At 59.7% G+C, this 56,328-nt stretch carries 53 protein-coding genes (1 of these 53 only partly in view); 29 read left to right on the plus strand and 24 right to left on the minus strand.

The window, feature by feature from the left end; genetic code table 11:
- On the minus strand, positions 1-717 hold a 717-nt coding region (locus HCU66_RS18290), incomplete at its 3' end, for an outer membrane beta-barrel protein (RefSeq protein WP_205889800.1).
- A 375-nt stretch (positions 718-1,092) separates the two neighbouring features.
- Between HCU66_RS18290 and HCU66_RS18295 the strand changes: the two genes are divergently transcribed.
- From HCU66_RS18295 to HCU66_RS18305, 3 genes are all read left to right on the plus strand, one after another.
- A complete protein-coding gene (locus HCU66_RS18295) occupies positions 1,093-1,284 on the plus strand; it encodes a YegP family protein (protein ID WP_205889801.1) in 192 nt (63 codons plus the stop codon).
- 169 nt (positions 1,285-1,453) lie between these two features.
- The gene (locus tag HCU66_RS18300; protein ID WP_205889802.1) at positions 1,454-2,380 is read left to right on the plus strand and encodes a LysR family transcriptional regulator; all 927 of its coding nucleotides are present in this window, start codon (positions 1,454-1,456) and stop codon (positions 2,378-2,380) included.
- Positions 2,381-2,437: 57 nt separating this feature from the next.
- Positions 2,438-2,800, plus strand: a complete 363-nt coding sequence (locus HCU66_RS18305) for a 5-carboxymethyl-2-hydroxymuconate Delta-isomerase (RefSeq protein WP_205889803.1) — start codon at positions 2,438-2,440, stop codon at positions 2,798-2,800.
- A gap of 3 nt (positions 2,801-2,803) precedes the next feature.
- On the opposite strand, the gene HCU66_RS18310 is transcribed toward HCU66_RS18305, so the two are convergent.
- The 3 genes from HCU66_RS18310 to HCU66_RS18320 all read right to left on the minus strand — a co-directional run bounded on the left by HCU66_RS18310 (position 2,804) and on the right by HCU66_RS18320 (position 6,036).
- The gene (locus HCU66_RS18310) at positions 2,804-3,739 is read right to left on the minus strand and encodes a LysR family transcriptional regulator (RefSeq protein WP_205889804.1); all 936 of its coding nucleotides are present in this window, start codon (positions 3,737-3,739) and stop codon (positions 2,804-2,806) included.
- Between the two features lie 147 nt (positions 3,740-3,886).
- Entirely contained in the window at positions 3,887-4,837 is a 951-nt protein-coding gene (locus HCU66_RS18315; RefSeq protein ID WP_205889805.1) for a DMT family transporter, read from the minus strand.
- 14 nt (positions 4,838-4,851) lie between these two features.
- Positions 4,852-6,036, minus strand: a complete 1,185-nt coding sequence (locus HCU66_RS18320) for a cyanate transporter (protein ID WP_205889806.1) — start codon at positions 6,034-6,036, stop codon at positions 4,852-4,854.
- A gap of 437 nt (positions 6,037-6,473) precedes the next feature.
- Between HCU66_RS18320 and HCU66_RS18325 the strand changes: the two genes are divergently transcribed.
- The 6 genes from HCU66_RS18325 (at position 6,474) to HCU66_RS18350 (ending at position 13,010) form a co-directional block, all read left to right on the plus strand.
- Positions 6,474-7,856, plus strand: a complete 1,383-nt coding sequence (locus HCU66_RS18325) for a glutamine synthetase family protein (RefSeq protein ID WP_205889807.1) — start codon at positions 6,474-6,476, stop codon at positions 7,854-7,856.
- 166 nt (positions 7,857-8,022) lie between these two features.
- Positions 8,023-9,672, plus strand: coding sequence for a phosphoethanolamine transferase (locus HCU66_RS18330; RefSeq protein WP_205889808.1), 1,650 nt, complete (start codon positions 8,023-8,025; stop codon positions 9,670-9,672).
- Positions 9,673-9,746: 74 nt separating this feature from the next.
- Complete coding sequence (locus tag HCU66_RS18335) at positions 9,747-10,409, plus strand: class I SAM-dependent methyltransferase (RefSeq protein ID WP_205889809.1); 663 nt, start codon at positions 9,747-9,749, stop codon at positions 10,407-10,409.
- A gap of 123 nt (positions 10,410-10,532) precedes the next feature.
- On the plus strand, positions 10,533-11,666 hold the full coding sequence (rnd, locus tag HCU66_RS18340; RefSeq protein WP_205889810.1) for a ribonuclease D: 1,134 nt from the start codon (positions 10,533-10,535) through the stop codon (positions 11,664-11,666).
- Positions 11,663-11,956, plus strand: a complete 294-nt coding sequence (locus tag HCU66_RS18345) for a YcgL domain-containing protein (protein WP_205889811.1) — start codon at positions 11,663-11,665, stop codon at positions 11,954-11,956. The genes rnd and HCU66_RS18345 overlap by 4 nt, the downstream gene beginning before the upstream one ends.
- Before the next feature lie 121 nt (positions 11,957-12,077).
- Complete coding sequence (locus HCU66_RS18350) at positions 12,078-13,010, plus strand: D-2-hydroxyacid dehydrogenase (protein WP_205889812.1); 933 nt, start codon at positions 12,078-12,080, stop codon at positions 13,008-13,010.
- A gap of 133 nt (positions 13,011-13,143) precedes the next feature.
- Here the strand turns inward: HCU66_RS18350 and HCU66_RS18355 are convergent, their stop codons facing one another.
- Entirely contained in the window at positions 13,144-13,737 is a 594-nt protein-coding gene (locus HCU66_RS18355; RefSeq protein WP_205889813.1) for a nitroreductase family protein, read from the minus strand.
- 166 nt (positions 13,738-13,903) lie between these two features.
- Between HCU66_RS18355 and HCU66_RS18360 the strand changes: the two genes are divergently transcribed.
- Positions 13,904-14,353, plus strand: a complete 450-nt coding sequence (locus HCU66_RS18360; RefSeq protein WP_007942199.1) for a YcgN family cysteine cluster protein — start codon at positions 13,904-13,906, stop codon at positions 14,351-14,353.
- Between the two features lie 36 nt (positions 14,354-14,389).
- Complete coding sequence (locus HCU66_RS18365; protein WP_205889814.1) at positions 14,390-15,619, plus strand: hypothetical protein; 1,230 nt, start codon at positions 14,390-14,392, stop codon at positions 15,617-15,619.
- A gap of 111 nt (positions 15,620-15,730) precedes the next feature.
- Here HCU66_RS18365 and HCU66_RS18370 read toward each other — a convergent pair whose 3' ends face one another.
- The 4 genes from HCU66_RS18370 to HCU66_RS18385 form a co-directional block, all read right to left on the minus strand.
- On the minus strand, positions 15,731-16,108 hold the full coding sequence (locus tag HCU66_RS18370) for a YgaP family membrane protein (protein ID WP_205889815.1): 378 nt from the start codon (positions 16,106-16,108) through the stop codon (positions 15,731-15,733).
- An 80-nt stretch (positions 16,109-16,188) separates the two neighbouring features.
- Positions 16,189-16,659: an RNA methyltransferase gene (locus HCU66_RS18375; RefSeq protein ID WP_052966455.1), complete on the minus strand. Its 471-nt coding sequence runs from the start codon at positions 16,657-16,659 to the stop codon at positions 16,189-16,191.
- A 182-nt stretch (positions 16,660-16,841) separates the two neighbouring features.
- Entirely contained in the window at positions 16,842-17,213 is a 372-nt protein-coding gene (locus tag HCU66_RS18380) for a YajD family HNH nuclease (protein WP_084323260.1), read from the minus strand.
- Between the two features lie 51 nt (positions 17,214-17,264).
- Entirely contained in the window at positions 17,265-17,951 is a 687-nt protein-coding gene (locus HCU66_RS18385) for a spermidine synthase (protein ID WP_007898703.1), read from the minus strand.
- Between the two features lie 95 nt (positions 17,952-18,046).
- Between HCU66_RS18385 and HCU66_RS18390 the strand changes: the two genes are divergently transcribed.
- A complete protein-coding gene (locus HCU66_RS18390) occupies positions 18,047-18,331 on the plus strand; it encodes a hypothetical protein (protein ID WP_205889816.1) in 285 nt (94 codons plus the stop codon).
- On the opposite strand, the gene HCU66_RS18395 is transcribed toward HCU66_RS18390, so the two are convergent.
- Together HCU66_RS18395 and HCU66_RS18400 are read right to left on the minus strand one after the other, a co-directional pair.
- Positions 18,328-18,801, minus strand: coding sequence for a cyclic nucleotide-binding domain-containing protein (locus tag HCU66_RS18395; protein WP_205889817.1), 474 nt, complete (start codon positions 18,799-18,801; stop codon positions 18,328-18,330). The two genes, HCU66_RS18390 and HCU66_RS18395, sit on opposite strands and share 4 nt — an antisense overlap.
- A 101-nt stretch (positions 18,802-18,902) precedes the next feature.
- Positions 18,903-20,957 (minus strand): S9 family peptidase, encoded by a 2,055-nt coding sequence (locus tag HCU66_RS18400; protein ID WP_205889818.1) that lies wholly within the window; start codon positions 20,955-20,957, stop codon positions 18,903-18,905.
- A 102-nt stretch (positions 20,958-21,059) separates the two neighbouring features.
- Here HCU66_RS18400 and HCU66_RS18405 point away from each other — a divergent pair, with 102 nt between their 5' ends.
- Genes HCU66_RS18405 through HCU66_RS18415 form a run of 3 tightly spaced genes read left to right on the plus strand, consistent with a single transcriptional unit; the run spans position 21,060 to position 22,923 of the window.
- Positions 21,060-21,557 (plus strand): MFS transporter, encoded by a 498-nt coding sequence (locus tag HCU66_RS18405; RefSeq protein ID WP_205889819.1) that lies wholly within the window; start codon positions 21,060-21,062, stop codon positions 21,555-21,557.
- A gap of 32 nt (positions 21,558-21,589) precedes the next feature.
- The gene (locus HCU66_RS18410; RefSeq protein ID WP_205889820.1) at positions 21,590-22,366 is read left to right on the plus strand and encodes a class II glutamine amidotransferase; all 777 of its coding nucleotides are present in this window, start codon (positions 21,590-21,592) and stop codon (positions 22,364-22,366) included.
- 14 nt (positions 22,367-22,380) lie between these two features.
- On the plus strand, positions 22,381-22,923 hold the full coding sequence (locus HCU66_RS18415; RefSeq protein ID WP_205889821.1) for a DUF2937 family protein: 543 nt from the start codon (positions 22,381-22,383) through the stop codon (positions 22,921-22,923).
- Between the two features lie 71 nt (positions 22,924-22,994).
- On the opposite strand, the gene HCU66_RS18420 is transcribed toward HCU66_RS18415, so the two are convergent.
- The 4 genes from HCU66_RS18420 to HCU66_RS18435 all read right to left on the minus strand — a co-directional run bounded on the left by HCU66_RS18420 (position 22,995) and on the right by HCU66_RS18435 (position 29,284).
- Positions 22,995-25,106, minus strand: a complete 2,112-nt coding sequence (locus HCU66_RS18420; protein ID WP_205889822.1) for a TonB-dependent receptor — start codon at positions 25,104-25,106, stop codon at positions 22,995-22,997.
- 13 nt (positions 25,107-25,119) lie between these two features.
- Positions 25,120-26,331, minus strand: a complete 1,212-nt coding sequence (locus HCU66_RS18425) for an MFS transporter (protein WP_205889823.1) — start codon at positions 26,329-26,331, stop codon at positions 25,120-25,122.
- Entirely contained in the window at positions 26,321-28,243 is a 1,923-nt protein-coding gene (locus HCU66_RS18430; protein WP_205889824.1) for an IucA/IucC family protein, read from the minus strand. Before HCU66_RS18430 ends, HCU66_RS18425 begins: the two co-directional genes overlap by 11 nt.
- Positions 28,244-28,354: 111 nt before the next feature.
- Positions 28,355-29,284, minus strand: a complete 930-nt coding sequence (locus tag HCU66_RS18435; protein WP_205889825.1) for a LysR family transcriptional regulator — start codon at positions 29,282-29,284, stop codon at positions 28,355-28,357.
- 160 nt (positions 29,285-29,444) lie between these two features.
- Between HCU66_RS18435 and HCU66_RS18440 the strand changes: the two genes are divergently transcribed.
- The 4 genes from HCU66_RS18440 to HCU66_RS18455 all read left to right on the plus strand — a co-directional run bounded on the left by HCU66_RS18440 (position 29,445) and on the right by HCU66_RS18455 (position 33,176).
- Positions 29,445-30,731, plus strand: a complete 1,287-nt coding sequence (locus tag HCU66_RS18440; RefSeq protein WP_007934112.1) for an MFS transporter — start codon at positions 29,445-29,447, stop codon at positions 30,729-30,731.
- Between the two features lie 77 nt (positions 30,732-30,808).
- A complete protein-coding gene (locus tag HCU66_RS18445; protein ID WP_123501100.1) occupies positions 30,809-31,561 on the plus strand; it encodes a 5-oxoprolinase subunit PxpA in 753 nt (250 codons plus the stop codon).
- Positions 31,558-32,262, plus strand: coding sequence for a 5-oxoprolinase subunit B family protein (locus HCU66_RS18450; RefSeq protein WP_205889826.1), 705 nt, complete (start codon positions 31,558-31,560; stop codon positions 32,260-32,262). Before HCU66_RS18445 ends, HCU66_RS18450 begins: the two co-directional genes overlap by 4 nt.
- Positions 32,259-33,176: a 5-oxoprolinase subunit C family protein gene (locus tag HCU66_RS18455; protein WP_205889827.1), complete on the plus strand. Its 918-nt coding sequence runs from the start codon at positions 32,259-32,261 to the stop codon at positions 33,174-33,176. The genes HCU66_RS18450 and HCU66_RS18455 overlap by 4 nt, the downstream gene beginning before the upstream one ends.
- A 145-nt stretch (positions 33,177-33,321) precedes the next feature.
- On the opposite strand, the gene HCU66_RS18460 is transcribed toward HCU66_RS18455, so the two are convergent.
- The 3 genes from HCU66_RS18460 to HCU66_RS18470 form a co-directional block, all read right to left on the minus strand.
- Positions 33,322-34,500: a vWA domain-containing protein gene (locus HCU66_RS18460; RefSeq protein ID WP_205889828.1), complete on the minus strand. Its 1,179-nt coding sequence runs from the start codon at positions 34,498-34,500 to the stop codon at positions 33,322-33,324.
- A gap of 15 nt (positions 34,501-34,515) precedes the next feature.
- Positions 34,516-35,361 carry an AAA family ATPase gene (locus tag HCU66_RS18465; protein ID WP_019580803.1) on the minus strand — a complete coding sequence of 282 codons (846 nt, stop codon included), beginning with the start codon at positions 35,359-35,361 and terminating at the stop codon, positions 34,516-34,518.
- A gap of 144 nt (positions 35,362-35,505) precedes the next feature.
- Positions 35,506-36,582, minus strand: a complete 1,077-nt coding sequence (locus tag HCU66_RS18470) for a DUF748 domain-containing protein (protein WP_205889829.1) — start codon at positions 36,580-36,582, stop codon at positions 35,506-35,508.
- A gap of 126 nt (positions 36,583-36,708) precedes the next feature.
- Here HCU66_RS18470 and cysK point away from each other — a divergent pair, with 126 nt between their 5' ends.
- The gene (cysK, locus tag HCU66_RS18475) at positions 36,709-37,683 is read left to right on the plus strand and encodes a cysteine synthase A (protein WP_205889830.1); all 975 of its coding nucleotides are present in this window, start codon (positions 36,709-36,711) and stop codon (positions 37,681-37,683) included.
- 231 nt (positions 37,684-37,914) lie between these two features.
- Positions 37,915-38,853 (plus strand): aspartyl/asparaginyl beta-hydroxylase domain-containing protein, encoded by a 939-nt coding sequence (locus HCU66_RS18480; RefSeq protein WP_205889831.1) that lies wholly within the window; start codon positions 37,915-37,917, stop codon positions 38,851-38,853.
- Between the two features lie 251 nt (positions 38,854-39,104).
- On the opposite strand, the gene HCU66_RS18485 is transcribed toward HCU66_RS18480, so the two are convergent.
- The gene (locus tag HCU66_RS18485; protein ID WP_338136441.1) at positions 39,105-39,413 is read right to left on the minus strand and encodes a hypothetical protein; all 309 of its coding nucleotides are present in this window, start codon (positions 39,411-39,413) and stop codon (positions 39,105-39,107) included.
- 416 nt (positions 39,414-39,829) lie between these two features.
- Between HCU66_RS18485 and HCU66_RS18490 the strand changes: the two genes are divergently transcribed.
- Positions 39,830-40,693, plus strand: a complete 864-nt coding sequence (locus HCU66_RS18490) for a DMT family transporter (protein WP_205889832.1) — start codon at positions 39,830-39,832, stop codon at positions 40,691-40,693.
- Between the two features lie 67 nt (positions 40,694-40,760).
- Here HCU66_RS18490 and HCU66_RS18495 read toward each other — a convergent pair whose 3' ends face one another.
- Positions 40,761-41,669, minus strand: coding sequence for an EamA family transporter (locus HCU66_RS18495; RefSeq protein WP_205889833.1), 909 nt, complete (start codon positions 41,667-41,669; stop codon positions 40,761-40,763).
- 128 nt (positions 41,670-41,797) lie between these two features.
- On the opposite strand from HCU66_RS18495, the gene aceK reads away from it, so the two are divergent.
- From aceK to HCU66_RS18530, 7 genes are all read left to right on the plus strand, one after another.
- Positions 41,798-43,516, plus strand: coding sequence for a bifunctional isocitrate dehydrogenase kinase/phosphatase (aceK, locus tag HCU66_RS18500; protein ID WP_205889834.1), 1,719 nt, complete (start codon positions 41,798-41,800; stop codon positions 43,514-43,516).
- A gap of 182 nt (positions 43,517-43,698) precedes the next feature.
- Positions 43,699-47,610 (plus strand): ATP-dependent RNA helicase HrpA, encoded by a 3,912-nt coding sequence (gene hrpA / locus HCU66_RS18505; RefSeq protein ID WP_205889835.1) that lies wholly within the window; start codon positions 43,699-43,701, stop codon positions 47,608-47,610.
- A gap of 197 nt (positions 47,611-47,807) precedes the next feature.
- Positions 47,808-48,929 carry a beta-ketoacyl-ACP synthase III gene (locus tag HCU66_RS18510; RefSeq protein ID WP_205889836.1) on the plus strand — a complete coding sequence of 374 codons (1,122 nt, stop codon included), beginning with the start codon at positions 47,808-47,810 and terminating at the stop codon, positions 48,927-48,929.
- Positions 48,930-49,082: 153 nt separating this feature from the next.
- Complete coding sequence (locus HCU66_RS18515) at positions 49,083-49,694, plus strand: RNA polymerase sigma factor (RefSeq protein WP_205889837.1); 612 nt, start codon at positions 49,083-49,085, stop codon at positions 49,692-49,694.
- Positions 49,688-49,924: an anti-sigma factor family protein gene (locus HCU66_RS18520; RefSeq protein WP_205889838.1), complete on the plus strand. Its 237-nt coding sequence runs from the start codon at positions 49,688-49,690 to the stop codon at positions 49,922-49,924. The genes HCU66_RS18515 and HCU66_RS18520 overlap by 7 nt, the downstream gene beginning before the upstream one ends.
- A gap of 230 nt (positions 49,925-50,154) precedes the next feature.
- Positions 50,155-51,498 carry an OprO/OprP family phosphate-selective porin gene (locus tag HCU66_RS18525; RefSeq protein WP_205889839.1) on the plus strand — a complete coding sequence of 448 codons (1,344 nt, stop codon included), beginning with the start codon at positions 50,155-50,157 and terminating at the stop codon, positions 51,496-51,498.
- Between the two features lie 150 nt (positions 51,499-51,648).
- A complete protein-coding gene (locus tag HCU66_RS18530) occupies positions 51,649-52,773 on the plus strand; it encodes a GNAT family N-acetyltransferase (protein ID WP_205889840.1) in 1,125 nt (374 codons plus the stop codon).
- 34 nt (positions 52,774-52,807) lie between these two features.
- Here HCU66_RS18530 and aqpZ read toward each other — a convergent pair whose 3' ends face one another.
- The 4 genes from aqpZ to HCU66_RS18550 form a co-directional block, all read right to left on the minus strand.
- On the minus strand, positions 52,808-53,506 hold the full coding sequence (aqpZ, locus tag HCU66_RS18535; protein WP_205889841.1) for an aquaporin Z: 699 nt from the start codon (positions 53,504-53,506) through the stop codon (positions 52,808-52,810).
- Positions 53,507-53,705: 199 nt separating this feature from the next.
- Positions 53,706-55,538, minus strand: coding sequence for an ABC transporter ATP-binding protein (locus HCU66_RS18540; protein WP_205889842.1), 1,833 nt, complete (start codon positions 55,536-55,538; stop codon positions 53,706-53,708).
- A gap of 90 nt (positions 55,539-55,628) precedes the next feature.
- Positions 55,629-56,192, minus strand: a complete 564-nt coding sequence (locus HCU66_RS18545; RefSeq protein ID WP_007934039.1) for a peptidylprolyl isomerase A — start codon at positions 56,190-56,192, stop codon at positions 55,629-55,631.
- Positions 56,193-56,195: 3 nt separating this feature from the next.
- Positions 56,196-56,328 carry the 3' end of an alpha/beta fold hydrolase gene (locus HCU66_RS18550; protein WP_205889843.1) on the minus strand. 671 nt of this gene lie beyond the right edge of the window, so 133 of the gene's 804 nt are visible here — the last part of the coding sequence; the start codon falls outside the window, past its right edge — the gene reads right to left on this strand; its stop codon occupies positions 56,196-56,198.

Consider the following 56,328-nt stretch of genomic DNA (forward strand, 5'->3'; position numbering starts at 1 on the left):
TTCGTCCCTGGTTTGTTTGTCGAAATCGGTCACCAAAAATTGACCATCCAGGTCATATTTGAAGCGGTTGTAGTAGAGGGACGCTATAACCGGAATCGCTCCTTGCTGATTAAACAGGACACTCAACTCGACAAAAGGATTGATGGTGTCTTTTAAATCCAGGGTCTCGCTGCTGATTCCATGGAGCTTTAGTTTCGAATCACCATTGATTGACTTCCGAACTCCCGCTTCCAGACGCAAGGTTGTCGTGCTGAACTGATGATTGTAACCAGCAGCAACTTTAGCGAAGGGCGTGCGGCTGGTGAGATCAATGTCGTACTTGTTGAAGTCCGGCTGAAAGCGATTCCATTTGTATCCTCCGCCCAGCAAAATATCTACAAAGTTGCGCGCATCCAAAGCAATCCTCCAGCCAAGATCCAGGTCGACCTGGCCATCCTTTATTTTCTCATCCTGTTTTTCAGAATACTGCCCACTCATTTCTGCATGATAAACAAGGCCGGTCTGAGCGGTCATTTTGTTGCCGAAATTGAGAAACAATCCTCCTTCCGGCATGTGCTCAGTGGCCGTGCTTCTGCGCCCGGTGAATTTTAGTACGCTATAGCTGCCCTGCAAGCCAAATGCAAAAACCGGATCTGTAGCAGATGCAGCGCTGCAGACTGTTGATGAGGTTCCCGCGAGAAGGGTGGTGACAATAGCAGCAAGATTGGTTCTTTTCATAAGAACTCCATCGATGCACTACTGGTCCGGAGCAGACCGATTACTAACAACCATAGTCGTTTTTTTTAGGTGTTGGAGTGACCATCGCGAGGAGCTGGCTATGAAAGTGATAGATCAGCCCATCTTGTTTTTCCAGGTTTTAGTGTCGGATCAATCAGCATAGCAGTGTAAGAAAAATATGCCTGTTTACGGGAAAACTGATTCCTTCGAGTCTCTTTAATTACCGCCCCCCGTATTTATTGATCGCTTCGTGAATCAACGGGTTTTCCTCGAAATATCTCCTGACATTGAAAGACGCTAACTCAAAAAATCCTCATCTACTCTGGTTTCGCAGGTCACTGACCTGTCGTAATCAGCCATCGCAAGGAGCGATCAATGTATTTTGAGATTTACAGGCAAACCCGTGGCACCGCACAGACCGGCAAGGGCCAATGGCGCTGGCGTTTGCGGGCGGGGAATCATGAAACGATTGCCAGTGGAGAGGCTTACGTCAACAAGTCTGATTGCGTGCACGCCATCAGTTTGATCAAAGGGACTCAAGAGCAGACACCGGTCAAGGAGATATAGGTTCCAGGCGGTGAAGCTGCTCAGTCAGGGCAGCTTCGTTTTAACCGAGCGGTCTTGAGTTGTGAGTGCCGCGGGTTTTTATGGATCGGGTCGTTTGCCAACCTGCATAGACGCCGATCGCGACACCTCCCTAAACTGTCACCCTGTCTTGGGGACCGGGGTGCAACGGATGAATCGCAACGAACTGCGCAAGGCCGACATCAACCTGATGGTGGTGTTCGAGACATTGATGCTCGAGCGCAACGTCACGCGGGTGGCGGAGAAGCTGTTCCTCGGTCAGCCGACCATCAGTGCCGCGCTGAACCGCTTGCGAACGATGTTCAACGATCCACTGTTCATTCGGGTTGGCCATCGCATGGAGCCGACGGCGCGGGCCGAAGAGATCATTCAGCATCTGTCGCCGGCGCTGGATTCGCTGTCGGTGGCCTTGAGCCTGACTCATGATTTCGATCCGCTGAGCAGCACAATGACGTTTCGCATCGGGCTGTCGGACGATGTCGAGTTCGGTCTGTTGCCACCGTTGCTGCGCGCCTTGCGCCAGGAAGCGCCGAAGGTGGTGTTCGTGGTCCAGCATGTCGACTACTGGCGCATTCCTGATCTGCTGGCATCCGGCGATATCACCGTTGGTATTAGCCAGACCCGAGGCTTGCCGGCCAACGCCAAGCGCAAGTTGTTACGACATATCCAGCCCAGTATTTTGCGCGCAGACGCATCGGACACGCCGTTGACCCTCGATGAATATTGCGCGCGGCCGCATGTGCTGGTGTCCCACACCGCCAATGTCAGTGGCTACGCCGATGAATGGCTGGCGGAGATCGGTCGTACGCGCCAGGTAGTGCTGTCCGTCCCGCAATACAGCTCGTTGCCGGCCTTGCTTGCCGGAACCGATTTGATCGCCAGCCTGCCGGACTACACGGCGGAGGCGATGGCTGCGTCCGGTCAACTGTTCAAGGAACCATTTCCGTTCAAGACACCGACCCTGGACCTGTCCATGGTCTGGCTCAGTCACGTTGACAGCGATCCGGCCGAACGCTGGCTGCGCTCGCGTCTGGAGGCGTTCATGAGTGAACGTCCGATTCCTCCGCTGACAGAGTGAGTCGGGCGGCTCTGTGTTATATCTACGACCTTTCTGCCAATCCTCAGGAACCCCGTCATGCCCCACCTGCACATGGAATACACCGCCAACCTTTCCGAACTGAATGCCGACGTCGCGTTGATGCGACTCAACAACGCGCTGGTCGCTTCCGGGCAGTTTGAAGAGTTCGACATCAAGGCCCGTGCGGTGAAGGTCGAGACTTTCAGGGTGGGCACTGCACCGGGCGAGCGGGCGTTCATGCATGTAAAACTGGCGCTGTTGAGCGGTCGTTCACCGCAGATCAAGAAGCAGTTGTCTGACAACCTGCTGGCGGTGGTGCAGGATGTGTGTGAATGGCCGGTCGGAGTTGAGGTTCAATTGTGTGTGGAAATTATCGACATCGATCGAGAGTCCTACACCAAGACCGCCATCGGCCTCTGAGTTTCAGGCTATTTCCTGCTCGGCGCAGGCTTTGATCACTTGCTCGCGCAGCCAGGTATTGGCGCTGTCCTGATCGACGCTTTGATTCCATTGCATGTCCAGGGTGAAGCCCGGCAAGCCATTGGGCGCTTCGCAGTGATTGAAGATCGCCTCGTTGGCCAGCAATTGCTGGATGCGCCGGGGCAAGGTCAGGATGAAGTCGGTGCCGGTGATCATCTTCAGCGCCGCGCTGTAGCTGTTGGAGCGCGCGACAATCTGGCGTTTGTGGGCTTGCCGCGCCAGCCAGCCGTCAACCATGTTGGTGGTGGACGTCCAGGGCGTCGGGAACACATGCCGACGCTCAATGAACGCTTGCATGCTCAAGCGCGGTTCCAGCGGCGTGGCGCGTTTATCGAAGACGCAGACCAGATCGTCTTCCAGCAGCCTCCTTGAGTTGAAGTCGGTGTGGCTGCGATGAAAGTTCGGGCCGAAACAGATCACCAGGTCGAGGCTGCCGTCGCGCAGTTCTTCGGCCGGGATGTCGGTCTCGAACTTGTGCATGTTGACCATCACCGGCAGGTCGGCGAAATCGAAACTCTTTAACAAGCGTGGGAGGATCAACTGCTCGAAGTATTCCGGCGCGCAGATATTGAAGGTGACCGGTTGCAAGGTCGGATCGAACGTCGGTGTCCCGGCGTGGCACAGGTTGATGCTTTCGAGAATCTTCAGCACATGGGTATACATGGTGCTGGCTTTGTAAGTGGGGCGCATACCCGTGCGGGTATTGATGAATAACTCGTCTTCGAAACTGGTGCGCAGTTTCTTCAGGCAGTAACTCACGGTGGACTGGCTGACGCAGAGCGCCTCAGACACGCCGGTGACGCTGCTTTGCTCATACACGGCGACAAACACCATGAGGTCTTGCATGTCGAGCTTTCTAAGCAAGTTACTGTTCAGCATCCGTTCCGTCTCGCTGTGCTCCTTGCGCTGATTGTGCGCAAACGTGTGCGAACGATCCTAACGGAACGATGGTGCCAAGAGAATGCCCTGTAGGACTTTTCGTGGTCAGGTGTGGGACAGAAAATGTTATGAACACGACCTATAAATTCAATCTCCTGAAACTGCCTGGCCAGAGGCTTTTAATACTGATGGCTGCGCAGGCATCGCATTGCGGTCGGATATTAACAGCGCCAACATGCCGATGCCCACCAGCAACGCGCCGATTATTTCCGGGGCAAGTGGTGACTGGCGTAACCAGAACCAGTGGAACAGCGTGATGAACAGGGTACTCAGGTAGATGTAGGAAATGACCGAGGAAGGGGCGATGACGCCAATGGCTCGATGCAGCAGCCAAAAAGTCGCCAGGGTGGCGAACAGTGCCAGATAGATCAACCACCAAAAATCGCTGGCGGTCAGCAACGACGCCGAGCGCCAGCCGCCGCTGAACCCACAGAACGCCAATAGAAACAGCGCGCCGAACAGCATGTTCCAGAAGGTCATGCCCACCGGACCGCGACCCATGAGGCTGTTGGTCTTGAACCGTTGACTCAGGGGTGAGTAGAGCGCCATTGCCAGGCAACCGACCCCGTACACCGACACCGCATACAGCGACGGCAGTTCGCCGGGATCTGCACCTTTCAATACCAGCAACACGGCGCCGGCTGCGGCCACCAGCATGGGCAATACGCGCTGTTTCAGGCTGCTGTCAGGTATCAAGATGGCTTCGAACAGCAACGTCAGCAAAGGCACGAGGGTGAAGATTGTCCCGGTGTTCACCGCCGAGGTATGGCGCAGCGCTTCGAACAACGAGCCGAAATACAGCGCCAGCAACAGGCCGAGCACGGCATGACCGAGCAAGCCGCGGGTGGTCATGGCAGCATCGCCCTTGAACAGCAGCAGGGGCAAAAACACCAGGGCACAACACAGCAGGCGCAACCCGGTCAGCAGAATCGGGTCGATGGCCTGGCTGACCTGGGCTGCCGCGGAGAACGAGACGGCAATCAACAGAGCCCAGAGCAGCATGCCGATGTGCGCGGCAGCAAAACCTGTGCGTTTCATGATGAGATTCCGGGTCAGTGAATGTGCTTGGTGTAGTGTCGCGGATCGAAACGCAAAACCATCAGGATCATCAGCGCCATGACCCCGGTCAGTGACCACCAGGCCCATTCGAAACTGCCCAGCTGATCGCGAATCATCCCGGCGATCAATGGCGAAAGGCCGGCGATCAGGTAACCGATGCCTTGCACGAAGGCGGTCAGTCCGCCCGCGCGCCGCGGGTTGTCCAGATGATCCAGCGACACGATCAGGCTCATCGGGAACAGCCCGCCGATACCCAGTCCCAGCAGGCACGGCCACAGCAGGCTCAGGTGTTGCGGGCTCAGAATCAGCCCGCAGAAACCGGCCATGATCAGTGCCAGCAACACCACCAGTACCAGGCGCCGGTCGCGGCTGCGATTGGCGATGGCGGGGGTTGCCAGTCCTGACAACACTTCCATGGCGGTCAAAAAGCCCAGCAACAAACCGGCCTGTTGCTCGCTCCAGCCCTTTTCCACGTAGTACGGTGCCAGCCAGGCCAGCACACAGGTGTAGGACGCCGTGCCCAGGCCGAAGAAGATCGCGAGCAACCAGGCGCGGGAATTGGTGAAAAAGGATTCTTTGCTTGATGATTTGGCATTCAGCATCGACATGCCCGAGCGTTGAGCGCACCAGAACAGCAGTGCCACCAGCGCCAGCGCCGCCCAGATCGCCAGCCCCACTCGCCAACTGTCGGTGCGGGTCATCACCAGTGGCGCAAACGACGCTGCGATTGCCGCACCGCCCATGATCGACGTCACATAGAGGCCCATGCACAAGGAAACGTTTTCGCTGAAACGGGACTTGATCAGGGCAGGCATCAACGCCTGAATCAACGCAATGCCAATGCCGGCCAACACGGCGCTCAGGATCAGTTCCGCCACCGAATCGAGGAACAGCCGCGACACCGTGGCCAGGCCGATGATCAGCAGCGACAGCACCACGGTGCGCTGCTCGCCCAGGCGTTGACTGATACCGATACCGAAGAACATCGCCAGTCCCATGGCCATGACAGGCAGCATGGTCAACAGCGAGGCCAGACTGAAACTCAGCGGGATATCACCGCGAATGGCTGACAGCAAAGGCCCGACAGCGGCCATGGACGGACGCAGGTTCAGGGCGACAAGAATGATGCTGAACATCAGCCAAAGGGCGGGACGGGAGGTTGCGCGAACGTTTTCCATGATCGGACCTTCAGGAACAAGGAACCGATTAGGCGTGCGAGCGCTGGAAGCGGCAAATCAGAAAGTCTGGAGCAGTATTTAGAAATTAAATAAGAGTCCGTTCACCTGTAGCAGCTGCCGAAGACTGCTACAGGGGAGCGTCGCGAATAATCAATTGTTTAGCCAATCCACACCCAAGGTTCTTCAAATCCCGATTTAACGACTTAACCGCCCGTGTGATGCTGCGGCTCATCTGTTTGCTGCGGTCTTCTTTATGGACGATTGTCCAGCTGCACTCCCTTGCGAACTGGCTTTCTGGGCGCTATGGCACTGCCGCCATGCGCGCCCACCGGATTCCTGCATGTCCCGTTGATTGTTCTGACAGGTCCCGCGCTGTGCGTCGGGATCAAACCGGCGGCGCCTGTGCGTTTGCCTGACGCGGATAGACGAGAATTCCCATGAGCTGTGCCAAGACATCCTTCGCTACGAAAGAAGAAGCCCTGACCTTCCTCGAACATAATCCGGACATCGAGATGTTCGAGCTGTTCATCCTCGACAGCAACGGCGTGCCACGGGGCAAGTTGCTGCACCGCGATGAGCTGCTGGCGGTGTATGAAAACGGACGGCCACTGCCGAGTACCATTCTGGGCCTGACCCTCCATGGCGATGACGTGGAAAATTCCGGGTTGGTCTGGGACGTCGGTGATATCGATTGCCGCGCTTACCCTGTCAGCGGCAGTTTGCAGCGCATGCCGTGGCGATTGATCCCCACGGCGGCGGTGCAGGTCAGCATGCATCCGCAAGAGGGCATGCCCGCGACCATCGCCGACCCACGGCACCTGCTGGCCAAGGTTATCGAAGGCTTGCAGGCCGACGGTTATTACCCGGTGATGGCGGCGGAGCTGGAGTTCTATCTGCTGGATCAACAACGCGACAGCAACGGTCGGCCGCAGCCGGCGCGGGATGTCGATGGCGGGCGGCCCCGTGGGACTCAGGTTTACGGCTTGCGCGAACTGGAGCAGATCGAGCCGTTTCTGGCCGACCTCTACAGCGCCTGCAAGCTCCAGGGCATTCCGGCGCGCACGGCGATTTCCGAATACGCGCCGGGGCAGGTGGAAATCACCCTCGAACATCGCGCCGACGCTTTGCAGGCGATGGACGACGCGGTGCGCTACAAGCGGCTGGTCAAGGGCGTGGCTCACAAACACGGGATGACGGCCTGCTTCATGGCCAAGCCTTTCGACGACCTGGCCGGCACCGGCATGCACATGCACGTCAGCCTGGCGGACAAGGACGGCAATAACCTGTTTGCCAGTGAAGCCCCGGACGGTACACCGCTGCTCAAACAAGCGGTCGGCGGGATGCTCGGCACGTTGCTCGATGCGTTGCTGCTGTTCTGTCCAAACGCCAACTCGTACCGTCGTTTCCAGACCAACAGCTACGCACCACTGGCGGCCACCTGGGGCGTGGACAACCGCACCGTGAGTTTGCGGGTGCCCGGTGGGCCGGCATTCTCCCGGCATATCGAACACCGCATCTGTGGTGCCGACGCCAACCCGTACCTGGCGGCTGCGGCGATCCTGGCCGGTATTCATCGCGGCATCCGCGAGCAGCTTGACCCCGGGGCCCCGGTGGAAGGCAACGGTTACGCCCAGGCCACGCAATTGTTGCCGACCGACTGGCTGACCACGCTGCGAGCACTGGAAGGTTCGAGTTGGGCGCGGGAGGCATTGGGCAGCGAATTTCTAGGCGTGTACCTAGCGGTGAAGCGTGCCGAATACCGGCAGTTCATGGGCGAGGTCGGTGAGCAGGACTGGCGCTGGTATCTGCATCAGGCCTGAAACTGATATCCAGTGTTGAAAGTTTTGGCCAAATGCCATGAGCCAACTATTCGTTGGCTTCTTTTTCACAAAAAATTGATGGTTGGCTGCTTAAGATTTGTGTTGTCGCGGTAAATGAAATTTTCACATTTAGCGCAGGCACTTCTCTCCAGGAACAGCCGATCACATGTTGAAGTTTAAAACCGTGCGCCCCGAGTGGGTGACGTTGGTTGCCAGTGCCTTTCTATTGGCAGGGTTCAATTCAGTTCTCTGGCAACACCTCTTCGATATCACCGCGGCAGACGGTCAAGGCATCGTCTTGCGTGTCGCGTTCGGGGTGATGATCCTGGCGGCCTTCAACATTGTCCTGACCTTGCTGGCATTCCGGCCGGTGATGAAACCCGTATTGACGCTGATCTTTTTGATCAGTGCCGGCGTGGCGTATTTCATGAGCCAATACGGTGTACTGATCGACGCCGGCATGTTTCGTAACTTCGCCGAAACCAATGCCACGGAAGTACGCGACTTACTCTCGCTGAAGTTGTTTGTTTATATCGCGCTGCTCGGAGTCTTGCCGTCGTGGTTGTTGTGGAAAATCCCGGTTGACTACCGTCGCTGGCACCGTGAGTTATTAAGTAAAGGGCTGGTGAGTGTCGCGTCGGTCGCGGTGATTGGCGGTGTCGCATTGGTCAACTATCAAGGCCTGTCGTCGTTGTTTCGCAATCACCACGAGTTGCGCTTGATGGTGGTGCCGAGCAACTACATCGGCGCTTCGGTCGGTTATTTGCGTGAACAAGTGGTGTCAGCACGGCAGCCCTTCGTCAAACTCGGTGAAGATGCCCGGAAAAACCCGGTCTGGCAGGTCCACGGCCGTAAATCCCTGACGGTACTGGTGGTGGGCGAAAGCGCCCGGGCCGAGAACTTCGGCATCCTGGGTTATGACCGCGACACCACGCCGACACTGGATAAGGAAGCCGGCCTGATTGCCTTCACCGATGTGCATTCCTGCGGAACGGAAACGGCGGTGTCGGTGCCCTGCATGTTCTCCAACATGGGCCGCAAGGATTACAACGCCAGCAAGGCGAAAAATGAGGAAGGTTTGCTGGACGTGCTCAAACACGCGGGTTTCGAAGTGATCTGGCGGGATAACCAGTCAGGCTGCAAAGGCACCTGCGATCGGGTCACTGTCGACGACGTGAGTAATCTGAAAGACCCAGTGCTGTGCGCCAACAGCGAGTGTCGCGATGAAATTCTCCTGCAAGGTTTGCAGCATTTCATCGACACGCTGGATAAAGACACGGTGCTGGTGTTGCACCAAATGGGTAGCCACGGTCCGGAATACTTCAAGCGCTACCCGAAAGAATACGAACACTTCACGCCGGTGTGTGAAAGCAATGCGCTGAACAATTGCAGCCGCGAAAGCATCGTCAATGGCTACGACAACACGTTGGTCTACACCGACCATGTACTGTCGACCCTGATCGACCTGTTGCGCGGCAACCAGGACAAAGTCGATACCGCGATGCTTTATCTGTCGGACCACGGCGAATCCCTGGGCGAATACAACCTGTTCCTGCATGGCACGCCTTACCTGCTGGCGCCGGAACAACAGAAGCATGTCGCGATGCTGGCGTGGTTCTCCGACAGCTATCAAAAGTCGTTTTCGGTGGACACCCATTGCCTGCAACTGAGTCGTGAAAAGCCCTTGAGCCAGGACAACCTGTTCCATTCGATGCTTGGTCTGCTGGAGGTCAACAGCCAAGTCTATAACCCCGAACTGGACATGTTCGCCGGATGCCGCGGTGCCGTGATCGACGGTGTGCTGGCCAAAAAATGAGTGATTCGACCTTTTTTTCACGTAGCGGCCGCTAACCTGCGGCGCCTGAAACGTCCAGCACGAGCCCATTGCACATGTCCGCGCAGTCCCCATCCGCCATCGAACTCGAGTTCGCCCGGCGCTACGATCAGGAACACGCTCGCGTCTGCCATCAGCCGCGACCGCGTGGCCTGGCGGGGCGTTTGGCGTTCTGGCGCGAAGAGCAACTGGTGCGTAACGCGCTTCAGGTCGCTGGCGAACCGGGATTGATGCTTGATGTGGCCTGCGGTGCCGGGCGTTTCTGGCCTGTTCTGGCCGAGCATGCGAACCGGGTGATCCTCGCGGCCGATCCGTCTCAGGACATGCTCGATCACGCCCGCACCCACCACCCGCAGAACCTGCTCAAACGGGTCAAGACCTTTCAGAGTTCAGCCTTCACCATCGGCTTGTCGGCGAATGCGGTTGACTGCATTTTTTGCCTGCAGCTGTTTCAACGCATCGTCAGTCCCGAGCATCGGCTGGCCATGCTGGGCGAGTTCCACCGGGTCGGTCGCGATACGGTGATTGTGGCGGTGCGGGTTGATGGGCATTTCAAGCTCCGGCGATCGGACGTGGAGGGCGCACAGGTCCAGCCACAGGCCAGCAAGGCCGAGCTCGAGGCCGAGTTCCGGCAGGCGGGTTTCTGTGTGCTCAGCCATCAGGACTTCCTGCCGGGCTGCACGCGGATGCGGGTCTACGTGTTGCGTAAGGGCAGCTAGTCTTCACTTGTCAGACCATTCTTGCGGTCCGGTAGGCATTTTCGCTAAAGCTCTTGTTCAGTGGATGCGCGGAAATCGCCGGGGGCGATATATACTGCGCGCCATTCTTCAAGGGAGAGCCGTGTGGCCATCGATATTCACTGGATTCGCGACAACGATAGCCTCGGTCAGTTTTGCGCCGAGTGGCAGCAGCTGCCATTCGTTGCCCTCGACACCGAATTCATGCGGGTCGACACTTTTTACCCGATCGCCGGCCTGCTGCAGATCGGCGATGGCGTACGCGCTTACCTGATTGACCCACTGACCATCGACAACTGGCAGCCCCTGGCCGCGTTGCTGGAAAACCCGGCCGTGGTCAAGGTCCTGCATGCGTGCAGCGAAGACCTCGAAGTTCTGCTGCGCCTGACTGGCAGCCTGCCGGCGCCGTTGTTCGACACCCAACTGGCCGCCGCTTATCTGAACCTGGGTTTTTCCATGGGGTATTCGCGGCTGGTGCAGGAGGTGCTCGGTATCGATCTGCCCAAGGGCGAGACCCGTTCCGACTGGCTGCAACGTCCACTGTCCGACACTCAGATCAGCTACGCCGCCGAAGATGCCTTGCACTTGGCGGAAGTTTTCGTACAGCTGCGCCCGAAACTTTCCGACGAAAAATACGCCTGGGTCCTGGAAGACGGTGCCGAGCTGGTCGCCAATCTGCGTCGCGAAGTAGATCCGTACGAGGTCTATCGCGATGCCAAACTGGCCTGGAAGCTGTCCCGCGCCCAACTCGCCGTGTTGCGTGAACTTTGCGCCTGGCGTGAGACGCAGGCCCGTGCCCGTGATCTGCCGCGCAACCGCATTATTCGTGAACATTCCCTGTGGCCGTTGGCGCGCACGCAGCCGGACAACCTCGGCGCGTTGGCGAAAATCGAAGACATGCACCCGCGCACCGTGCGTCAGGACGGCGAATTTCTGCTTGATCTGATCAAGCGCTCTGGCAGTGTACCGCCAGATCAATGGCCGCCGGCGGTGCCGGAGCCGTTGCCGGTGGAAGCCGCTGCGCTGGTCAAACAGCTGCGCGCCATCGGTCAGGCCGAAGCCGAGCGCCTGAACATTGCGCCGGAACTGATGCTGCGCAAGAAAACCCTGGAAACGCTGCTCAAGAGCGGCTTCCCCAATGGTCCTTACCAATTGCCTGATTCGCTGCGTGGCTGGCGCCGCGAATTGATGGGCCAGACGCTGCTCGACAGCCTGGCCACCGCCGGAGAACAGCCTTGAAACGTATTTGCTCCATTTATCGAAGCTCGAAGAAAAACGAGATGTACCTCTATGTGCTCAAAAGCGATGCCTTGGAGCGCGTGCCTGAACCCCTGATGGCGGCTTTCGGCAAAGCCATCCACGCGTTCGATCTGGTGCTGACGCCAGAGCGCAAGCTGTCGCGCGAAGACATCACCGTGGTGCTGGAAAACCTCGACAAGCAGGGCTACCACTTGCAAATGCCGCCGGCCGAGGACGAGTACATCGAGCACTTGCCCGAAGAATTGCTGCGCCGCAACGACCCGATGTAATCGGCAAAAAAGGCTCTGTTCAGAGCCTTTAGGAAACACTGGAATGATTTTGGCGATGGCCAGGGCGATGGAGTGATGCTCCGTCGGCGGCCGTCTGCACTGTTTTTGAAAGGTTTGAACCATGCGCGTTCTGATTGCTGAACACGACCACGCTGTATATGCCCAACTGTTGCGTCAGGTAGCGCCTGATCTGGAGGTACTGACCAGCGGTGACTCCGCCGAACTGGCCCGCCAGGCCGCCGATTGCCAGGTATGGCTCGGCCAGCCGGATCTGCTGGCGACGCTGTTGCGTCAGGGCCACCTGCCTGCATGGCTGCAGTCGACCTGGGCCGGCATCACGCCGCTGCTGGCCGACGGCTTGCCACGGCACTATCGCCTGACGCGCGCGGTAGGGATTTTCGGTCAGCTCATGGCTGAATACGTGCTGACTTACATGCTCGGTCACGAGCGCGAAGTCCTGGCGCGACTGGTCAGCCAGGTCGAGCGCAAGTGGGACAACCGCCAGTGTCAAAGCCTGGCAGGGCGCAAGGTGTTGATCGTCGGCACCGGTGACATCGGTCAGACGGTGGCGCAGTTCCTGCTGCCGTTTGGCGTCGAGTTATATGGCATCGCCAGCACCGCCCGGGAGCAGGCGCCGTTTGTTGAAGTCGGCGCGCTGAGCGACTTGCCGCGTCTGGTCGGTGAGGCGGATTACGTGATTAATCTGCTACCGAACACCCCGAATACGCACGATTTGTATGACGCAGCCCTGTTCAAGCAGTTCAAGCCGACCGGGTTGTTCATCAACGCCGGGCGTGGCGTGGCGGTGGTCGATGCGGACCTGGTGCAAGCCTTGAAGGAAGGGCATCTGGCCGGGGCCGTGATCGACGTCTGCCGTCAGGAGCCGCTGCCGCAACGTCATCCGTTCTGGACCGCGTGGGGCCTGCTGCTGACCGGCCACAGCTCGGCACCGACCTCGCCACCGATGATGGCGAAGCTGTTTGTCGAGAACCTGCGGGCGTATCAGGCGGGCGAAGCGTTGCGTGGGGAAGTGGATTTCGCGCGCGGGTATTGAATTCACGCCAATGATCGTTCCCACGCTCCGCGTGGGAATGCATCCCGTGACGCTCTGCGTCACATCGAAGCGGAACGCGGAGCGTCCCTGGCGGCATTCCCACGCAGAGCGTGGGAATGCTCGGTGTTGTTGGTTAGAAAGTGAAATCACCCTCGGCCGCCAACTCGCTCAGCGGACGACGCGGGCTTGGCTCTTCGCGTGCTTGCAGGTACTCGGCCAGCGTCGCCTTGTCACCCAGCTTGCCGATCGCCACGGCGGCATGCAGCGCGTAGCCTTCAGGAATATTCAGCGCCTTGCGGGTCAGCTCCTGGTCGAAACCGGCCATGCCGTGGGTGTGCCAGCCGCTGATGCTTGCTTGAAGTGCCAGGTGGCCCCAGGCCGAACCGGTGTCGAAGGTGTGCCACAGCGCCGGAGTTTCTTCGGTGGCGCCGGGTACCGCGAAGGTGGTTTTCGAGATCACGATCACCAGCGCCGAGGCGTGCTGCGCCCAGCTGCGGTTGAACTCGTTCAGCAGGCCCAGGTAACGCTCCCAGTTCGGCGTGTCGCGACGCGCATAGAGAAACCGCCAAGGTTGCGAGTTGTAAGCCGATGGCGCCCAGCGGGCGGCTTCGAAGAAGCTCAGCAGGGTCTCTTCGGGGATGGTTTCGCCGGTGAAGGCGCGGGGCGACCAGCGATCGGTAAACTGCGGGTGAATGGCGTAGTCGGCAACGCGTGGATTAGCACTCATCAAGAGATTCCTTGCTACGTTTGAAAGTGAGGGACGACGCAAAACCCTACTGGGCGACGCAAGAACTGACAAGTGCCGTTGTACCGGCAGTCGCCAATGCTTGGCCCGCCGGTGCCTTGGCACTAGACTGGCGGCCTTTTCACCACCTGATGTTGATGCTTGAGCCATGGCCGCCAAAGTCGAACCGTTCTGGATACGCAAAACCCTCGATCAACTCGATCAGGAGGAATGGGAGTCGCTGTGCGACGGCTGTGGCCTGTGCTGCCTGCAAAAGCTCGAGGATGAAGACGACAACGCCGTCTATTACACGCGCATCGCCTGCAAGTTGCTGGACCTCAAAACCTGTCAGTGCACCGATTACCCCAACCGCCGCGACTTTGTTCCCGATTGCATCCAGCTCACGCCGGGCAAGGCCGACGAGTTCAAATGGCTGCCGCCGACCTGCGGTTATCGACTGGTCAGCGAAGGCAAGGACCTGCCGCTCTGGCATCACCTGGTGTGCGGTGATCGCGATGCGGTGCATCACGAACGTATTTCCCAGTCCGGGCGCATGCTCGCCGAAGGCAGCGTGGCCGAAGATGATTGGGAAGACCATCTGATTTTCCGCGCGGGTTAAGCGTCCGCCGTTTTAGCGTTTCACCAAGGAGTGTGTATGGCGGTGGGAGTGCGGCGGGCGTTGGCTGTCGGGCTGCTGGCCCTGAGTTCGTCCGTGTGGGCGGCGAAGAAAGTCGATCTGGATTATCACGTGCGCCTGTTGCCGCAAAGCGATCAGGCCGAAGTGCGCCTGACCCTGGCTCAAGGCTCGGCGGTGCGCAGTCTGGATTTCGACTTGGGCGACGGCAGTCACTACAGCGATTTCAAGGCCGACGGCCAATGGCAGCTCACACCGGGCATGCAGGCCCGTGGTGTCTGGCGCCCGGCCGCCGACCAGGCCAGCCTGACCTACCGCGTGCGCATCAGCCATGGGCGCAAGAGCGGCAGCTTCGACACGCGCATGACGCCAACGTGGGCGCTGATGCGTGGCGACGACCTGGTGCCCGCGGCCAGGCTCGATCAGCAGGACGGCATTGAGCTGGTGTCACGCCTTGAATTCGAATTGCCCTCTGGCTGGAAAAGCGTCGAAACCGCCTGGCCGCGGATCGGCAAAAACAAGTTCCGCATCGATAATGTCTCGCGACTGTTCGACCGTCCCACTGGCTGGGTGATCGCCGGCCACCTCGGCAGCCGTCGCACGCGGCTGGGGGAAACCGAAGTCACCGTCGCCTCGCCCCAAGGCCAGGGCATGCGTCGCATGGACGTGCTGACGCTGCTGACGTTTGTCTGGCCGCAAGTGCAGGCGGTGTTTCCCCGTCACCCCAGCAAGTTGCTGATCGTCGGCGCCAATGATCCGATGTGGCGTGGCAGCCTGGCCGCGCACGAATCGATCTACCTCAATAGCCGCCTGCCGCTGGTCAGCGAAAGCGGCACCAGTGCCTTGGTGCGCGAATTGGCTCAGGTGTTCGGGCGGATCAACGACAGCCAGCGCAGCGACTGGATCGGCGAAGGGTTTGCCGAGTATTACGCCATCGAACTGGTGCGCCGCGCGGGCGGCATGGGCGATGAGCGGTATGAGAGCTTGCAGGGAAAATTGGCCAGGGACAGCCAGAAAGTCACGACCCTGCTCGGAGAGCAGATCAACCCGGCGCAGGTAGCCAAAGCGGTGGTGTTGCTGCAGGAGCTGGATCGCGAGATTCGCCTGAAGACCCGCAACAAACGCTCGCTGGATGATGTATTGCGTGGGGCGATGCGTTTGGAGAGTGTCGATACCAAGCAATTCGTTCAGCTCAGTGAGAGCGTCATTGGCGAGTCTTCCAAAGTGCTTGATACCGGGTTGCTTCAGTAATACCGCCTTCGCGGGCAAGCCTCGCTCCTACAGGTTGTGGCGATCGCGTTATTGTCCGTAGGAGCGAGGCTTGCCCGCGAAGAGCCCCTGAGCCTCACCGCAAATTCCGGCTCAAACCCCGGCTTTCGGCGACTTCAAAGAATCATTCCCGGTCACGGTGGCGGTTTTGGTCGCCGCCTCGGCATTCGCCTTCAACCGGCTCAATTCTTCCCCGGCCCGCTCGATCCTGGCCCGCACGTTGTTCATATCCTGACGGCTCTTTTCCAGAAGGCTTTTCGCCGAACTGTGCCCGGTAATACCACGCGCCAGCGCCACGCCGCCAATCGCCACTTGAATCAACCCGAACACACCCCCGCGCCGCAGGCCCTTGCCGACCATCACCACGCCACCGGCCAGGGAGCCGATGCGCTCCCAACCCTGGACGTTCTGTTCGGGCTGAGTCTGGAACGGGGTGGATTCGATGCGCTCTACGCGTTTGAGGTCGCTCATGATCTGTCTCCAGGCTTCAAGAATGGATAATTAAGCTGACTGCCGAGGCGCAGGGCTCGTTCCATCGGATGTGCGGTGATTCAGCGGAATTTCGGGCCCGAGCGGGTGTTGTTGCCCTTGGCCATGCGGTCGTACAGCACGACGTTGACGGTGGCCGCCAGGTTCATGCAGCCAGTGGTCGGAATGTAGACCACGTCTTCGCACCACTCGCGAATCTCTTTGTCCAGCGAGCCGTCTTCGGGGCCGAAGATGTAGAGGGCGCGATCCGGGTGCGTGTATTCCGGCAGTGAGCGGGCGCCGTCGACCAGTTCCACAGCGACCGGCACACAGCCCAGGGGCAAGATTTTCTTCAGATCGTCGATGCCGATCAGCGGAATGTCGTAGTGGACTTTCTTGGTGTCGGTGACGAAATCGGCGGCGCGTTCATAGCGCTTGCCGGTGTAAAACACCGACGCCACGCCGTAGCAGCCGGCGGCGCGCATCACCGAACCGACGTTCTCCGGTGATTTGGGGTTATACAAACCAATGCAGCTGTACCGTTTGTCTGCCACGAGCGGGGTGCCTTCGGGAAAAAAGCGCGATTATACGGGGATTGGGGGGAGGGTGGTCAGTGATCATTCCCACGCTCTGCGTGGGAATGCCGCCAGGGACGCTCCGCGTTCCGCTTTCGAATGTGACGCAGAGCGTCACGGGATGCCTTCCCACGCAGAGCGTGGGAACGATCAGTAGGGGGTTACTCGTCCTTCTTCATCAACCCCGCCAAAGCGGCAAACGGGTTGTGCGTCGCTTTGGCAATCTTCGGCGTACTCAGTGAGCCTTCGTCGAAATACTGCTGATCGGTATACCGGGAGTGTTCGTTGTCGTGGCAATACAGGCACAACAGTTCCCAGTTCGAGCCGTCCTGAGGGTTGTTGTCGTGGTTGTGGTCGCGGTGGTGCACGGTCAGTTCGCTCAGGCGCTTGCCGGAGAACTCGCGGGCGCAGCGGCCGCACACGTGGGGGTACATCTTCAGGGCCTTGTCGCGGTAACCCATTTCCTTGTCGCGCTGGTTATCGGCGAGGATGCGGTCCAGCTTCGATGTGTTGGTTGGGGTGGACGAACTCATGGGTTCACCTTTGTAAAAAAGACTGATGACGGTTATGCGTTGAAGTTTAGCCTAGCCCTTGAGCTTCTCGGCAATCCAGATGGTGTGGCGGGTGCCTTTGTTGCCGTGGGCGAAGACTTGCACTTCTTCAGCCTTGAAACCAGCCTTCTTCAGCTTGTCGGAAAACTGCCGGTCAGCGCTGGCCGACCACACCGCCAGCACGCCTTTTGGCCGCAGGGCCTTGGCACACGCGCTCAGGCCGCCCGCAGAGTAGAGCCAGCTGTTGGCCTTCTGGGTCAGGCCTTCAGGGCCGTTGTCGACGTCGAGCATGATCGCATCGAAGCCCTGCGGCTCGGCTTGCAGCACCTTGGCCACGTCTTCCATGCGGATCACCGTGCGCGGGTCGAGCAGCGGGTTGCCGGCTTTTTCTCCCAGCGGTCCACGGTTCCACTCCACCACGCCGGGCACCAGTTCGGCGACCACCACTTCAGCCGTCTTGCCCAAATGCTTGAGCGCCGAGGCGAGGGTGAAGCCCATGCCCAGGCCGCCGATCAACACACGCGAATTCGGCCGACCGGCGACCTTGCGGCAGGGGATCTCGGCCAGGGCATCTTCCGAGCCGTGCATGCGGGTGTTCATCAACTGCCCGCCGTCGCCGCCCTGAATCTTGATGACGAAGTCCTCGCCGTATTCGAACAGGCACAGGGCACCGCCGTTTTCAGGAATGGGGGTGGTGTCGAGCAGAACGAAACGTTTCATGGGGCGCTCTTGAGGAGAAATTGACAGACGGAAGAAGGCAAACGAGCGCGGTTGGGAGTAGCCTGCAAAAGACCACAAGGCCAACGGAGCCATTGATGAAGCGCACCATTCTAACGGTCATTGCCCTGGCCGTGCTCTCGATAACTGCAGTGCAGGCCCAGGAGCTGCAAACCATCCCCACCAGCCCCTCGCCGCTGCCTGGTTCACCCGGCACCGCCACCCCGACGCCGTACCCGCAGATTACCCCGACCACTGTGCCCAGGACCGGCAGCGGTGGGCCACCGTTGTTGCCACCGATCGAAATGCCCAACCCGCCCAAGGACCAGACCTTGCCGGGCCTTGAGCCAGGCACGACCAAAATCAAATCACCAGGCGGTTAAACCTGTTGCAAGAGCAATTGCCCATCAGCCATGCGCAAGCGTTTGGAGAGGGAGACGGCGAGGGCGCGGATGATCTTGGCGGCGATTTTCGGTGCGTCGTTGAGCATCTTCTCCAGGGAGTCCTTGCCGAGGTTGAGCAACTGGCAGTTGCTCGCCGCCACGCAACTGGCTGAACGCCGTTCGCCATCGAGCACGGCCATTTCGCCGAACGCCCGACCGCTGCGCAAGGTGGCCATGGTCACCCGTTGCCCGTCGCTGTTGGTTTTCTGCACCGCGACCTGGCCGGTGTGGATGATGCACATGAAACTGCCGGCATCGCCCTCACGGAAAATCTCTTCGCCTTCGGCGATGGTGCTGATGCTGAAATAACCCGAAGCCGCCACGAAGTCGGCCGGCAGCAATTGATCGAACAGGCCGCAGTCCATCAGCCAGTCGCGAATTTCTTTGTTCAGTAAGGTCGGTTCTGACATGTCGTCACGGTCTTTTTCTTGTGGTCTTTTGCGGGCTCAATCATCCCCTGTGGGAGCGGGCCGGCGTCTGGTGTTAAGACCGGAACACCGGGCCAAGTTCCTCAGGCAATGCCCAAAACCTTTAAGACAAACGCGTATTCGAGGGCTACGTCACGTAATCCCTGGTAGCGACCGCTCATCCCGCCATGCCCGGCGCCCAATTCAGTCTTGAGCAGCAGGGGGTTGGTGTCGGTTTTGGTCGCACGCAATTTCGCTACCCACTTGGCCGCCTCCCAGTACTGCACGCGACTGTCGTTGTAGCCGGCGATCACCAGCGTCGCCGGATAAGCTTGCTCAGTGACATTTTCGTACGGGGCGTAGGCCTTGATCCGCTCATAAACGTCCGGTTCTTGGGGGTTGCCCCATTCGTCGTATTCGGTGACGGTCAGTGGCAGTTCCGGGTCGAGCATGGTGTTGAGCACATCGACGAACGGCACTTCGGCAATTGCCACGCCGAACAGCTCCGGCCGCTGATTGAGCACCGCGCCGATCAGCAAGCCACCCGCGCTGCCGCCGCTGATTGCCAGCTGCGATGAGGTGGTGAAGCCGTTGATGATCAGGTGTTCGGCGCAGGCGATGAAGTCGCTGAAGGTGTTGTGCTTGTGTTCCTGCTTGCCGGCGCGATACCAGGCTTCACCCAGTTCACCGCCGCCGCGTACGTGCGCGATGGCAAACGCCATGCCGCGCTCCAGCAGGCTCAGGCGGGCGTGGGAGAACCATGGGTCGAGGCTTTCGCCGTAGGCGCCGTAGCCGTACAGATAAAGCGGCGTCGGCTTGCCGAGGAACTCGCGTTTGACCACCAGACTGATCGGCACTTGCGTACCGTCCGGTGCCGTCGCCCAAAGTCGTTGGCTGACGTATGCATCGGCGTCGAACGGGCCGAGCACCGGGGTTTCCTTGAGAACTTTCTGCTCGCCCGAGGTCAGAATCAGTTGGCGGATTTGCGCCGGGCGGTTCAAGGCTTCGTAGCGCAGACGGATCCTGTCGCTGACAAACTCCAGGCTGTTTTGCACATGCAGGCTGTAGGCCGCGTCTGGCAATTGCACGCGATACGGCACCAAATCCCGTGGATAAACTTCAATGATCGGCAGGCCGCCTTCACGCAGGCTCAGGGTCATGGCCTCGGCGTTCAGGCTCATGCCTTCGATCATGACGGTGTCGCTGTGGGGAATCAGGTTCTGCCAGTCGGCTTCGGTCGGCGCGACGCCGGTATCGACGGCCTGGTACAGGGCGAAGTTGATGCCGTCGCGGTTGGTGCGGATCAGCCACGTCCACTCGCCATCGAGTTTGCCGTGGTCGACATCGTACTCATGGTCTTCGACCCGCGGCGCCAGACAGGTAAAGGCCTGATGCGGCAGCGAGGCATCGAGCGCCCAGACTTCACTGGTGGTCTTGCTGCCCAGCGACAACAGCAATTGCCGTTCGGAGCTTGAGCGGTAGCAATGCAGGAAGAATCGGCCGTCCGGCTCATGGAACACTTCTTCGGCCGCGGTGCCGTCCAGCCGATAACGGAACAGTTTGTGCGGGCGATGGGTGTCGTCGAGTTCGCCGAAGAACAGCGTCAGGCTGTCATTGGCCCAGGTCATGCTGCCGTCGCAGTTCTGAAACTCCAGTTCGCTGACGCGGCCGTCGGGTAATTCCTTCACGAACAGCGTGTAAATCTCCTCTCCCGAGGAATCGATGCTGTAGGCCAGGCGCTGGTGGTCCGGGCTGATGCTGAATGCGCCCAGGGAAAAGAAACCGCCCTTGGCCAGCACGTTCGGATCCAGCAGCAGGAGTTCCTGGCTTTCGTCAATGTGCAGGCTGCCATCGGCCGGGCGCGGGCAGCGGTAGTGGCGGGCGTATTCGTCGCCGGCGGTGGTGCGGGTGTAATACAGGTACGGACCCCAGGGCGATGGCAGCGACAGATCGGTTTCGAGAATCCGCCCCTTGATCTCTTCGAACAGGGTTTCGCGCAGCCCGGCCTGATCGGCGGTTTGCGCCTCTTGATAGCGGTTTTCAGCTTTCAGGTAATCGAGCACTGCGTCGGTGTCGCGCTCCTGCAGCCAGGCATACGGGTCATCGCCCTCGGCCTTGTGGGCAATGGGCGCGTCGGAAACGTTGGCGGGTAGGGGCATGAAGGACTCTCGAACGTTGTACGAAATTGGAGGATCGCAGACGGCGGGGCAGCCTGATGTGCGAAAAGTCGTTACTATAAGCGCCTCTTTGCCTGCCTTGCCATGGACACCATGACCGAGAACGACTATCTGATCGCTTGGGGCCTCTACGCCTTTGCTGCTTTGGGCTGCCTGTTGGTGTGGATGCGCATGACCCGCTGGATGTGGCGCTGGCTGCGTGAGCCGCTGCGGCTGCTGATGGTGGTGTTGCTGTTCAGCCCGACCATCATCGACCCGGTGAAGGAAAAGGTCGCCCCGGCCATTGCCATTACCGCCCTCGATCTGCTGTTCAAGGTTGGCAACAACGCCTGGCGGGCGATTTCCGACCTGTTCATGTACGGCATGATTGCCTTCGGCATTTATCTGGTATTCGTGGCGATCCGTTTCCCCATCGAGCGTGCGTCCATCGCTCGCAAAGAGCGGGCGGCGGCCGCCAAGGCTGCGGTGCGGGCCGACGAGCCTGAAAACGATCAACCGTTCGGCGGTGCCGGCGATGATCGTTACGGCCGGCCACCGGTGCCGAGCAACCCTCAGCGTTTGCGGGTAGAACCGCGTTTGTAACCGTGCCCCTGCCTTTCATCGAGAATCCGAGCATGTGTGAGTTATTGGGCATGAGCGCCAATGTCCCGACCGATATCGTGTTCAGCTTCACCGGGCTGATGCAGCGCGGCGGCCGCACCGGGCCGCACCGTGACGGTTGGGGTATCGCTTTCTATGAAGGCCGCGGCCTGCGGTTGTTTCAGGACCCGGCGGCGAGCAGCGAGTCGGAAGTGGCGAACCTGGTGCAGCGCTATCCGATCAAAAGCGAAGTGGTGATCGGCCACATCCGTCAGGCCAACGTTGGCAAGGTCTGCCTGTCCAACACCCACCCGTTCGTGCGCGAGTTGTGGGGGCGTAACTGGTGTTTCGCCCACAACGGCCAGTTGGCCGATTTCAGCCCGACCGCCAGTTTCTACCGCCCCGTCGGCGATACCGACAGCGAAGCGGCGTTCTGCGATTTGCTCAACCGCGTGCGTGCTGCGTTCCCCGAGCCAGTGGACATCGAAGAACTGCTGCCGGACCTGGTGGCCGCCTGCGCCGAGTACCGCAGCAAAGGCGTGTTCAACTGCTTGCTCAGCGACGGCGATTGGCTGTTCTGCTACTGCTCGACCAAACTGGCGCAGATTACCCGCCGCGCCCCGTTCGGCCCGGCGCGCTTGAAGGATGTCGATGTGATCGTCGACTTTCAGGCCGAAACCACGCCCAACGACGTGGTCACGGTGATCGCCACCGAACCCTTGACCGAAAACGAAACCTGGACCCGCTACGAACCGGGCCAATGGAGCCTCTGGCGACGCGGGGAATGCGTCAGCCAGGGCAAGACCGAATAAGGATCTCTCCCCCCATGTTGCTCAGTTATCTACGGCTGGTGTTGTTTGCGGCAGGCCTGTTGATCGGTGTCCAGGTGCCTGGGTTCATCAGCGACTATGCCAAGCGGGTCGAGGCGCATCTGATCGAGGCGCAGAGCGGTTTGAGCGGTTTTCAGGGCACTGCCAATCAGTTTTTCAAGGGCGATATGCAGGCGCTGGTGGCCCATTACCGTGCCAGCGAAGACCCGATCTTTCGCAGCGATGCCGACAGCCTGAGCACCTTGCTCACCCGTCAATTGGCTTTGGACAAGCAATTCCAGGCCATGCAGGGCCCGTGGTACATCCGCTTCCTGCAAGTGGTGCTGGCGGCCGACCCGGACATTCGCAAGGAAACCTGGAACGGCTACAGCTACCAGATCCTGCTGACGCCGCAAGCGATGATTTGGGGCATGAGCGGCGCGTTGCTGCTGTCGTTCGGCATTGAATGCCTGTTCCGACTGATCGACTGGGTGGTGCTGGGTGGCAAGCGTCTGCGCCAGAGCCGGCCGATTGAAGAGCGGGATTTGCGCGGGTTGTAACCCCGGAGCCGGCGATTGCCGCGACACGGTCTGCCTGGCAGATCGCATCGCTGGCAAGCCGGCTCCTGTTTTTACCAGTCGACCGAGTAGCTCATGCTCAGGGTGCGGCCTTCGGCGTTGGCGTACGGCGCTCTGGCGTTAGCCTGAGTGAACAGGTTCTGGTAGGTGCGGTTGGTCAGGTTGTACACGCCGCCTTCAAGACGACCGACCGGCAGTTGCACGGAGCCGAGCAGGTCCACCAGCGTATAGCCTTCGATCTCGCGTCCGTTGTTGTCCTTGGCGGCAGCGTCATAACTGGACAAATGCATGCCTTGCAGGCGCAGGGTGTAGTCGTCTTCGGTGTAGCCAACGAACAGGGTGGTCTTGGCGGGTGAGATGCGCGTGGCTGGCAGATCGATCCATTTGCCGTTCTGCTCGGTCTCGCCTTTGGCCCAGGCATAAGTGCCACCCACCGACCAGTGATCGGTCGCGCGGTAGGTCAGGCTGTTTTCGATGCCGCGAACTCGCTCTTTCTGGTTGATCAGGCGCAATACGCGATCATTGGCATCGTAGAACTGGGTCACGTCCGAGGTGTTTTCGTACACGGTGACGTCGGCCTGCCACTGGTCCCAGTTACCGCGCCAGCCCAGCTCGTAACTGTCGACCTTGATGGCTTGGGCGTTGAGGCTCTGAATGTCGAAGGTGCTGCTGACATCACGCATGAAGCGCTGGATATCCGGCAGCGAAAACCCCTGGCTGTAATTGGCGAAGATGTCCTGGTTTTCACTCAGGTGGTAGACCGCCCCCAGGTTGTACAGCGTGGCATCGTATTTGAGGGTGTCACCGGGCAGCGTTGCGCGTATGCCGGTCTGAACGATCTGACCATAAGCGATGCTGTCGGAGACGTCGCTTTCGATCCATTCACGGCGCACACCGCCACGCAAGGTCCAGTCACCGATGTCCCAGGACATCTGCCCGAACAGCGATTTGGTGGTGGTTTCGATATCCGGGCCCAGCTCGTAGGTGGTGCCGGTCTTGGTATAGGTCAGGCCATTTAGTGTGTACTGATCACCTCGTTGACGGGAGCGCTCATTATCATAATCAGCCCCCCAGACCAGATTACCCGTGGCACTCCCGATCGCCGGCAGCGGCGTGTCGATGGCCGCGCGCAGGCCGTAGACGTCCTGCACACTGTTGTTGTCGGAGATCCCGGCCCTGCCTCGCGACAGGTCCGGAAAGAACAGTGCATCGGCTCGGCGCCAGTAGCTTTCCAGTTGCAGACCCTGACCGTAGAAGTCCTTGTCGGTGTAGTTGAGGTTGACCGCCTGGTTATGGGTATAGGGTTGGTCGTCGAGTTTCAGCCCCTTGACTGCCACGGCTTCCTGCCGGTTTGTCGGGTCTTTTGTGTAGCCAGTGTCCTGCTGGTCCTTGTAGTCCTGCAGCGACAGGCTGAGTTTTTTGTCGGCATCCAGTTCGTAACCGAAACGACCTTGCAGGTCATAGGTTTCGGTATCCATGTTGCTGCCCTGGGAGGTGTCTTGAGGGATGCGGTTGCCGTTGCCGTCGTACTGATCGTTGCGCTGGGTCAGGTCGGCAGACACATACCAGTCCAACGCATCCTTGCGCCCGGTGGCACTCTGGAAAACTTCGTAGGCGAAGCCTTTTCTGTTGAGGTTGTTGCCGCTGGTCAGGCCCAGTTTGCTGCTGTAAGCAATGTCCTGGCCCTGATTGCGTTTGGTGATGATGTTGATGATGCCGCCTGAAGCACCGGCGCCGTAGATGCTGCTGGCGCCGGAGATCACTTCGATGCGTTCGATGCTGGCCGGGGCGATGCTGTTGAGCTGGCGGAAGTTGTCGCGCGTGGCGTTCTGCGATACGCCGTCGATCAACACCAGCATGTTGCGCCCGCGCAGGGTCTGGCCGAAGTTGCTCATCCCGCCGCTGGCCGGCGCAATACCCGGGACCAGTTGCCCGAGGATGTCGGAGACCCGGCGACCCGCGCCGCTCTGCTCACGGACCTGCTGTTCGTCGATCACTTGGACCGAGCCCGGAATCGAAGCAATGCTCGCTTCGCTGCGAGTCGCGGAGACGACGGTGGCTTGCATGTTCAAGGTGCCGGGCTGCTGCTCGGTTTCCTCGGCCCAGGCCTGGGCGCTGAAGGTGCCGAGTAGCGGGATCAGCAGGGAGAGTTTGGTTCGGGTCATGACGTAGTCTTTTTTAGTTGTGATAAGTGTGGGGCGATAAGGTCGAGCGGTCAGGCGCGGAGCTGAACGAGCGCACCCAGCGAATGCCGATGGCGGCTATGGCGTAGGTCAGCGCCACCAGCCAGAAACTGTGGGCCAGGCCGACCAGGCCCATGCCGATCCCGCCAAGGACGACACCGAGCAGGGCTCCAGCCTTTGCCGCGCTGTTGCCGAGGCCGAGCGCGAAGCCCTGCTGGTTTACGGAAATGGTGTTGGCGATCAGTGCATAGGCGACGGGCAGCAGGGCGCCTTGCCAGATGCCCCAGACGAGTCGGCTGACGAGAAACCCCAGCCATTCGTTGGCCAATGCCGTGGCCGCCAGCGTCAGGGCACACAGCCAGGCCACGCCTTCGATGACGCGCAAGGTGTAGGCCGGCTGCCAGCGGTCGAACAGGCGTCCCCACAGCGGCGCGCAAATGGCCAGGGTCGCGGCGCTCGCCGCGTAGGTGGCGCCGATCAGCCAGCTTGGGGCCTGCAGAATGTTCGCGACGTACAGCGCGTAGAACGACTGCGGCATCATCTTCGCCGCCTGAATCAAGACGATCACCAACAGGATTGCACTGAGCCAGCCTTTGGGCAGGGCAACCGGCTCAACAGGTTTCTTCTTCGAGGTGCGCGCCTTGTCGGCCGGCAGGAAAAAACTCCCCAGTGCGCACAGCAGGCAAATCGCTGTCGCGCCATAACACAGCAAGGCAAACCCCGAGATGTCCATCAGCCAGCCACCCAGCACCGGGCCGATCAACGAGCCGACGGCGGTTGCCGATTGTAGGCGGGCCAGGGTGTGACCCCGTCTGGCATTGTCGCAGCAGGCCAAGGCATAGGCTTGCGCGGCAGCGAGAAAACCGGCCAATGCGCCTTGCATCACGCGAATACCCACCAGCAGCCACGGGTCGAGAGTGATGGCCGCCAACCCCTGGCACAGCGCGAGGGCCAGCAACGCCCGAACAATCATCGGTTTGTGTCCGGTGCGATCCCCCAACCGGCCCCACAGGGGGGTCAGGAGCATGGCCGCCAGCATCGGGCCGGCATAGACCATCGCCGATAACAGCACGGTGTAGCCGGCGCCCTCCGGCCCGAGCAGATGCTGGATCTGCAAGGGCCAGAACGGGCCGCTCATTTCCATGGCGCCCATGGAGACAAACTGGATGACGATCAGCAGTCGCAGGGCGCGACCGTCAGCGAGCATGGGTGTTGGGTCGCAGCGGGTTACTCAGGCGTCCGACGATGTCGGCATGACTGTCGAGCAAGCGCATGCGCATGAACGATTTGGCGGGCCAATCCTGTTCCAGCAAGGCTTGGCGTTCGCTTTCCCAACGTGCCGGTTCAACGTGCTCGCGCAAGGTCTCGAAGCACTGTGCAACGTGCGCTGCCAATCGCTCCCACAGGATATTTTCCGGCACATTCCAGTGACGGGCACAAAGCAAAGTCAGCTCACCGAGGTGGCACATGAAGGTGGTGTGCAGGAGTTTGTCGCGGACAAAGCCTGCGTCGTCATACAGGGTCATTTTCGGATCGTGCAACCGGATATCCAGACCCTTGGCGTGCAGGGTTTTGCGATCGATACGAACGTCGCCGAAATCACGCAACAGCAGTCGATTCAACTGCCCGTCAGCGCCCATCACCATGAAGCTGTTTTGCTGATGCGCTTCGAACGCCACGCCATACATCAGGTAAATGCCCAGCAGACTCGGCACGGCAATCGCCAGGTAATCATCGAAGAACGCCAACATGGCTTCGCTGTCGTCCCGGCCCTGAGCCAGTCTTACCCAATCACGCAGCAGCGGTTGTTCGAATTCGTTGACGGCGAACAGGCTGCCGACCGGCACCGCCAACTCGCCTTCTTGCAGCAGGGTCTGCGGGTTGTCGCGATACAGCACAGCCGCATGCCGGGAGTGCTCGTCATCGGCCGGCAGTGGTGCGTAGTGCACGCCGATGCGCTCTGGAACGATGTTCAGCAGACGCTGAATCTGCGGCTCCTGATCGAGAATATTCAATATCAGTTGGCTGATGCGCGGCCCCATCCGGGCCGAGCGCGGCGACACGGTGCGCTGCACGCTGGTCAGGCGCAAAGCCACTGGCAGTTTGACCATCGGTGCCGTGCGACTGGCCTCTGGCAGGACCGTGCGGAAGGACATGGTCGGGTGGCCGGTAAACGCAACGATGTCAGTGACGATCAGCAGGTTGTCGGCGATCTCGTTGGCGAACGAATGTGGCAGCTCTTCATGGGCTTGCCATGGGTGTGACGGAAGCGGGAGGTAGTCCTTTGCGTCCAGGCCCAGTTGCTGCAAATGGCGTTGCAATTGCTCGGCGGCCTGTGGGAAGTGACCTTGCCACCAATCCCAGTAGTCCATGGTGCCCGCCAGCGCTTCAACATGAGCGTACTGGCGGTGCAGGGCGCACAGGACAATCGGAAAACTCGCTTCGAATTCTGGCGAGAAAGCGATGACCTGAGCGGCGCTCAAGCCCAGTTTGGTCTTGTAGTTCGGGTGCCACGGATGGCCGAGCGTGCCCCACTGTTCGAGCAGTGACGTCGGGTTCTGGTGGCCGGGGCCGGCTTTGAGCCAGGCGAGCAGATTGTCGTCGTACCCGGTGTCGATCTGCTCTCTCAGGCGCTCGGTCCATCCATGGTGAAACGCCAGGCACAGGGTGTCGTTGCTGAAACTGTCATCCAGCTCCCGGGCCAGACGTTCCAGGACCTGTGGGGAGGCTGGCGGGTTGAGCTGAGTGCTGAGGTGAGCGAGCAGCTCGCTGGGCAACTGGATTTTTTGCGGCAGTGTGTCGGGGGTGTGCAGGACGATGCTGCCGCGTACGTCCCAGCTATTCATCCTTCCACCCGACAAGTGCTCGAAGCAAAGGTGCGCGCCATCGCCAAGCGGCAGCCAGCAACGGCTGGCGTCGTCATATTCGCAGGTGTCGGGGTTGATCAGCTCTTCACGAAACAGCGCCTGGATCAGGCGTTGGAAGCAGCGCTGGGCGGCGGGCTCCAGGGCATTGCTCAAATGATCGAGAGTGATGCGGTGGGACTGGAAAGCCTGAGTGCCGAGAGCTTCGCTCCAGTGGGCGAGCAATTGCTGCTGTTTTTGCGTGTAGCCGCGCATCAGGTCCGACTCCTTCGGGACAATGGATTAGCTGAAAGCGCGCAAAGAATACCGTTTTGAAAAATTAATGCAAATGATAGTGGTTCATATTTACAGTTTGGAAAATGTCTTTCAGATCCTGCTCTGAGGTTGGCTCAAGACGATGTAGTGTTCGCCCATTTTCTGCGCATAGCGCTCCACGACTTGCTGACACAACGTCACGATTTCTTCGACCCACTCCACGCCCATCCGCCATGACACCACCACCTGCAAATTCGGCGGGCGTTGATCCATGGCCAGCAAGGTCAACTCTCCCCGGGCCAGTTCCTCGGCCACCAGCACCGGCGGCAGGGCACCAATACCGAAGCCGTCCCGCAATAAACGAGTAATTGCCGACACTGAATTCACACAATTGAGCCGTGGCGCCATGACCCCGTTGGCCTGCATCAGGCTCAAGACGTCCTGATGCGGACGGGAGTTTTTCGAATAGGTGATGATCCGCTCCCGTGCCAGGTCGGCGACACCTGAATATTCACGGTTGTAGATGGAGTTGCTGGCCACGATCCAGCCCATCGGATGGCTGGCCAGCTCCAGGCTGCGCACGCTTTCCTGGCGCAGCAGGTCGGTTTGCAGGATCAGATCGAGAAAGCCTTTTTGCAGCTGATCGCAGAGGTTGAGCGCGGTATCGGCCACCAGCTCGATTTCCACCAGCGGATAGTGATCCATCATCTGCGCCACCAACGGGCTGAGCCAGGTGTGGATCACCGTGTCCATGACGCCGATACGAACCCGTCCGACCTTGCTCGAGCGCGTCTCGATCGCGTGCTTGAGCGCCTGCATTGTGTCCATCATCTGCTCGGCATATTCGAGCACTTTCAAGCCTTCGGGGGTCAGGCTCACGCCGCGGGAGTCGCGCAGGAACAGCTTCACTCCAAGCTCACTTTCGAGCACGGCGATACGGCTGGAAATCGATGCCTGGGTGGTGAAGAGCTTGTCGGCCGTCAGGCGAAAACTCTTGAGTCGGGCGACCCAGACAAACGTCTCGAGAAACTTCAGGTTCATGGGGTCAGCTCGTGGATAAAATTTTTCTTATGTCTAGGGCGGGTTTTTATTAGTTGGACGCAGCAGGGCCAACCGCCCAAAAATCAGGCCATCCGGTTCCCACGATAGGCGTCGTCGGGGCTCAGAACAATACCAATAAAATATGCACGGAGATTTTGCCATGAGTGCGCCCGACACCCTCGACATCCCCAAAGCCACGGCTCGCCCGGGACCTTTCGACTGGTACCGCAACATCAATAAACAAGAGCGTCGCACGTTCTGGAGCTGCAAGATCGGCTATGGCCTGGACGGCATGGACACCCAGATGCTCAGCTTCGTGGTACCGACCCTGATTGCCATGTGGGGCATCACCACCGGCCAGGCCGGGCTGATTCACACCAGCACCCTGATCGCCTCGGCCATCGGTGGCTGGGTGGCGGGGATTCTCTCCGACCGCATCGGTCGGGTGCGCACCCTGCAACTGACGGTGCTCTGGTTCGCCTTCTTCACGTTCCTCTGCGGCTTCGCCCAGAACTACGAACAACTGCTGATTGCGCGCACCTTGATGGGCTTCGGCTTCGGCGGTGAATGGACGGCTGGCGCGGTGTTGATTGGTGAGGTGATCCGCGCCAAGGACCGTGGCAAAGCGGTCGGCATGGTGCAATCGGGTTGGGCATTGGGTTGGGGGCTGACGGCCATTCTGTATGCGCTGCTGTTCTCGGTGTTGCCGCCGGAAGACGCCTGGCGAGCGCTGTTCATTCTCGGCATCGTGCCGGCGATTTTCGTGATCTTCGTCCGTCGCCTGGTCAAGGACCCGGAAATCTACCGTGAAGCCAAGGCCAGGCAAGAGCCAAGCAACCCGGCGAAGTTCTACGAGATTTTCGCCCCCGGCATCCTCTTCACTACCATTCGCGCGTCGATACTGACCACCGGCGCCCTCGGCGGTTACTACGCGATCACCTCGTGGCTGCCGACCTTTCTTAAAAACGAACGGGGCTTGAGCGTACTCGGCACGGGCGGTTATCTGGCGATGGTGATCATCGGGTCCTACGTCGGTTACGTGATCAGCGCGTATTTGACTGACATCCTCGGCCGTAAAAAGAACTTCATTCTGTTCGCGGTTGGCTCGTTCACCATTGTTCTGCTCTACACCCAATTGCCGGTCAGCAACGGTGTGATGCTGTGGTTGGGCTTTCCATTGGGCTTCTTTGCATCCGGTATTTTCAGCGGCATGGGCTCGTTTCTGACCGAGCTGTTTCCGACGCGGATTCGCGGCTCGGGCCAGGGTTTTTGCTACAACATCGGTCGGGCGCTGGCGGCGTTGTTCCCGCTGCTGATCGGCTTGCTCAGTCAGAAGGTGCCGTTGAGCGTGGGAATCGGGGCTTTCGCGGCGGTGTCCTACGGGGTGGTGATCCTGGCGGCACTGAGCCTGCCGGAAACCCGTGGCAAGCAACTCGACGCCGAATAACCGAATGTCCGGTAACTGATAATCTGAGGGGCATATGCCCTTCAGCTAAAAAGAAAAAGCCTACAGGAGTGTTCACCGTGAACCGCCTGCTATTGAACTGCGACATCGGCGAGAGTTTCGGTAACTGGACCATGGGTCTGGACGCCGAGGTCATGCCCTTCATCGACTGTGCCAACATCGCCTGCGGCTTCCACGCCGGCGACCCGAGCATCATGCGCAAGACCGTCAGCCTGGCCCTGAGCCACGGCGTGCAGATCGGCGCGCACCCGGCCTATCAGGATCTGGTCGGTTTCGGCCGCCGCTCCATGGCGTATACCGCCCAGGAACTGCAAGACCTGTTGCACTACCAGATCGGTGCCCTCGACGGCATTTGCCGGGCTCAGGGCGGGCGGGTGAGTTACGTCAAACCCCACGGCGCGATGTACAACGACATGATGGCCAACCCGGCGCAATTGCGTGCGGTGATTCAAGCCGTGGCGGCCTATGACCGGACGTTGCCGCTGATGCTGATGGCCACCCGCGACAACAGCGCTGCCCAGCAATTGGGCGATGAGTACGGCGTGACGTTGTGGTTTGAAGCCTTCGCCGATCGCGCTTACGACAGCGCCGGAAGGCTGGTGTCGCGGCAACTGCCGGGGGCGGTGCATCACGATCCGGAGAAAATCATTGAGCAGGCGCTGATCATTGCCCGCGGTGACAACCTCACGGCCAGCGATGGTAGCGCCTTGCATTTACAGGCCAACACCCTGTGCGTACACGGCGACAACGCCAGTTCGGTGGCCGCCGTGCAGCGTATTCGCCAGGCCTTGAATCAGCAGAGCGCATCATGAAACCACGGGTGGAAGTGGTGGCGCTCGATTGCCTGATGGTGCGCCTGTTCGATGAAATTGCCGAGACCAACATGCCGTGGATGCTCGCGGCCAGCGAAGGCCTGCGAGCTGCGTTCGGCGAGTATTTGATCGATCTGGTGCCGTCCTATACAACGTTGATGGTGCATTACGATTTGACGGCGTTGAATCCCGCTCAGGCCCGGGAATTGATCGCCCAAGCCTTGATCGATCTGTCGCCCAACGCCCGCACCCGTGGCCAATGTCATGTGCTGCCGGTCTGGTATGACTTGAGCGTTGGTCCGGAATTGAACCTGTTGTCTCAGCGCAGCGGATTGGCGGTGAATGAAGTGATCCGCCGCCACAGCGAACACGAGTATCAGGTGTTCGCGCTGGGCTTCGCGCCGGGGTTCGCCTTCATGGGGCTGGTGGACGAAGTGTTGGCCGCACCGCGTCTGAGTACCCCGCGTAAAAAAGTCGCCGCCGGCAGTGTCGGCATCGCCGAACGCCAGACGGCGGCTTATCCGGTGGTGTCCCCCGGCGGCTGGAACCTGATCGGCCGCACCCCGGCCAAATTGTTCGACCGCGAACGTGACGGCTACAGCCTGATGCAACCGGGCGACACGGTGCGCTTCGAAGCGGTCAGCCATGCCGAATTCATCAAGCTGGGCGGTGACGATACGCCGTTGGAGGCCCTGGCATGAGTCGATTGACGATTGAAGCAAGTACGCCGCTGTGCCTGTTGCAGGACGCTGGGCGGTTTGGCGTGCGGCATCTGGGTGTCACTCAGGGTGGCGCACTGGATTGGCGGTCGATGTCATGGGCCAACTGGCTTCTGGGCAATGGGCTGGATGCGTCGGTGATTGAAATCACCCTCGGCGGATTCAGCGTTGTCGCCGAGGAAGATTGCCTTTTGGCGCTGGCCGGGGCAGACCTTGGTGCGCAACTGGACGGTCAGGCACTGGCACCATGGCGCAGTTTCAAACTGCGCAAAGGTCAGCGTTTGCGGTTCAATCAGCCGTTGCTGGGCGCGCGGGCTTATCTTGCGGCACCGGGCGGGTTTGATGCGCCGAAAGTGCTGGGCAGCAGCGCGACGGTGGTGCGTGAGGAGCTGGGTGGCCTCGACGGGATGGGCCGGGCGTTGGCCAAAGGTGCTTCGCTGAACTACTCGAGGGAGGCGCCGCTGCTGGTACGGGAGCTGTCTGACGAGCACGTCCCGGATTTCAAGCTCGACTCACCACTTGACTTGGTGATCGGCGCGCAAATCGGTGAGTTCAGCGGCCAGAGTCTGTTTGACGCGTTCAACAGTGTATGGACCCTCGACAGCCGTGCCGATCGCATGGGCATTCGCCTGTTAGGCACGGCGTTGCAGTACCAGGGCAAACCGATGATTTCCGAAGGCATCCCGCTGGGCGCAGTGCAGGTGCCGCCGGATGGGCAGCCGATAGTGCTGCTCAATGACCGGCAGACCATTGGCGGTTATCCGCGGTTGGGTGCGTTGACGCCATTGGCCTTGGCGCGGCTGGCGCAGTGTTTGCCGGGGGCGAAGGTGCGGTTGAAACCGGTGGTGCAGGACGTCGCGCATCGTGAACACGTCGAGTATTTGCGCAGGTTTTAACTGTGGCGAGGGGGCTTGCCCCCGTTCGGCTGCGCAGCAGTCGTAGAACCATTGCATGCGGTGTGTCTGATACATCGCGATTGCAGATTTTGGGGTCGCTTCGCAACCCAACGGGGGCAAGCCCCCTCGCCACAGGTGCAACGCTTTACTTGGAAAGAAACCGCATCCCTTCCTCCAACCCCCGCAACGTCAGCGGATACATCTGATCGTCAATCAAATCCCGCACGATGTTGGTCGACGAGGTATAGCCCCACGTGTCTTTCGGGTACGGGTTGATCCAGATGAGTTTCTTGTATTTTTCCTTGAAACGTTGCATCCACACGTAACCGGCTTCTTCGTTCCAGTGCTCCACGCTGCCGCCGGCCTGGGTGATTTCATAGGGCGCCATGGCGGCGTCACCGATGAAGATCACTTTATAGTCGGCGCCGTACTTGTGCAGCAGGTCCTGGGTGGCGGTGCGCTCGGAAGTGCGGCGCATGTTGTTCTTCCACACCGATTCATAAATGAAGTTGTGGAAGTAGAAGTACTCCAGGTGCTTGAACTCGGTCTTGCACGCCGAGAACAGTTCTTCGCAGATCTTCACGTGGGCGTCCATCGAACCGCCGATGTCGAACAGCAGCAACAGCTTGACGGTGTTGCGCCGCTCCGGACGCATCTGGATGTTCAGTAACCCGGCATCGCGCGCGGTGTGGTCGATGGTACCGTCGATGTCCAGTTCTTCTGCCGCACCCTGACGGGCGAATTTACGCAGGCGACGCAGGGCGACCTTGATGTTGCGCGTGCCCAGTTCCACCGAATCATCGAGGTTCTTGTACTCGCGCTGATCCCAGACTTTGACCGCTTTGCCTTGACGCTTGCCGGCATCGCCAACCCGGATGCCTTCCGGGTTGAAGCCACCGGAGCCGAACGGGCTGGTGCCGCCGGTACCGATCCATTTGTTGCCGCCGGCGTGGCGTTCCTTCTGTTCTTCCAGGCGTTTCTTGAACTCTTCGATCAACTTGTCCAGGCCGCCGAGGGACTGGATCGCGGCCCGTTCTTCATCGCTCAGGGAACGTTCGAATTCCTTGCGCAGCCAGTCTTCGGGGATCAACGCCTGAAGGTGATCGTCGAGCTTTTCCAGACCATTGAAGTAGGCACCGAACGCCCGGTCGAACTTGTCGAAATGCCGTTCGTCCTTCACCAGAATCGCTCGGGACAGGTAATAGAACTCGTCCATGTCGGCGAAGGTTACGCGCTGTTTCAGCGCGTTGATCAGGTCCAGCAGCTCACGCACCGAGACCGGCACCTTGGCTGCGCGCATTTCGTTGAACAGATTGAGCAGCATGGCGATTGCCCTTTCTTAGCGAGTACCGCGACGGCTCATGAACGCCAGACGCTCGAGCAATTGCACGTCTTGTTCGTTCTTCACCAGAGCGCCTGCCAATGGCGGGATGGCCTTGGTCGGATCGCGTTCGCGCAGCACCGCTTCGCCGATGTTGTCGGCCATCAGCAGTTTCAGCCAGTCCACCAGTTCGGAGGTCGAGGGCTTCTTCTTCAGGCCCGGCACCTTGCGCACGTCGAAGAATACGTCGAGGGCTTCGCTGACCAGGTCTTTCTTGATGTCCGGGTAGTGCACGTCGACGATCTTCTGCAGCGTCACGCGATCCGGGAACGCGATGTAATGGAAAAAGCAGCGACGCAGGAAAGCGTCCGGCAGCTCTTTCTCGTTGTTGGAGGTAATGATGATGATCGGACGCTTTTTGGCCTTGATGGTCTCGTCGATTTCGTAAACGTAGAACTCCATCTTGTCGAGTTCTTGCAGCAAGTCATTGGGGAACTCGATGTCGGCCTTGTCGATTTCATCGATCAGCAGAATCACCCGCTCTTCGGACTCGAAAGCCTCCCAGAGCTTGCCCTTTTTCAGGTAGTTACGAACGTCGTGAACCTTGTCCACACCCAGTTGCGAATCCCGCAGGCGGCTGACCGCGTCGTACTCGTACAGGCCTTGATGGGCCTTGGTGGTGGACTTGATGTGCCAGGTAATCAACTTGGCGCCGAAGGACTCGGCCAGTTGCTCGGCGAGCATGGTCTTGCCGGTGCCTGGTTCGCCCTTGACCAGCAGTGGCCGCTCCAGGGTGATGGCGGCATTGACCGCCAGCTTCAGGTCATCGGTGGCGACGTAGGCCTGGGTGCCTTCGAACTTCATCTGCTAATCCTCGAACGGTAACACCGACCTGAACGAGGCAGGGCGGGGCGCAATAAATGGTCAGGCTCGACTATAACGCGCTGTCCAGTCGACTGTGAACGCAGACGGCTTATTCAGTCTCTGAATAGAGGGTCACTTGGTGACTCACCCCGCATCCGGCTTGGGCCGTTCATACTGGGCATTGAACGCCTCGATGAAACCATTACGCAAAATCTGCAAAAACGCCTCGAATGCACTGACATCTCGCTGATGCACGCTGCCCCTGAGCTGGACGCGCGTGGCGAACTGGTTTTTCGGCTGGTTCTTCAGCACGTTTTCGGTGCCGCCGACGAGCGCTTCCCAAATGGAGCGGAAAATCCCTTTGTCCTTGTTTTCTACATCCTGTTGCCAGTTGAACACATCGACGTCGTGCAATAGCGGTTTGATGTAGCCAGTGAGTTGACCCTTCTTGGCCTCGGCTTCGATGACCAGGTCGCCATGGCCGGCGTTGAAGTCGAACTTGCCGTAGGCCGCGGCGAAGTCGTTCATTCGTTTGAGTTCAAGGTCCTTGGTGCGCAGGCGGAACTGGAAGTCCTGGAAGTCGCTCAGCGGATCGAAAGTCGCCGTGGTTTCCAAGGGCGCATGCCCCAGCAACAGCGCCTTGCCGTCGAAACGCGCATCACGCTTGCCTTTTTTGTCGACCACATTGGTCAGGTTGTAAATGCTGGCATTGACCTGGGTGGCATTCATGTTCACGGGCGGTTTGGAATGGAAGTTTCGAAAGGTGATCCGGCCATCGTTGATCCGCACTTCGTTCAAGGTGATCGGCAGCAATTTTTCCAATTGTGCTCGCCAATCGGTGCCTTCACCGGTCTGGGAGTTTTTCTTGTTGGCGCCACCATCGACAAAGTTCACTTCGGGTTTGTCGAACTGCACCTCAGCCACCACGGCGTGGTCGTACCAGAGCGAACGCCAGCTGACGGAAAGGTCGATCAATGGCGCGTTGACGAACGGCACCGGGACCTTGCCTTCGACCTTGACGATTTTCAGTCCGTTGATTTTGTAGGCGCCACGCCACAGGGCCAGGTCCACGTCGGTGATCTGCCCGCGGTAGTCACCCATGTTGGCCAATCGCTCGTTCAGGGAGTCACGCACCAGATAGGGCAGGGCGATGTGCAGGGCAACCAGCAGTAAAACAAGGCCGGCTAGAGTCCACAGCGGCCAACTGTATCGACGCTTCATGGCGGCAAATCTCAGGCGGTGTAATGCGATTGACTGCTGTGGCAGCTGGACGTTCGACTGACTGGACGACCATGAGTAACAGGCATACCTTGGTGGGCTAATTCAACGCGGTATAAGGACCCAGCCATGAGCCGTATCTATGCTGACAACGCCCACTCCATCGGTAATACGCCGCTGGTGCAGATCAACCGTATCGCCCCGCGCGGTGTCACCATTCTGGCCAAGATCGAAGGGCGTAACCCCGGTTATTCGGTCAAGTGCCGGATCGGCGCGAACATGATCTGGGACGCCGAGAGCAGCGGTAAACTCAAGCCAGGCATGACCATCATCGAGCCGACGTCGGGCAATACCGGTATCGGTCTGGCGTTCGTTGCCGCCGCTCGCGGTTACCGGCTGGTGCTGACCATGCCGGCGTCCATGAGCATCGAACGACGCAAGGTGCTCAAGGCCCTTGGCGCCGAGCTGGTGTTGACGGAGCCGGCCAAAGGCATGAAAGGCGCGATCGAGAAGGCCGCCGAAATCCTCGCCAGTGACCCGTCTACTTACTTCATGCCGGGGCAGTTCGACAACCCGGCCAACCCGGCCATCCACGAAAAAACCACCGGCCCGGAAATCTGGAACGACACCGATGGCGCAGTCGACGTGCTGGTGGCGGGCGTCGGAACGGGTGGAACCATCACCGGGGTTTCGCGGTATATCAAGAATACCCAGGGCAAACCGATTCTTTCGGTAGCGGTGGAGCCGCTGGTATCGCCGGTAATCACCCAGAAACTTGCCGGGGAAGAGATCAAGCCGAGCCCTCACAAGATTCAGGGCATCGGCGCCGGTTTTGTGCCGAAGAACCTGGACCTGTCGATGGTTGATCGTGTGGAGTTGGTCAGCGACGACGAATCCAAGGCGATGGCCCTGCGCCTGATGCAGGAAGAAGGGATTTTGAGCGGCATCTCTTGCGGCGCGGCCATGGCGGTGGCTGTGCGGTTGGCCGAAACCCCGGAAATGCAGGGCAAGACCATCGTGGTCATCCTGCCTGACTCTGGCGAGCGCTACCTGTCGAGCATGTTGTTCAGTGATCTGTTTACCGAACAGGAAAATCAGCAATAACGTTTACGGCTGCTTCGCTGCCAAAGCGAGGACAAGCCTCCTTGCCACAGGGGTTGATTCAAGTCAGCCCCCGTTCAGGAACCCTATGTTAAGAAGTGTTTATTGCGTAATCCTTAACACTGAATGTTGAGTTATGCGGGTTTTTCCCGAGGCCGGTAGTGTTTATCATGGCCGACTGCCACGTCGGGTAAATGGCGTTGTGCGGAGTTACTTATTATCAAGGAGTTGTAGATGAGCTTTTCCTTTGTCGCGAAGGCGTCGGTGTTGCTGCTGTTCCTGGCCAGCACGCTCTATGTGCACTTGCGTGGCAAGGCGCGTTTGCCGGTCCTGCGTCAGTTCGTCAATCACTCAGCCCTGTTCGCTCCCTATAACGCCTTGATGTACTTGTGCTCCGGCGTGCCCTCCAAACCCTATCTGGACCGCAGCAAGTTCCCCGAGCTCGACGTGCTCAGGGACAACTGGGAAGTTATCCGCGACGAAGCCATGCACTTGTTCGACGAGGGCTACATTCGCGCTGCCGAAAAGAACAATGACGCTGGCTTCGGTTCGTTCTTCAAAAAGGGCTGGAAGCGTTTTTACCTCAAGTGGTACGACAAACCATTGCCGTCGGCCGAAGCCCTGTGCCCGAAAACCGTGGCGTTGGTCAGCGGCATCCCGACTGTCAAAGGCGCCATGTTTGCGCTGCTGCCCGGCGGCAGTCACCTCAATCCGCATCGCGACCCGTTCGCCGGTTCTTTGCGTTATCACCTGGGTTTGTCGACGCCCAACTCCGAGGATTGCCGCATCTTCGTTGACGGCCAGGTCTATGCCTGGCGTGATGGCGAAGATGTGATGTTCGATGAAACCTACGTGCACTGGGTCAAGAACGAAACCGGGCAAACACGTGTCATCCTGTTCTGCGACATCGAACGCCCCTTGAGCAACCGCCTGATGACGCGCATCAACCGTTGGATCAGCGGCTGGCTGGGGCGCGCTACTGCGCCGCAGAATCTTGACGATGAACGCGTTGGCGGGATTAACCAGGCCTATGCCTGGAGCAAGAGCTTCAGCGACAAACTCAGCGGAGTGGTCAAGCAGTGGAAGCGTCGCAACCCTAAGGCCTATCGCGTGCTGCGACCGGTGTTGGCGGTGGTGGTGTTGACGTTGCTGGGGTATTGGTTGATTGGTTGAGGCCGACCATGGAATGAAAAAACGCTCCTTGGGAGCGTTTTTTGTCCGTGAGCTTTAGGGCCGCCCGGCAAGCAGGCTAGGCTCTTCGGTTTCGGTCCCCGTCGCAATAACCTGCAGAGTGCGCCGTTGACTGGTTGTCAGCTCTACAGCAATGGGCTTGTTTTCTGTTGTGGGTGAGCTTTTCTTTGTGGGGGACTTTTTAATTACTTTGCGCATCTTCCCTCCGATATTGGTTATTAATTGAACAGTTTTCACGATGCTAGGCTCTCCAGTGCTTTGACAAGTCGGTTTTCAGCATCGAAATAAAAGCCCAGTTGTTGGTAAATGGAAGTTGCACCCTCCAGCGGCTCCTGAACTTCAATGAACCTGCTGCCGATGATTTGGGCGTACTGTTCGATAACCAACATAGCCAATGGCGCAATACGGTTTTTCAGAGGGTGGACTCCACGTGGACATCCCTCCAATCGCACGATGCGGATTCGTTGCCGACTGTTGTTTGGGTTTGCGAAGCATAGTCCGCACAGTTCTTCATCGAACCAAATGGCGAGGTCCAGAGCCAAGGGTTCCCTCGCCTTCTATCCCACGACCTCACCCCATGAAAAGTGTGGATCGTCCCAGAGCTCAAAAGCATTGCAATCCATGTCACGCGCTGGTTATAGTCCGCGCTCGGTGGTTTGCTGAACCACCGTTCCACCCATCAAGAAAGATCAGCCCATGCCAGCTTCCCTTATCAACGCGGTAGTCGATTCAGCGGCCAACGCTGGCATCGTGCCGTGCGGGAATCAGCAGCCTGCGCAGATCAGTCATTACCCTCCACCTGTCAGTAGCACGCCGGTGTGCGTCGTCGTATCACCGCCGGGCGTTGGCTTCTCGGGCTGATCAGCTTTTTATGCTGCTCCCCTTTGCCCGCCTGAAAAACTACTGAATTTCAGCTTCGGCTGAGTTGGCTTTTTTTGCCTGACTACAGGTGGTATTCATGTTTGTCCTTTCGAAAAAGTCCGCGCTTGCGGCGGCATCCACGTGCCTGTTCGTTCTGTTGTGGAGCAGCGGGGCGATTTTCTCCAAATGGGGGCTGGCCCACGCATCACCCTTCGCCTTTCTGCTGGTCCGTTTCGCCATCGCCTTGTGCGGGTTGGTGCTGCTGGTGCCGTTGCTCAAGCTGAAACTGCCCGAGGGCGGCAAGCCGATGTTGTATGCGATGGCCACGGGCATGGTGTTGCTGGGGGCCTATCAGATTTTCTATCTGCTGGCCCTCGACCTCAAAGTCACACCGGGGGTGATGGCAACCATCATGGGCGTTCAACCGATTCTCACCATAGTGATCATGGAGCGGCACCGATCGATAAGCCGGATGTTCGGCCTGGCGCTGGGCTTGGCCGGGTTGATCATGGTGGTCTATCAGGGCATCGGTTTGGCCGGCATGTCGTTGGCCGGGATGCTTTGCGGTCTGTTGGCACTGGCGAGCATGACGTTCGGTTCGATCATGCAGAAACGAATCACCGATAATCCCCTCGGCACACTGCCGGTGCAGTACCTGGCCGGGCTGTTGTTGTGCGGAGTGTTTGTGCCGTTTCAGCCGTTTCACGTCGAACACAGCGCAGGCTTCATCGTGCCGGTGCTGTGGATGGGATTGGTGGTGTCGGTGCTGGCGACGCTGCTGCTGTATCGGTTGATCGCCCGGGGCAATCTGGTGAATGTCACCAGTCTGTTCTACCTGGTGCCGGCGGTGACGGCGGTGATGGATTACCTGGTTTTCGGCAACCGGCTGGCGGCGTTGAGCCTGCTGGGCATGGGGTTGATCATCGTCGGTCTGGTGTTTGTGTTCCGTAAGACCACCTGAAACAAACAAGGCCCGGGGCATGAGCTCCGGGCCTTTGTAGGTGATCCGACTTGCCCGCGAAGGCGTTCTATCGGGCAACCACCTCAACCGGCTTCACCACCGCCGGCTTCAACACCAGCCATAACGCCGCCGCAATCAACACCCCACCATACAAGTGCGCCATCGACAACGGCTCATCCAGTAACAGCGCGCCCCACAACACCCCGAACGGCGGGATCATGAAGGTCACGGTCATCGATTTCACCGGGCCGATCGAGCTGAGCAAACGGAAGTAAATGATGTAAGCAAACGCGGTGCAGCCCAAACCCAACCCCAGCAACGACAACCAGACGCTCCAGCCACCCCAGCTCGCCGGTGGCTGGCTGATCACGCTGTAGCCGAACAGCGGCAGCAAAAGCAACGTTGCGCCGAGCATGCTGCCCAGGGCCGACAGGCGACTGTCGAGACCGCCGGCCTGATCGAGCCAGCGGCGGGCGAGGAACCCGGCAAAGCCATAACAGGTGGTGGCCATCAGGCACGCCAGTGCGCCCATCAGCAGTTCCATGTCGAACGCCACCGGACCTGCGCGGGTGAGAATGCCGACGCCGAACAGCCCGAGAAACACCCCGCAGACCTTCGCCCCGGTGAGTTTTTCATGGAAGAACAGCCCGCCGATCAACACGCCCATCAGTGGTGTGGTGGCGTTGAAAATCGCCGAGTAACCGGCCGGCAGCACTTGCGCGGCCACGGAATAAAGGGTCGCTGGAATCCCGGAGTTGATCAGCCCGAGCAGCATCACGGTTTTGAGTTTGCCTTTGAAATCCCAGCTGATTCGCATCAGCCCGACGATCACCAGCAGCCCGACGGCGGCAATCGACACACGGAAAAAAGCAGTGGGGATTGTGCCAATCACCGGGGCGATAATGCGCATGAACAGAAAACTCGCGCCCCAAATGGCAGCAAGCGACAACATGCGCAGAATATCGACGAGGTTCACAGCGCGTTCCTTCCTTGATTGGCGCGCAAGTGTCGCGCCAGTCGGGGCACAAGGCAATGGTTGCGTTGCGTCACACAGGGCCACTAAGCTCAGGCTCCAACGATAAGAACAGCCGCCGAGGTTTCCCTATGCCGCAGCAATGGCCAGCCGCCGACATCGCCCGAATGATCCTCGATGGCTTTGACGATTACCGCGAGCATTTCCGTCAGATCACCGACGGTGCCCGGGGCCGCTTCGAGCAAGCCCAGTGGCAGGAGACGCAAGTCGCGTCGGCAGCACGGATCAACCTCTACGAAGAAAAAGTCAGTGAAACGGTCGACCGGCTGCACATCGCTTTCGACGCCGACACGCTGGATGTCAGCTGCTGGCCCCTGGTCAAAAGCGCCTACATCAGCCTGATCGACCTGCGCTTCGACGATGAACTGTCCGAGACCTGGTACAACTCGATCTTCTGCGGGCTGTTCAGTCATGACCTGATCAGCGACGGCTGCATGTTCATCCACACCACCCGGCCGAGCTTGCGCCGGGCGCGTGCCGCACAGACCCGTACCTACAAGCCCCAGGGCAAGCTATCCGACATGCTGGCGAGCATTTTTTCCGACTACCGCTTCAGCGAGGATTACGCCAATTTGCCCGGCGACTTGCGTCGTCTTGAAGCGCAACTGCGCGAGAACCTGCCGGACTGGGTCTGCAAGGACCCGGAACTGAGTGTCGAGCTGTTTTCCTCGGTGCTTTACCGCAACAAGGGCGCCTATCTGGTGGGGCGCATTTACACCCAGGACGATCAATGGCCGCTGGTGATTCCGCTGCTGCACCGCGAAGGCCGGGGCATCCAGATCGATGCGCTGATCACCGACGAGGCGGAGGTGTCGATCATCTTCTCCTTCACCCGTTCGTACTTCATGGTCGATGTGCCGGTGCCGGCGGAATTCATCGGTTTTCTCAAGCGCATTTTGCCGGGCAAGCACATCGCCGAGCTGTACACCTCGATCGGCTTCTACAAGCATGGCAAGTCCGAGTTCTATCGGGCACTGATCAATCATCTGGCCAACACCGACGACCAGTTCATCATGGCCCCCGGCGTGCGCGGCATGGTCATGAGCGTGTTTACCCTGCCGGGCTTCAACACCGTGTTCAAGATCATCAAAGACCGCTTCTCACCGTCGAAAAACGTCGACCGCGCCACGGTGATCGAGAAGTATCGGCTGGTGAAAAGCGTCGATCGGGTCGGACGCATGGCCGACACCCAGGAGTTCGCCGACTTCCGTTTCCCCTTGAGCAAATTCGACCCGGCGTGCCTGGAAGAATTGCTTGAAGTGGCGCCGTCCACGGTGTCGGTGGAAGACGATACGGTACTGATCCGCCACTGCTGGACCGAACGCCGGATGACGCCGTTGAACCTTTATCTGGAACATGCCAACGAAGCGCAGGTGCGCGAGGCGCTGGAAGATTATGGCCTGGCGATCAAACAACTGGCGGCGGCAAACATTTTCCCTGGCGACATGCTGTTGAAGAATTTTGGCGTCACCCGTCACGGTCGCGTGGTGTTTTATGACTATGACGAGATTTGTTTCCTGACCGAAGCCAACTTCCGCCACATCCCGCAACCGCGCACGCCGGAAGACGAAATGGCCTCCGAACCCTGGTACTCGATCGGGCCACTGGATGTGTTTCCCGAGGAATTTCCACCGTTCCTGTTTGCTGATTCGGCGCAGCGCAAGCTGTTCGATCAGTTGCACGGCGAGCTGTACAACGCCGATTACTGGAAGGGGCTGCAGGAAGCAATTCGGGCGGGGAAGGTGATTGATGTGTTCCCGTATCGGCGTAAGGGCCTCGATAACGAATAGCCCGCTGCTACAGATCGTTCCCACGCTCAGCGTGGGAACGCAGCCCGGGACGCTCCGCGTCCCAAGAGCGGACGCAGAGCGTCCATTGAGGCATTCCCACGCAGAGCGTGGGAACGATCACAGTAGGGCGCAAATCTGCGACAATCGCCCCCCTGCGCCACTAGACGACTTTTGCGTACCTGATGACTGACGAATCGCCTTCCATCGACAAACTGCTGAAAAACCTCGATCACGCCATGCTCGCCGACCGCCACCGGCTGCGGCGGCAGTTGCTTGAGCTGCGCAAAAAACCTGACGAGGCCAAACTGGCCCAGTGGGTGACGCGTACGCAGGCGTCCTGCGATCAGGTGCTGGCGCGCAAGGCCAGCCTGCCGGTGATTCGTTACGACGACAGCCTGCCGATCGCCGCCAAGCGCGACGAAATCAAAGCGGCGTTGCAAAAGCATCAGGTGCTGATCATTGCCGGTGAAACCGGTTCGGGTAAAACCACCCAGTTGCCGAAGATCTGCCTGGAAATCGGTCGCGGCCAGCATGGCCTGATCGGCCACACCCAGCCGCGCCGAATTGCGGCGCGCAGCGTGGCGAGCCGGGTCGCCGAAGAGCTGGCGACGCCGTTGGGCGCGCTGGTCGGCTATCAGGTGCGGTTCGAGGATCAGAGCGATGCCAACACCCTGATCAAACTGATGACCGACGGCATCCTGCTGGCGGAAACCCAGAACGATCGCTACCTCGAACGCTACGACACGATCATCGTCGACGAAGCCCACGAGCGCAGTCTGAACATCGACTTCCTGCTCGGTTACCTGAAAACCCTGCTGCCCCGTCGTCCGGACCTGAAGGTCATCATCACCTCGGCCACCATCGACCTGGAGCGTTTCTCCAAACACTTCGATGATGCGCCGATTGTCGAAGTCTCCGGCCGTACGTTCCCGGTCGAAACCTGGTATCGCCCGCTGACCCTGGAGCAGGACGAGGAGGGCAACCGCGTCGAGGATGACCTGACCGTGGATCAGGCGATCCTCGCCACCCTCGACGAAATCGCCGCGTTCGAACGCAGTGAGCGCAAGAGCCCCGGCGACGTGTTGGTGTTCCTGCCCGGCGAGCGCGAGATTCGCGACGCGGCGGACATGCTGCGCAAGGCCCAACTCAAACACACCGAGATCCTGCCGTTGTACGCACGGCTGTCACCGGCCGAGCAGCAGCGGATTTTCCAGTCGCACCCAGGCCGTCGCGTGGTCCTGGCGACCAACGTCGCGGAAACCTCGCTGACAGTGCCGGGCATTCGTTACGTGATCGACAGCGGCACCGCGCGCATCAGCCGTTACAGCTATCGCGCCAAGGTCCAGCGCCTGCCCATCGAAGCGATTTCCCAGGCCAGCGCCAACCAGCGTAAAGGCCGCTGCGGGCGGGTCGAGCCGGGCATTTGCGTGCGCTTGTACAGCGAAGAGGATTTCATCGGTCGGCCGGAATTCACCGATCCGGAAATCCTGCGGACCAACCTCGCGGCGGTGATTCTGCAGATGCTCCATCTGCGCCTCGGCGAGATCACCGATTTCCCGTTTATCGAGCCGCCGGATGGCAAAGCCATCAGCGACGGTTTCAACCTGCTGCAAGAACTCTCGGCGGTGGACCGCAACAGCCAGCTGACCCCACTCGGTCGCCAACTGGCGCGGCTGCCGGTGGACCCGCGCATGGGCCGTATGCTGCTGGAAGCGGCCAAACTCGGCAGCTTGCAGGAAGTGCTGATCGTCGCCAGCGCCATGTCGATCCAGGATCCGCGCGAACGTCCGCCGGAGCGGCAACAGGCCGCCGATCAGGCCCACGCGCAGTGGAAAGACGTGGACTCGGATTTCGCCGGGCTGGTCAATCTGTGGCGTGGTTTTGAAGAGCAGCGCCAGGCGTTGACCGCCAGTCCGTTGCGCAACTGGTGCCGCAAGAACTTCCTCAATTACCTGCGCCTGCGCGAGTGGCGCGACTCCCATCGCCAGTTGAGCCTGATTTGCCGCGACATGCAGCTGAGCCTCAACAAAGAGCCGGCGGATTATCCGAAACTGCACAAAGCCGTGCTGTCCGGATTGCTCAGCCAGATCGGCCAGAAAACCGAAGACGGCGACTACCTCGGTGCCCGCCAGCGGCGCTTCTGGATTCACCCGTCGTCGGGCCTGGGCAAGAAGCGCCCGCAGTGGCTGATGACCGCCGAACTGGTGGAAACCACCAAGCTCTACGCGCGGATGGTCGCCAAGATCGACGCCGACTGGATCGAGCCGCTGGCCGGGCACCTGATCAAGAAAAACCACTTCGAACCCCATTGGGAGAAGAGGCGCGGGCAGGTGGTGGCCTTCGAGCAAATCACCCTGTTCGGGCTGATCGTGGTCGGACGCCGGCCGGTGCATTACGGCCCGGTCGACCCGGTGGTGTCCCGCGAATTGTTTATCCGCGAAGCCTTGGTGCGTGGCGAGATTCAATCCAAAGCCAAGTGCCTGACAGCCAACAAGCAACTGCTGGAGCAGCTCGACGAACTGGAAGCCAAGGCCCGGCGCCGGGACATTCTGGCCGACGAAGAAACCCTGTTCGCTTTCTACGATGCGCGCCTGCCGGCGGAGATCCACCAGACCGCGACCTTCGACAGCTGGTACCGGGTCAACAGCCAGAAAGACCCGCAGCTGCTGATCATGCGTGAAGAAGACGTGCTGGCCCGCGAAGCCAGTGAAGTCACCGCCGCGCATTACCCGGACACCCTGCACATCGGCGACCTGGAACTGGCGCTGAGTTACCACTTCGAGCCCAACCATCGGCGTGACGGCGTGACCTTGCGCGTGCCGGCACCGCTGTTGCCGATGCTGCCGCCGGAACGTCTGGAATGGCTGGTGCCGGGTGTGATCGAGGCCAAGTGCATTGCGCTGGTGCGCAACCTGCCCAAGGCCTTGCGCAAGAATTTCGTGCCGGTGCCGGACTTCGTCAAAGCCGCGATGCAGCGTATGACCTTCGGCGAGGGCTCGCTGCCCCAGGCGCTGGGCCGCGAGTTGCTGCGCATGACCGGGGCGCGAGTCAGCGATGAGGCGTGGGCCGAAGCGTCGCAGCAGGTTGAAAGCCATTTGCGGATGAACCTGGAAATCGTCGACGGCCAGGGCAAGTTCCTCGGCGAAGGGCGTGACCTGGCCGAGCTGACCGCACGTTTTGCCGAGGCCAGCCAGGCCGCCTTGGCGGTGCCGCAAACCGCGAAAAGCCAACAACCGGTGGAGGCGAAAGTCTTCGCCGCCGTCGCCGAGAAAACCCAACAGAAGATCGCCGGGCTGTCGATGACGGTGTATCCGGCGCTGGTGGAAGAGGCCGGGACAGTCAAGGAAGGACGTTTCTCGACCCCGGCCGAAGCCGAGTTCCAGCATCGCCGGGCCTTGCAGCGCCTGCTGATGCAGCAATTGGCGGAACCTGCGAAGTTTTTGCGCGGCAAGTTGCCGGGGCTGACCGAGTTGGGCCTGATGTACCGCGAACTGGGGCGCATCGACAGCCTGGTGGAAGACATTCTGCTGGCCAGTCTCGACAGCTGCATCCTCGACGGTGAAGACCCGTTGCCACGCGATGGCGCCGCGCTGGCGTCCCTGGCCGAACGCAAACGCGGTGCCTGGACCGAGCATGCCGAGCGTCTGGCCAGGCTGACCCTGGACATTCTCAAGCACTGGCACGGCTTGCAAAAACGCTTCAAGGGCAAGATCGACCTGGCGCAAGCCGTGGCCTTGAACGACATCAAGCAGCAGCTCAGCCATCTGGTGTATCCGGGGTTCGTGCGTGAAACGCCGATGCCGTGGCTCAAGGAGCTGCCGCGTTACCTAAAGGCCGTCGAGCAGCGTTTCGAGAAACTCGGTGCTCAGGTGCAGAAGGACCGGGTCTGGAGCGGCGAGTTGTCCGGTCTGTGGACGCAGTACCAGACCCGCGCCAACAAACACGCCCAGGAAGGCAAGCGCGATCCGCAGCTGGAGCTTTATCGCTGGTGGCTGGAGGAGTACCGGGTTTCGCTGTTCGCGCAGCAGTTGGGGACCAAGGTGCCGATCTCCGACAAGCGCTTGAGCAAGCAATGGAGCCAGGTCGAGGCGTAGCAAAAAGGCGCCAAAAGCCAGCGTTTATGGCAAACTTCGCGCCTATAAACGCCGGCCCCGCGGTTTTGAGCCTCCACGGGCCTGGGCGGATCGGAATAAAGCGATGCCAGGTTTGCGTCCGGAACCTGGAATAGACCCTTTGTGTGTTGGTACGTCGGTGCCAGCGCTTTCTGCCTGAACAAACTAGAGAAACGACCATGCATAACGTCGTCATCAGCGGCACCGGCCTGTACACCCCGGCCAACAGCATCTCCAACGAAGAGCTGGTGCAGTCTTTCAATACTTACGTCGCGCAGTTCAACGCCGACAACGCCGAGGCCATCGCCCGCGGCGAAATCCAGGCATTGACCGAATCCAGCGCAGCGTTTATCGAAAAAGCCTCCGGCATCAAGAGCCGCTTTGTCATGGACAAAGAGGGCATCCTCGACCCGCAGCGCATGGCGCCACGCTTGCCCGAGCGCTCCAATGACGAGTGGTCGGTGCTGTGCCAGATGGCCATCGGCGCGGCCGAGCAAGCCTTGCAGCGCGCCGGCAAGACCGCCGCTGACATCGACGGTGTGATCGTCGCCTGTTCCAACCTGCAACGCGCCTACCCGGCCATCGCCATCGAAGTTCAGGAAGCGCTGGGCATCCAGGGTTTCGGCTACGACATGAACGTGGCGTGCTCTTCGGCGACCTTCGGCATCCAGGCCGCGGCCAACAGCGTGCAACTGGGCCAGGCCCGGGCGATCCTGATGGTCAACCCGGAAGTCTGCACCGGTCACCTGAATTTCCGCGACCGCGACAGCCACTTCATCTTCGGCGACGCGGCCACGGCAGTGATCATCGAGCGTGCGGATCTGGCGACCTCCAAGTATCAGTTCGACGTGGTCAGCACCAAACTGCTGACCAAGTTCTCCAACAACATCCGTAACAACTTCGGTTTCCTCAACCGCGCCGCGGAAGAGGGCATCGGTGCCCCCGACAAACTGTTCGTCCAGGAAGGCCGCAAGGTGTTCCGCGATGTCTGCCCGATGGTCGCCGAGCTGATCGCCACGCACCTGGAAGAAAACCAGCTCAACGTCAGCGACGTGAAGCGCTTCTGGCTGCACCAGGCCAACCTCAGCATGAACCACCTGATCGTCAAGAAACTGCTGGGCCGCGATGCCACCGAAGCGGAAGCCCCGGTGATTCTCGACACCTACGCCAACACCAGCTCCGCCGGTTCGGTGATTTCGTTCCACAAAAATCAGGACGATCTGGTCAGCGGATCGCTGGCCGTGCTCAGCTCGTTCGGCGCCGGTTACTCGATTGGCAGCGTGATTCTGCGCAAGCGTTGATCGGAGCTGCTGTCGTTCTTTCTTCAGACTTGTGATGACAATTCCTACATTCGAAATAGTCAGGACGCTGTAATTTTCGGAAATGCCAGCAGGACGACGCCTACAGCGAAGTCCTGCTGTTTTCATTTTCGAGGTCTGGACAAGGGGTTTGTAATGGCGGCTGACGACGCGCAACTGCTGGAGCGCTTACTGGCAGGTGAGCAAAAGGCTTTCAAAGAGTTGGTCGGTAGTTATCAGAGCGCCATGCGTGCGGTGGCCTACGCTATTGTGGGCAACCGACATGCCGACGAAGTTGTTCAGGATGCCTGGCTGTCGGTGGTGCGTAACCTGAGCAGGTTCGAGGGACGTTCAAGCCTCAAGACCTGGCTGCTGACGATCACCGCCAACTCGGCCAAGAATCGCTACAAGCAGAACCGCCGGGAAGTGCTGCTCGATGACCTGCCGTCCCCGCATGGCACGGTGGATGACGATCGTTTTTCATCGAGTGATGGTCACTGGCTGGTTGCGCCATTCGCCTGGCACCAGGACACACCGGAGGCGCTGCTGATGGAAAACGAGCTGCGTGAATGCCTGGAGCATACATTGCTGAACATGTCGGACCTGCAAAAAGGCGTGCTGCTTTTGCGTGACCGACAGGGGCTGGAGTTGGAGGAGATCTGTAATCTTCTGGAAATCTCGCTCTCCAATGTTCGTGTGCTGCTGCATCGGGCACGGTTGAAGGTCTTTGCGACCGTAGAACATTTTGAGGAAACCGGCGAATGCTGACCTGTAAGGAACAAGTGGCGCGCTCCAGTGATTATCTCGATGGGCAATTGAGCTTTCGCGAGAAGCTGCTGATGCGACACCATTTGATGTTTTGTCCCAATTGCCGGCGGTTCATTCGGCAGATGCGGTTGATGCAGGCCACCCTGAAGGTGATGCCTGAGCCACCTGTGCCTGATCTTGATGCGCTGGCTGAGCGACTTGCCAAAGAACATCTGAAGAACAAATCGTAATCTCCCCGCCAGTACCTCCCTTCATCCGCTCTGGTTTGCGGCTTGCGGATCATCGCTTGCCGCTGTTCTTGCGTTATTTCAATTCGAAGTAAAAAAGTTCCCCTGTCATAAAATCTTTATCTATCAGCAACCCGGCTGAAATACCCCATCGCCAAGATCCCCTCCCAACACCAGCGGGCCAGCCCCGCGTGTTTTCTTACGCAAAGACCACCAATCAGGGGAACTCTTCGATGATCCGTAAGCACTTCGCCGGTTTTGCCGCCAGCGCACTGGCCATGGCAGTAACCGCCCAGGCTTTCGCTGGCACTGTCACCACTGATGGCGCCGATATCGTAGTCAAAACCAAGGGCGGCCTCGAAGTCGCCACCACCGACAAAGAATTCAGCTTCAAACTCGGCGGACGCTTGCAGGCCGATTACAGCCAGTTCGATGGGGTCTACACCAAAAACGGCGATACCGCCGACGCTGCCTACTTCCGTCGTGCGTTCCTGGAACTGTCCGGTGTGCTGTACACGGATTGGGCCTACACCATCAACTACGACTTCTCCCACAACACCGGTGATTCCGATAACGGTTACTTCGACGAAGCATCGCTGGCCTACAACGGCTTCAAACCGGTGTCGATTAAAGTCGGTCGTTTCGACCCGGACTTCGGCCTGGAAAAAGCCACCAGCTCCAAGTGGGTCACCGCGCCAGAGCGCAACATGGCCTACGACATGGTCGATTGGGCGAACAGCCACCAGAATGGTCTGGGTCTGCAAGCCTCCAGCACCTTTGCTGACTCGTTCTACGCGTCCGCCGGCGTATTCAGCAAAGACACCGACGATACCGATGGCGACAGCATCAAACAGGTCAACGGCCGCTTTGTATTCGCCCCGTTGCATGACGCCGGCAACGTGCTGCACTTCGGTGTGAACGTGGCTTCCCGTGATGTCTCCGACACGGCCTTCGATTCGCGCTATCGCACCCGCATGGGCATGCGTGGCGTTGAAACCCTCGGCGGCAACGATGCCGGCACCAACGGCAACCGTCCGGTGCTGGGCGGCAGTTCCACTTCGGCTGCCGGCTCCTATGACCGTGACGACGCTGTCGGCCTGGAAGCCGCATTCGCCATGGGCCCGGCTTCGATCCAGGGTGAATACATCGCCCGCAAGACCAAGGCCGATGCCAGCAATCTTGAGGACATCAAAGGTCATGGTTTCTATGTTCAGGGTGCCTACACCCTCACTGGCGAATCCCGTGGCTATAAAGTCGGCAAGTTCGATGCGATCAAGCCGGCCAACAAGTCCATCGGTGCCTGGGAGGTGTTCTATCGTTACGACAGCCTGACCGTCGAAGACGACAACATCACCACCGCCAGCCTGACCCGCGATGTCGGCGATGCCGAAGCCAAGGTCCACACCCTGGGCGTCAACTGGTACGCCAACGAAGCGGTAAAAATTTCCGCGGCCTACCTCAAGGCCAAGACCGATAACGTGACCAACGCCACAGCAGCCAGTGGCACGGCGCCTGCGCAGCGCACTGGCGATGACAGCGGTGACGGCTTCGTGGTTCGTGCTCAATACGTGTTCTAAACTGCAGTAAATCCTGTACGAGCTCTTTCTTCATCCGTTAAAGCTCCTCTCGTTTAACCCCGCTTCGGCGGGGTTTTTTTTATTTCGGGTCAGGCAATCAGATAAGCGATACTCGCCCCATCTGTAGAAAAATGATGGTCGGGGATACTGATGCCGCTGCAACGTCTGCAAAGCCTGTCCGAAATCGCGCCGCACACCTGGGACGCGCTGGTGCCGCACACTCAGCCGTTTCTGCGCCATGCCTTTCTGAGTGCACTGGAAGACAGCGCCAGCCTCGGCCCGCATTCCGGCTGGCAACCCGAGCATCTGCTGCATGTCGAGGGCGATCGCCTGATCGCCGCGCTGCCCAGTTACCGCAAATGGCACTCCTACGGCGAATACGTGTTCGACCATGCCTGGGCCGATGCCTGTGAGCGTGCCGGTATCGACTACTACCCCAAGCTGTTGACAGCGGTGCCGTTCAGCCCGGTCAGCGGCCCGCGTTTGCTGGCGGCGACGATCGAGGACGGTTTCGAACTCCTGCAGAGCCTGCCGGGCTATCTGGAGATCGAAGAACTCTCCAGCGCCCACATCAACTTCACCGATCCATTCACCGACGCCGCGTTGGCCCAGCAGCCAGGCTGGTTGCAGCGCATTGGCTGTCAGTACCACTGGCAGAATCGCGGTTACCGGGATTTTCAGGATTTCCTCGATGCCCTCAGTTCGCGCAAGCGCAAGCAAATGCGCAAGGAACGTGAGCAAGTGGCGGGGCAGGGCATCGACTTCGAATGGCTGGAAGGTCGGCAACTGACCGAGGCGCAATGGGATTTTGTCTATGCCTGCTACGCCAACACCTATGCGGTACGTCGGCAAGCGCCGTATCTAACCCGTGAATTCTTCAGTCTGCTGGCCGAACGCATGCCGGAGTCGATTCGCGTAGTGCTGGCCAAGCAAGGTTCACGGCCGGTGGCCATGGCTTTCAGTCTGGTCGGGGGTGACAGTTTTTATGGCCGTTACTGGGGCTGCCTGGCGGAGTTCGATCGCCTGCACTTCGAGACCTGTTTCTATCAGGGTATGGATTACGCGATTGCCAACGGCTTTCAGCGTTTTGACGCTGGCGCTCAGGGTGAACACAAACTGATTCGCGGGTTCGAGCCGGTGATCACCCATTCCTGGCATTACCTGCGCCACCCTGGCTTGAAGTCGGCGGTGAAAGACTTCCTTGAGCGTGAACGTGTCGGGGTGTTGGGTTATGCCGAAGACGCGAAGACCGCCTTGCCTTACCGACAAGGCTGATCTTCGCTGCTGACTACTGGTTCAGTTGCGCGGCTTAACTGCCTTCTTTGCCCAGCCAGCGATACATCACACCACCGATGACCGCGCCCAGAATCGGCGCCAGCCAGAACAGCCACAGTTGCTGAATCGCCCAACCACCGACAATCAGCGCCGGACCGGTACTGCGAGCCGGGTTGACCGAGGTGTTGGTGACCGGAATCGAGATCAGGTGGATCAGGGTCAGCGCCAGGCCGATGGCGATGGGCGCCAGCCCGGCCGGGGCGCGTTTGTCGGTGGCGCCGAGAATGATCAGGATGAACATGGCGGTCATCACCAGTTCACTGACAAACCCCGCCGCCATCGAGTAACCGCCTGGCGAGTGTTCGCCGTAGCCATTGGATGCAAGGCCGCTGGCCAGTTCGAAGCCGGGTTTGCCGCTGGCGATGAAGTACAGCAAGGCTGCTGCAATGATCCCGCCGATCACCTGGGCGATGATGTAGGCGGGCAGTTCTTTGGCAGGGAAGCGCCCGCCGACGACCAGCCCGACCGAGACCGCGGGGTTGAGATGACAGCCCGAGATGTGGCCGATGGCGAAAGCCATCGTCAGTACCGTCAAACCAAATGCCAGGGACACCCCCAGCAAACCGATTCCCACGTTTGGAAACGCTGCCGCCAGGACCGCGCTGCCGCACCCCCCCAACACCAACCAGAACGTACCTACCAATTCTGTAGCCGAACGTTTGAACAAAGACATAGTGAGTTTCCCTGTCGAGATGACACCGTCGTCGTGCATCCAGTCGATGGACTACAGAACCATCTCCAGAACCTTGGCTGAGTACAGCAGGGTTTTTACGGAATGCCAGTGACCATAAAAAGCCGCCAGAGCCCGTGGTTCATGGGCTCTGGCGGTTTTCGCAGATCCAATGTGGGCGCGGCAGTGTTGATCACAAGACTCAATCGATCCCGACAAACCCGCCAGTCTGGTGTTGCCACAACCGCGCATACAAACCGCCATGGGCCAGCAGATCGGCGTGGCTGCCGGTTTCGGCGATCTTGCCGTGTTCCAGCACCACCAATCGGTCCATTCGGGCGATGGTCGAGAGACGGTGGGCGATGGCGATCACGGTTTTGCCCTGCATCAGGGTTTCGAGGCTTTCCTGGATCGCCGCTTCGACTTCCGAGTCCAGCGCCGAAGTGGCTTCGTCCATGATCAGGATCGGCGCGTCCTTGAGCAGTACCCGGGCGATGGCGATCCGCTGACGCTGGCCACCGGAGAGTTTCACCCCGCGTTCACCGACGTGAGCATCGAAACCGGTGCGGCCTTCGGCGTCCGACAGCAGCGGGATGAACTCGTCGGCACGGGCCTTGTGCACCGCCTCCCAGAGTTCGGCGTCGGTGGCATCGGGCTTGCCGTACAGCAAGTTGTCGCGGATCGAACGGTGCAGCAGCGAGGTGTCCTGGGTGATCATGCCAATGCGTTCGCGCAGGCTTTCCTGGCCGACGTCGGCGATGTTCTGGCCGTCGATGAGAATCCGACCGCCCTGCACGTCATACAGACGCAGCAGCAGATTGACCAACGTCGATTTGCCGGCCCCGGACGGACCGATCAAGCCGATTTTCTCGCCGGGCTTGATGGTCAGGTCGAGGCCGCCGATGATCCCGCTCTTCTTGCCGTAGTGGAAATCCACGTGCTCGAAACGCACTTCCCCGCGGGTGACAGACAGCGGTTTGGCTTGATTGCGATCGGTAACGCTGACCGGTTGCGAGATGGTCTGCAAGCCGTCCTGAACCATGCCGATGTTTTCGAAGATGCCGGTGACCACCCACATGATCCAGCCAGACATGTTGACGATGCGGATTACCAGGCCCGTGGCCAGGGCGATGGCGCCCACTGTGATCAGCGATTGCGTCCACAGCCACAGGGCCAGCCCGGTGGTGCTGACGATCAGCAGGCCGTTCATGCTGGTGATAACCACGTCCATGCTGGTGACTACGCGGCCGGCCAGTTGGGCTTTTACCGTCTGCTCTTCGATTGCTTCCCTGGCGTACTGCTGCTCGAAATTGGTGTGGGCGAACAGCTTGAGGGTGGTGATGTTGGTGTAGCCGTCGACGATCCGCCCCATGAGTTTGGAACGCGCATCGGAGGACACCACGGAACGTTCCTTCACCCGTGGTACGAAGTAATAGAGCGCGCCGATGTAGGCGGCGATCCACATCAGCAGCGGGATCATCAGGCGCCAGTCGGCCTCGGCGAACAGCACCAGCGAACTGATCGCATAGATCAGCACATGCCACAGCGCGTCCACCGCTTGCACGGCGGAGTCGCGAAGGGAGTTACCGGTCTGCATGATGCGTTGGGCGATGCGCCCGGCGAAGTCATTCTGGAAGAAATTCAGGCTCTGTTTGAGCACGTAACTGTGGTTTTGCCAGCGGATCATGCTGGTCATGCTCGGGCTCAGGGTCTGGTGCACCAGCAGGTCATGCAGGCCCACGAACACCGGGCGCAGGATCAATGCCACCACCGCCATCCAGGCCAGCTCGATGCCGTGTTCCTTGAAAAAATCGATGTTTGGCGTGCCCTGGGCCAGGTCGATGATGCGGCTCAGGTAGCTGAACAGCGCCACTTCGATCAGTGCGCCGAACAGGCCGACGGTCAACAGGACCGCGAAGCTCGGCCAGACCTGCTTCAGGTAATAGGTATAGAAAGGGAAAACACGGTCGGGCGGAGCCGCCGTCGGGGCGTCACGGAATACGTCGATCAGTTGTTCAAAACGGCGATAAAGCATCAGTTCTCCGCCCGTCTGCGGGCTCTCCTTTAAACGCTATGAGCGGCGCCGAATATCGGCGACCGCTCAACATCCCTGTGCCTGTGGTTCTTAGTCGATGCGCTTGGCCGACTTGATCAGCACCGGGTCGACCGGCACGTTCTGCATGCCTTGTTTGGTGGTGGTCTGAGAGTTGACGATGATGTCTACCACGTCCATGCCTTTGACCACTTTGGCGAAGACCGCGTAACCGGCATCGCGACCCGGATCGAGGAAGGCGTTGTCGGCCACGTTGATGAAGAACTGGCTGGTGGCCGAATCCGGATTCGAAGTACGCGCCATCGACAGTGTGCCACGCACGTTGTGCAGGCCGTTGCTGGCTTCGTTCTTGATCGGTGCCTTGGTTTCCTTCTGTTGCATCTGCGCAGTGAAACCACCGCCCTGAGCCATGAAGCCCGGAATCACACGGTGAAAGATCGTGTTGTTGTAGAAGCCGCTGTCGACGTACTCAAGGAAGTTCTTGGTACTGATCGGCGCCTTGACCGGGTCCAGTTCGATTTCGATCTGGCCGTTGGTGGTCTCCAGCAACACGTGCGGTGCCTTGGCCGGCGTGGCGGCCATCAGGTTGGCGGCAAACAGAACGGAGCCGGCGACGAGGGCGATTTTTTTCAGCATGGGTCAGTGATCCTGAGTGGTGGTGTCGACTGCGGTGAGAAACTCGAGCAGCGTTTGGTTGAAGCGTTCGGGTTGATCCAGCGGGGTGGCGTGGCGCGAATCGGCGATGACCACCAGCCGCGCATCGGGCAGCAGT

It is taken from the genome of Pseudomonas frederiksbergensis, assembly GCF_017114915.1.
Classification (GTDB): Bacteria; Pseudomonadota; Gammaproteobacteria; order Pseudomonadales; family Pseudomonadaceae; genus Aquipseudomonas; species Aquipseudomonas frederiksbergensis_I.

What these genes read in the sequence shown, in the direction of transcription:
- HCU66_RS18295 (WP_205889801.1), top strand. Translation starts at nt 1,093, where the DNA reads ATGTATTTTGAGATTTACAGGCAAACCCGTGGCACCGCACAGACCGGC.
- HCU66_RS18300 (WP_205889802.1), top strand. Translation starts at nt 1,454, where the DNA reads ATGAATCGCAACGAACTGCGCAAGGCCGACATCAACCTGATGGTGGTG.
- HCU66_RS18305 (WP_205889803.1), top strand. Translation starts at nt 2,438, where the DNA reads ATGCCCCACCTGCACATGGAATACACCGCCAACCTTTCCGAACTGAAT.
- HCU66_RS18310 (WP_205889804.1), bottom strand. Translation starts at nt 3,739, where the DNA reads ATGCTGAACAGTAACTTGCTTAGAAAGCTCGACATGCAAGACCTCATG.
- HCU66_RS18315 (WP_205889805.1), bottom strand. Translation starts at nt 4,837, where the DNA reads ATGAAACGCACAGGTTTTGCTGCCGCGCACATCGGCATGCTGCTCTGG.
- HCU66_RS18320 (WP_205889806.1), bottom strand. Translation starts at nt 6,036, where the DNA reads ATGGAAAACGTTCGCGCAACCTCCCGTCCCGCCCTTTGGCTGATGTTC.
- HCU66_RS18325 (WP_205889807.1), top strand. Translation starts at nt 6,474, where the DNA reads ATGAGCTGTGCCAAGACATCCTTCGCTACGAAAGAAGAAGCCCTGACC.
- HCU66_RS18330 (WP_205889808.1), top strand. Translation starts at nt 8,023, where the DNA reads ATGTTGAAGTTTAAAACCGTGCGCCCCGAGTGGGTGACGTTGGTTGCC.
- HCU66_RS18335 (WP_205889809.1), top strand. Translation starts at nt 9,747, where the DNA reads ATGTCCGCGCAGTCCCCATCCGCCATCGAACTCGAGTTCGCCCGGCGC.
- HCU66_RS18350 (WP_205889812.1), top strand. Translation starts at nt 12,078, where the DNA reads ATGCGCGTTCTGATTGCTGAACACGACCACGCTGTATATGCCCAACTG.
- HCU66_RS18355 (WP_205889813.1), bottom strand. Translation starts at nt 13,737, where the DNA reads ATGAGTGCTAATCCACGCGTTGCCGACTACGCCATTCACCCGCAGTTT.
- HCU66_RS18360 (WP_007942199.1), top strand. Translation starts at nt 13,904, where the DNA reads ATGGCCGCCAAAGTCGAACCGTTCTGGATACGCAAAACCCTCGATCAA.
- HCU66_RS18365 (WP_205889814.1), top strand. Translation starts at nt 14,390, where the DNA reads ATGGCGGTGGGAGTGCGGCGGGCGTTGGCTGTCGGGCTGCTGGCCCTG.
- HCU66_RS18370 (WP_205889815.1), bottom strand. Translation starts at nt 16,108, where the DNA reads ATGAGCGACCTCAAACGCGTAGAGCGCATCGAATCCACCCCGTTCCAG.
- HCU66_RS18380 (WP_084323260.1), bottom strand. Translation starts at nt 17,213, where the DNA reads ATGAGTTCGTCCACCCCAACCAACACATCGAAGCTGGACCGCATCCTC.
- HCU66_RS18385 (WP_007898703.1), bottom strand. Translation starts at nt 17,951, where the DNA reads ATGAAACGTTTCGTTCTGCTCGACACCACCCCCATTCCTGAAAACGGC.
- HCU66_RS18390 (WP_205889816.1), top strand. Translation starts at nt 18,047, where the DNA reads ATGAAGCGCACCATTCTAACGGTCATTGCCCTGGCCGTGCTCTCGATA.
- HCU66_RS18395 (WP_205889817.1), bottom strand. Translation starts at nt 18,801, where the DNA reads ATGTCAGAACCGACCTTACTGAACAAAGAAATTCGCGACTGGCTGATG.
- HCU66_RS18400 (WP_205889818.1), bottom strand. Translation starts at nt 20,957, where the DNA reads ATGCCCCTACCCGCCAACGTTTCCGACGCGCCCATTGCCCACAAGGCC.
- HCU66_RS18405 (WP_205889819.1), top strand. Translation starts at nt 21,060, where the DNA reads ATGGACACCATGACCGAGAACGACTATCTGATCGCTTGGGGCCTCTAC.
- HCU66_RS18410 (WP_205889820.1), top strand. Translation starts at nt 21,590, where the DNA reads ATGTGTGAGTTATTGGGCATGAGCGCCAATGTCCCGACCGATATCGTG.
- HCU66_RS18415 (WP_205889821.1), top strand. Translation starts at nt 22,381, where the DNA reads ATGTTGCTCAGTTATCTACGGCTGGTGTTGTTTGCGGCAGGCCTGTTG.
- HCU66_RS18420 (WP_205889822.1), bottom strand. Translation starts at nt 25,106, where the DNA reads ATGACCCGAACCAAACTCTCCCTGCTGATCCCGCTACTCGGCACCTTC.
- HCU66_RS18425 (WP_205889823.1), bottom strand. Translation starts at nt 26,331, where the DNA reads ATGCTCGCTGACGGTCGCGCCCTGCGACTGCTGATCGTCATCCAGTTT.
- HCU66_RS18430 (WP_205889824.1), bottom strand. Translation starts at nt 28,243, where the DNA reads ATGCGCGGCTACACGCAAAAACAGCAGCAATTGCTCGCCCACTGGAGC.
- HCU66_RS18435 (WP_205889825.1), bottom strand. Translation starts at nt 29,284, where the DNA reads ATGAACCTGAAGTTTCTCGAGACGTTTGTCTGGGTCGCCCGACTCAAG.
- HCU66_RS18440 (WP_007934112.1), top strand. Translation starts at nt 29,445, where the DNA reads ATGAGTGCGCCCGACACCCTCGACATCCCCAAAGCCACGGCTCGCCCG.
- HCU66_RS18450 (WP_205889826.1), top strand. Translation starts at nt 31,558, where the DNA reads ATGAAACCACGGGTGGAAGTGGTGGCGCTCGATTGCCTGATGGTGCGC.
- HCU66_RS18455 (WP_205889827.1), top strand. Translation starts at nt 32,259, where the DNA reads ATGAGTCGATTGACGATTGAAGCAAGTACGCCGCTGTGCCTGTTGCAG.
- HCU66_RS18460 (WP_205889828.1), bottom strand. Translation starts at nt 34,500, where the DNA reads ATGCTGCTCAATCTGTTCAACGAAATGCGCGCAGCCAAGGTGCCGGTC.
- HCU66_RS18465 (WP_019580803.1), bottom strand. Translation starts at nt 35,361, where the DNA reads ATGAAGTTCGAAGGCACCCAGGCCTACGTCGCCACCGATGACCTGAAG.
- HCU66_RS18470 (WP_205889829.1), bottom strand. Translation starts at nt 36,582, where the DNA reads ATGAAGCGTCGATACAGTTGGCCGCTGTGGACTCTAGCCGGCCTTGTT.
- cysK (WP_205889830.1), top strand. Translation starts at nt 36,709, where the DNA reads ATGAGCCGTATCTATGCTGACAACGCCCACTCCATCGGTAATACGCCG.
- HCU66_RS18480 (WP_205889831.1), top strand. Translation starts at nt 37,915, where the DNA reads ATGAGCTTTTCCTTTGTCGCGAAGGCGTCGGTGTTGCTGCTGTTCCTG.
- HCU66_RS18490 (WP_205889832.1), top strand. Translation starts at nt 39,830, where the DNA reads ATGTTTGTCCTTTCGAAAAAGTCCGCGCTTGCGGCGGCATCCACGTGC.
- aceK (WP_205889834.1), top strand. Translation starts at nt 41,798, where the DNA reads ATGCCGCAGCAATGGCCAGCCGCCGACATCGCCCGAATGATCCTCGAT.
- hrpA (WP_205889835.1), top strand. Translation starts at nt 43,699, where the DNA reads ATGACTGACGAATCGCCTTCCATCGACAAACTGCTGAAAAACCTCGAT.
- HCU66_RS18510 (WP_205889836.1), top strand. Translation starts at nt 47,808, where the DNA reads ATGCATAACGTCGTCATCAGCGGCACCGGCCTGTACACCCCGGCCAAC.
- HCU66_RS18515 (WP_205889837.1), top strand. Translation starts at nt 49,083, where the DNA reads ATGGCGGCTGACGACGCGCAACTGCTGGAGCGCTTACTGGCAGGTGAG.
- HCU66_RS18520 (WP_205889838.1), top strand. Translation starts at nt 49,688, where the DNA reads ATGCTGACCTGTAAGGAACAAGTGGCGCGCTCCAGTGATTATCTCGAT.
- HCU66_RS18525 (WP_205889839.1), top strand. Translation starts at nt 50,155, where the DNA reads ATGATCCGTAAGCACTTCGCCGGTTTTGCCGCCAGCGCACTGGCCATG.
- HCU66_RS18530 (WP_205889840.1), top strand. Translation starts at nt 51,649, where the DNA reads ATGCCGCTGCAACGTCTGCAAAGCCTGTCCGAAATCGCGCCGCACACC.
- aqpZ (WP_205889841.1), bottom strand. Translation starts at nt 53,506, where the DNA reads ATGTCTTTGTTCAAACGTTCGGCTACAGAATTGGTAGGTACGTTCTGG.
- HCU66_RS18540 (WP_205889842.1), bottom strand. Translation starts at nt 55,538, where the DNA reads ATGCTTTATCGCCGTTTTGAACAACTGATCGACGTATTCCGTGACGCC.
- HCU66_RS18545 (WP_007934039.1), bottom strand. Translation starts at nt 56,192, where the DNA reads ATGCTGAAAAAAATCGCCCTCGTCGCCGGCTCCGTTCTGTTTGCCGCC.